A 41,629-nucleotide genomic window follows, 5' to 3' on the forward strand; every position below is an offset into this window, starting at 1 on the left:
AACACGAGATTACAAAACACCGAATGAGTTATTTAAAGGAATACCCACTCATTTACTTCGTCCATTACGGTGTTGCGCTTAATATGTGAATCCAAGATAAGTAATCAAAAATATTTTTCTTATTCATAGAATACCTAAATAACTTTCCAAAATAGCACTACACCTTATACACTCATAATTACATGTATAACAACGAGTTGAAAGAGTCTATGTGTAGCATAATTACGAATTTTTATTTAGCATTAGACTTGGATTCGGTCACGTATTAAATCCGTTGATTAGCATCAAACGTTCAATGAAAGTGCCGATGACTTTATCATGCATTTCGGGTGCGCAAAGTTAAATTCTCGCGCTCAATACGTTGAGTAAATGTCTTTTCGACGAGATGGTGGATTTCTGGTAATAGATTATAAACCTTGAAATTATCGGTACACCAGAACACAACATTAAACGAGGAAAGCGCTGAGTTAACATATTAAGTGCAATCGGCGGGATATTAAAAGGAGTGGGTCATGTATCCAATGCGTTGATTGACTCTAAATATAATATTCTCTTTCAATAAAAGTACCGATGACTTTATCATGCATTTCCGGCGATTTTGAATAGCCCAATGTTTTACGGTTTAATCGCTTAATTCGATTACGAAGGGTGAGATTTTCACGTTCTATCCGTTGCGTGAAACTTTTTCCGATGAGGTGTTTATTCGTTGGTAACATATTGTAAGCGTTGAAATTATCCGTACACCAGAAAGCTACATTGAATCGAGCGAGCTTTTTCAATAGCTTCTTTAGCGTTTTCTGACTCCGTCTTCCGAAGGTATGAGCAATGATACGCTTCAGGCGGGGTTCCCAAGCATACCATAACCAACGTTGTTGTTTTTTATTGCCGACAAAAGACCACATCTCGTCAACTTCACAGATAAGCTGAATTTCCAAATTATCCAGTGGCAGTGTTGTTACCGATCTTGGGCGGAGTTTTTTAGGGTGCGAACAACCGCATTAATGCTGATATGTAATGCCCGTGCGGTATCACGAATACCTGAGTTATTCATAGCAAGATCAACGAATTGTTCTTTTATCCCGGCGTGACAGGCGCGATAAGAATAATCCAGTTGGAAAGTGCGATTACAGGACAAACAACGATAACGCTGATGACCACCTTTCCCTTTACCATGCTTTTTCACCTCTTTTGTCTGGTCACAAAATCGGCATTTTACTTCAACTGTTGCCACTAAAGTTCTCCCCATAAAGAATGGCTAGTATACCTGATGAACAACTCCTTGAATACACAACCATATCTTATAAACCCGTTAATCTGATAACAGTTAATTAAAAGAACTGCTATTCTGAGAAATAACATTCTTAAGTTTCAGTAATTTTTTGGATAGAGGTAGATATTCTTCAATAAATTGAGTCATCGTAAATCTGAATGCAATTTCAACAAATTCGACGAAGGCAGCTTTACCCAGTTGTGTATAAAAAGGGCGATATTTTTCCGAAGCTTAATAAACTCACTCCGTCCAACAATATGTTGTAAATAATTGTCTCTGAAAAATTGCATTATTTGATGTTTTATAGCGATAATTGTCATACTCTTCATCCGTGGTTTTGATGGCTCATTTGGCGACGATTATCAGATTATAAAAGGAGATTTTTTCTATCTAAAATCAACGATTAAAATCAAATAGCCTGTATATGTAAAGCGATACAAAGTCGAATTTCAGAGAATATTCCTTCGGGGCAGCATTAACTTCCGAACAGTGCCAAATTAATTATACCATGCTAAACATCGTCCTATTCGAACCAGAAATCCCGCCTAATACAGGCAACATAATCCGCCTTTGCGCCAATACTGGCTGCCAGCTTCATCTCATTCAACCGTTAGGTTTCACATGGGATGATAAACGCTTGCGTCGCGCTGGGCTGGATTATCATGAGTTTGCCAATATTAAGCAACATCATGACTATCATGCTTTCTTGGAAAGTGAAGGACTCAGTTCAGTCAATTCGCAATCCTCTTCTGGATCACGTTTGTTTGCTTTGACTACAAAAGGTACTCCAGCACACAGTAATGTGCGTTATTGTGATGGTGATTACTTGATGTTTGGCCCGGAAACCCGTGGCTTACCATCTTATGTGTTAGATAACATGCCACCTGAACAGAAGATCAGGATTCCTATGCTGCCGGATAGCCGCAGCATGAATCTTTCTAATACTGTAGCGGTGGTGGTGTTTGAAGCATGGCGGCAACTAGGGTATCCCGGTGCTTTATTGCGGGATTAAAATATAGCACTCAGTACCATTAGGCGCTGAGTGCTATTAATTCTGTCTCATTACCAAAAGAGATGGAATCTTAAATCCCGTCCCCGTTCTCAAACCCGTTATTGATGCCATTAAAATGCTGGTTCATATCCAGTGATGGCTTCTCGCTTTCCGGTTTTCCGACAATCCTCGCCGGTACGCCTGCCACTGTGGTATGAGGTGGAACAGGTCTTAATACAACCGATCCCGCCCCAATTTTTGCCCCGCGACCAATCTCTATGTTGCCGAGGATCTTAGAACCCGCACCAATCATCACGCCTTCACGTACTTTCGGATGACGATCTCCTCCTGCTTTGCCTGTACCACCCAATGTTACGGATTGCAGAATGGAAACATCATTTTCAACAATCGCCGTCTCACCAATGACGATACCTGTTGCGTGGTCAAGCATGATACCGCAACCAATTTTCGCGGCAGGGTGGATATCTACCCCAAATGAAACTGAAATCTGGTTTTGCAGGTAAATGGCCAATGCATTGCGATCTTGTTTCCACAGCCAGTGTGCGATGCGGTAGGCTTGTAATGCATGGAAGCCTTTAAGGTAGAGCAGAGGGGTTGAGTATTTGTCTACAGCGGGGTCGCGCAATCGAACGGCTTTGATATCATATGCTGCTGATTCGATCATTCTAGGGTCACTGCGGTACGCGCTTTCAACGACTTCCCTGACTTCAATAGGGGGCATAATCGGTGTTGCCAGCTTATTTGCCAGCATATAACTCAGGGCACTACCCAGATTTTCATGTTTGAGTAGTGTCGCGTGGAAAAAACTGGCTAACATAGGCTCACAATCTGCCAGAGCCTTTGCCTCGTTTTTTATATTTTTCCAGACTTCGTTCAGCTCTTCTCGCGACATATAAGTGTTCCCATCTTTTTTAAGATTGAGAGACTTCACCCTCATCTCTTGTGGCTCTTCCCAATAATGCTTGAGCTGCCTCAATAACATTCTTATGGCAGTACAGTATTTGGTAGATCTGCTCTGAGATAGGCATTTCAACACCAGTGCGTTCTGCCAAGGCCCGTACTTCTTTGGTATTGCGGTATCCTTCGACAACCTGTCCAATTTCTCGTTGTGCTTCATCAACACCGATACCTTGCCCCAGCATCATGCCAAAACGACGGTTACGGGATTGGTTATCAGTACAGGTCAGGACTAAATCGCCTAACCCCGCCATTCCCATAAATGTGGAAGGATCAGCGCCTAACGCTATTCCAAGGCGGCTCATTTCTGCCAGACCACGGGTGATCAATGCCGTGCGAGCATTAGCCCCGAAGCCCATACCATCAGAAACCCCCGCGCCAATTGCAATAACATTTTTTATTGCTCCGCCAAGTTGTACTCCAATGAAGTCTGGGTTTTTGTATACACGGAAACTTTTGCCACAATGGAAAAGTTGCTGGAGTTCTTCACCAAACTCAGGTGTGGTGGCAGAAACCGCAATTGCGGTCGGTAAACCTGCCGCCAGCTCTTTGGCGAATGTCGGACCAGAGACGACAGCGAGGGGGATTTCATTACCTAATATCTCACGTGCAACATCTTGCAATAAACGTCCTGTCTCGGCTTCAAGGCCTTTGGTCGCCCAGACAATACGGCTGTCGTGCTGCAAATGCGGTTTTATCTGCTGTAAGACATCACCAAAAACGTGGCTGGGAACTACGATAAGGATATTGCGACTGGCTGAAACAGCGCTCTTTAAATCAGCCTCAAGCAGTAAACTATCAGGAAAAGAAACATCCGGCAGAAATGTCTGGTTACAACGTGCTTGTTGCAGAGCGTGGATGTGTTCAGGGTTATGTCCCCAAAGTATAACTTCATGCCCGTTGCGTGCCAAAGTAATGGCTAAAGCGGTGCCGTATGAGCCGGCACCGATCACTGTCATAGAAGCAGTATTCATCAGGCTTCCTGTTCAGCCTCGTTAGACTGAGGTTCAGCCTGTTGTTGCAGGTAGTTCATGAACAGTGCATCAAAGTTGACTGGTGCCAGATTCAGTTGTGGGAAAGTACCACGGCCTACCAGACTGGTGATGCATTCACGAGCATACGGGAACAGGATGTTCGGGCAGTATGCACCTAAGCAGTGTGCCAGTTGAGTTCCTTCGATACCATCGATTGAGAAAATACCTGCCTGCTGAACTTCACACAGAAATGCAGTTTCTTCTTCTAATGTCGCTGTAACAGTGACACGCAGAACAACTTCGTAAACGCCTTCAACCAATTCGCTGGAAGCGGTATCCAGATCCAATTTAACTTCTGGCTGCCATTCCTGCTGAAAAATCTGAGGTGCTTTTGGTGCTTCGAAAGAAACATCTTTCGTGTAGACTCGTTGGATCTGGAAAGCCATTTCTGTGTTGTTTTGTTCTGACATAATAATATTTACCTTTTTCAGACATCCTTATTAATCTTTAATAATGCGAGCATACTGCTCACACCTTAAGTTCTTTTTATTTCTTGCCTTGGGCCAGTGGCAGATTTTCACCTACCCACCCGGCAATTCCCTCTTTCAGGGAATAAACCTGCTCAAAACCAAAACGCCCCAGATTCTCTGCCGGTGTTCTGGCTTCCATTCCACTCGCTGAAACAATAATAACAGGCTGTTTTTTATGTTTTTCCAACTCACCCAGATTATTGTCTTTAATCTCGGACGGTGTCAGGTTAACGGAACCAGTGATATGCCCTCTGCGGAAATCGTCACGGGAGCGTAAATCCACGACGATAGCATCTTCCTTATTGATAAAATGGATGGCTTGCGCACGGGTGATCACTTTACTCTTGGAGAACAAGCTTTTTGCCGTCATGACGATGACAGCCACCAGCAATGCAATCCAGGCAAGACTCAGGATCGTGTTCCGGCTAATAAATTGCATGATTTCTTGCAGCATGGAGGGCAACAACTCCCGTTAGTTAATAACAAATATCTAAGGTAGCAGAGTATACCTGTGTGCTGCGTCAATTACAGCCAATTAGCAATAATCCAATGTAGTTTTTGCAGAGCGTTTCGAGAAAAATAAAAAATACACTGAGAATGACATGATTGTCAGGCATCATCGAAATATTTCATGTAACAGTGATTTCTCTCTACCCTATCGGGCAAGGAACCCAAGACGCAAATATCGATCAAGCGATTGATCCAGTTTTGGCTAATCCCATTTTAATATTGGAGAACAGGGGGGGCATTTTAAGGTTGTAATTACACTCTATTCTAGAGATTATGTTCATATTTGACCTGTTATTTACATTTCATGCCTTTAATAGGTCTTATAAGGTCTATTATTTTATGGTTTGGAGGGGTGATGTCTTTTATTCATTTACTTTATTCACCATCTGAATTAGCTGCTAATATTGGTCAAAATGCCAAAAATCTTAGGTTATCCAAGAATTTATCCAGGAAGACTTTAGCGGAAAAGTCAGGGGTTTCTGAGTCTACGATCAAAAGATTTGAAACTAAAGGAACGATCACTTTAGAAGCAATGATTCTTTTAGCGACTCATTTAGATGCGTTAGGTTCGATATCCAATTTTTTTAAGACTGAATATCTAAGTACATATGAAGAATTAAACAACGCCAAACGTCAGAGGGGGACAAGATGAACAAATTTAAACATATAGAGCATCTTGATGTTTTATGCAATGGTATAAAAGTTGGAATGCTTACCAAGATTCAAGGTAAAGGAATTTATTTCACTTATGATAATAATTGGTTAGCTTCAGGGTTTAATTTATCACCTCTGACTATGGCTTTTGATGAAAAACCTCAACTGTATTAACGAAAAATGCAAAAGAAGTGGAAAAGATGGCTAGGTTAATGATTTTTAATGCGTTATCACATAATTATGATGATCACACAAAGAATTTTGCATTTCTTTATAATGAAGAAAAAGAATGGGTATTATCACCAGCTTATGATTTAACATTTTCAAACGCATTAGGGGAACATACGACAGGATTTGGCGGTAATAGTACAGGAAGAGCAACAAGAAAACGTATTAGAGAAATTTGTTCTGAATATAAATACCTCAAATCAGATGATTATATAGACCAAACACTAGAGTCGTTATCTAATTGGGAAAATGAATTTAAAAGATTAAAAATCCCTTATGATGCAGGTAAAGGGATTTTTAACACCCTTGAGCGGGATCATGATTTTTTTGAAAAATAAAGGGTTAATATGGCTAAAGCACGTTTACACGATGATGCAATGGTGCAGCTTCTCCGTGAAAATCCTGAGTTTGCACAGAATTATCTGCATCAGGCGTTTATTGATATGGATGAAGAAGGCGGATAGAAAGCATTTCTTATGGTATTGCGCCATGTTGTAGAAGCGAGCGGTTACAGCGGATTTTTCTAAATTAACTAAAATTTATATTAATGATAAAAAACAGGCTGTTCTCTGGTCAGGTGCAATTCCTCATGGAATAATCAGGCGCTATATTGCAGCAGGGTATTGAATAAGATGGCTGAAAATAAGGACTCAAAGAGCCGTAAAAATCGGCAAAAACAGTGTCAATGGCAAAATAGACGCAGAACGTTACCGCTTTACGTCTTGTTGTTCGCCTTTTTCAGCTTCAGTGCAAATACGTCCGCAAATCAGATTTCAGAAAATAAAAACCAGCTTAAAGATATTCAGCAAGATATTATTGAAAAAGAGAAAAGTGTCAAACAACAGCAAAAACAACGCACTGTTCTGCTTAATCAATTAAAAGAACAAGAAAGCACTATCTCGGAAGTAGGCCGTTCCTTGCACAGTACACAAGTTCGTCTGAATAAGCTGGAAAGCGAAGTTTCAGTGCTGAATGCAAATATCAAACGCCTGCAAACGCAACAAAAAGAGCAACGCCAGTTACTTGCCAGACAATTGGATGCCACATTTCGGCAAGGAAATCAGCAAGGATTAGAATTATTGCTCAATGGACAAGAAACTCAGCGTAAGGAGCGTGTACTCGCTTATTACAGTTATTTAAATCAGGCTCGTCAGGAGACTATAGCTAAGTTGCAAAAAACAACCGAGGAGCTTAGCCAGCAAAAAAAACTGCAACTGGGAAAGCGAAGTGAGCAAAAAGAAATATTGTCCAGCCAAAAACAGCAAAAACAAAAAATGGAAGTGGTTCGTACCGCACGACAAAAAACATTAACGGTGCTGGAATCTTCATTGAAAAAAGATCAGCAGAGCTTAACGGAGCTTCGGCAGAATGAAACCAGCTTGAGGAATAAGATTGTCAAAGCTGAACGTGAAGCCAAAGCCCGTGCTGAACGCGAAGCCCGCGAAGCGGCCCGTGTTCGTGCACAAGTTGCTGCGAAGCAGAAACAAGCCCAACAAAAAGGCACCAGTTATAAACCAACAGAAGATGAGCGTGCTCTTATGGCCAGAACAGGAGGCCTTGGGCGTCCTGTCGGGCAAGCCATCTGGCCGGTGCGTGGGCGTGTCATCCATAGTTTTGGTGAAGCAATACAGGGTGAACTGCGTTGGAAAGGGATTGTTATCCCTGCCGCTGAGGGCACGGAAGTGAAAGCCATTTCAGATGGACGCGTATTGTTGGCAGACTGGCTGCAAGGCTATGGTTTGGTCGTCGTCATTGAACACGGTAAAGGTGATATGAGTCTTTATGGTTACAACCAAAGTACGCTGGTTCGTGTCGGGCAACAAGTCAGGACTGGCCAGCCTATAGCTCTGGTCGGTAGCAGTGGCGGGCAACGACAGCCTTCATTGTACTTTGAAATTCGTCGTCAGGGACGGGCCGTTAACCCGTTGCCGTGGTTAGGAAAATAAGAAAGAACACAAAATAGGATGATCATACTGATGATGAAGTATCTATTGATGAAACGTGTTGGCCTGCTTACTCTGTTATTTTGGATACTTTCATTCTTCACATCATTATTGGTGACACTAAATGCTCAAGCAGCGCGTTTAGCGATTGTCATTGATGATGTCGGCTATCGTGTTCATGAAGAAAACAAGATATTACAAATGCCCGTTGCGATTTCTATCGCAATTCTTCCAAATTCTCCATTCGGCAGGAAAATGGCGGAAAAGGCTCATCAGCAGGGACGAGAAATTTTGATCCACCTGCCGATGGCACCACTAAGTAAGCAACCGTTGGAAAAAAATACGCTGCTTCCTGCCATGAGCCGGGAAGAAATTGATCGTATTATTCAAGATACGATACAAAAAGTTCCCCATGCGGTTGGTATGAATAACCATATGGGCAGCGCAATGACATCTGATTTCAGGGGGATGGAGAAAGTGATGCAAGTATTGTCTCGGCATCATCTCTATTTTCTGGATAGTGTGACGATTGGCAGTACGCAAGTGACTAAAGCAGCAATGGGAACATCTGTTCCAGTGATCCGCCGGAATGTTTTTTTGGATAATGTTCAGACTGAAGCAGAAACACGGCATCAATTTAACCGGGCGATTGCACTTGCCCGTAAGCAAGGTTCTGCCATTGCAATTGGGCATCCGCATTCAACAACCGTTCGTGCTTTACAGCAAGCACTTGCGGTATTACCTGATGATATTGAATTAGTAACACCGGGTATGTTGTTGAACTTCGGGCCGCCAAACAAAAATGAACAACAGATAGCTCACAAGTGTATAAAGCCTCAGAAACCGGAGCCTGTACCGGAAACTCAGTTGGATTATCTCAAGAAAGTAGGGAAGGCATTAATAAATAACGTCATTGTTGATACCTTAAATCAGCATATTCAGAAGCTTCTGGAGCGCTTACCGAAACAAGGGGCGTCAAATACTTTAAGCAATACAGCGGAAAGCCAAGTAATAGTTAACCAAAAGGTTAACAAGAAAAAACTCCAGCAAAAAGAGGATGAAACAGGTGCCCATCAAATTACGGATACCTGTTCCAATTTTTGAATAATCGGTTAATCCCAATTCAGGATAATTTTGCCAGATTGCCCTGATCGCATGATATCAAAGCCTTTCTGGTAGTCATCAACCGAGAATTGGTGAGTGATGATTGGGGTTAAATCTAATCCAGACTGAATTAATGCTGCCATTTTGTACCATGTTTCGAACATTTCACGTCCGTAGATACCTTTAATGAACAGTCCCTTAAAGATAACCTGATTCCAGTCTATCGCCATATCTGAAGGGGGAATACCCAACAGAGCGATGCGTCCGCCGTGATTCATGGTATTTAGCAAAGTACAGAATGCGGGTGGTGCTCCTGACATCTCCAAACCAACATCAAAACCTTCTGTCATGCCCAGTTCTGCCATAACGTCAGTCAGGCTTTCTTTGCTGACGTTCACGGCGCGGGTGACACCTATTTTGCGAGCCAGTTCAAGTCGATATTCATTCACATCGGTAATCACGACATGGCGGGCACCAACATGCTTACATACTGCTGCCGCCATGATACCGATGGGACCGGCACCGGAGACCAGTACATCTTCCCCGACAAGATCAAAAGAGAGTGCAGTGTGTACCGCATTACCGAATGGATCAAAGATAGCAGCGAGTTCATCTGGTATATTGTCAGGAATTTTAAAGGCATTAAATGCAGGAATGACCAGATATTCAGCAAAAGCTCCCGCACGGTTTACACCGATGCCGATGGTATTGCGGCATAAGTGAGTGCGTCCGCCACGGCAGTTACGGCAGTGACTACAGGTTATATGGCCTTCACCGGAGACGCGATCACCAATGTTGAAACCTTTGACTTCCTGACCAATTGCAACGACTTCACCGACATATTCGTGCCCTACTACCATCGGAACAGGAATGGTTTTTTGCGACCAGTCATCCCAGTTATAGATATGGACATCCGTACCGCAGATGGCTGTTTTACGGATTTTAATCATCACGTCGTTGTGCCCAAGTTCCGGCGTGGGCACATCTGTCATCCAGATACCTTCTTCTGGCTTTAATTCCGATAAGGCTTTCATAGTGATACCTTATGTAATGATGTTCAGTTTCTTTCCAATGCGTATAAATGCAGCCACCACATGTTCAATCTGTTCTTCAGTATGGGCGGCGGAAATCTGGGTTCGAATACGTGCCTGACCTTTAGGAACAACCGGGTAGAAGAACCCAATCACATAAATACCCTCTTTCAGCAATTCAGTCGCAAATTCCTGCGCCAATTTTGCATCACCCAGCATTACTGGAATGATTGCATGGTCAGCACCCGCCAGAGTAAAGCCGGCGGCGGTCATTTTCTCACGGAACAGATTCGCATTTTTCCAAAGACGCTCACGCAGATCATCGCCATTTTTCAGCATATCCAGCACCTTGATCGATGCAGCGACGATAGCCGGAGCCAGCGAGTTAGAGAACAGATAAGGACGCGAACGCTGGCGTAGCCACTCTACGACTTCTTTGCGCGCAGCGGTATAGCCGCCAGATGCGCCGCCCAAGGCTTTGCCGAGAGTACCGGTGATAATATCGACACGTCCCATGACATCACAATATTCATGTGTGCCACGACCCTGCTGACCGACAAAACCCACGGCATGTGAATCATCAACCATGACGAGTGCACCAAATTCGTCCGCCAGATCACAGATGGATTTCAGGTCAGCGATGACACCATCCATTGAAAATACGCCGTCAGTTGCGATCAGGATATTGTGTGCACCTTCTGTTTTTGCTTTCTCTAACTGTGCTCTTAATTCCTGCATGTCATTGTTGGCATAGCGATAACGTTTCGCTTTACATAGACGGATACCATCAATAATGGAAGCATGGTTCAAGGCATCAGAAATAATGGCATCTTCTGGTCCAAACAGCGTTTCAAACAGACCGCCGTTTGCATCAAAACATGAGGAGTACAGAATGGCATCTTCCATACCCAAAAATTCGGCTATCTTATTTTCTAATTCTTTATGGGAATCTTGTGTACCACAAATAAAGCGGACTGACGCCATACCAAAACCGTGGCTATCCATTCCTGCTTTTGCAGCAGCGATCAGGTCAGGATGATTAGCTAAACCTAAGTAGTTGTTAGCACAAAAATTAATGACCTGGCTGCCTTCAGCAACCGCAATGTTGGCATTCTGGGCAGATGTGATGATACGTTCAGTTTTAAATAGCCCTTCGGAACGGGTCTGTTCCAATTGTTCATTCATTTTCTGGTAAAACGACGCTGACATTTTTCTCTCCTGAGTACCCAATTAAGTGGAAGGCGGAGCTATTTTACTGATAGATCCTGTTAGTGACGACATAACAAGAAAGATAATATCAACTTTGTAAAGCTGATCACGGCGCAGGGACTGCCAAGGGATAGGATTTCAGGATTTTACCCTGTTTAAGCTACTGTCGTCAGTAGGGTTAAGTGCTATTATACGTTCCAAAGATACTGACTATTTAGAGGTGAGCCAAATGATTATTGTCACTGGTGGTGCGGGGTTTATTGGCAGCAATATTGTCAAGGCACTGAATGACGAAGGCTATAAGGATATTTTGGTTGTTGATAATCTGAAAGACGGCACAAAATTTGTCAATTTGGTTGATTTGGATATCACCGATTATATGGATAAGGAAGATTTCGTTGCCAGTATCGTTGCAGGTGATGATTTAGGTGATATTGATGCCATTTTCCATGAAGGTGCGTGCTCGTCCACAACGGAATGGGATGGCAAGTATATGATGGACAATAATTATCAGTACTCTAAAGATGTACTGCATTATTGCCTTGAGCGTCAGATCCCGTTCCTGTATGCATCTTCTGCTGCAACTTACGGTGGCCGCAGTGATAATTTCATTGAAGAACGTCAGTACGAAAAACCTCTCAATGTTTATGGCTACTCCAAATTCCTTTTTGACCAGTATGTTCGCAATATTTTACCTCATGCGGATTCCCAAGTTTGTGGCTTCCGTTATTTCAATGTATATGGGCCGCGCGAAGGGCATAAAGGCAGTATGGCGAGTGTTGCCTATCATTTGAACAATCAAATTCACCAAGGGCAAAACCCGAAATTATTTGCTGGTAGTGAAAACTTCTGTCGCGATTTTATCTATGTCGGTGATGTCGCCGCGGTAAATCTGTGGTTCTGGAAAAACAGTATTTCCGGTATTTTTAACTGTGGAACGGGTCGTGCAGAATCTTTTCAGTCTGTTGCCGATGCTGTTACTGAATTCCACAAAGAAAAATCGCCTGCTGTGGAATACATCGATTTCCCAGAAAAGTTAAAAGGCCGCTATCAGAGTTTCACTCAGGCCGATCTGACAAAACTTCGTGCCGCTGGTTATGAAAAGCCGTTCAGGACCGTTGCTGAAGGTGTTGCTGAATATATGCAATGGCTCAATCAGGATAATTAATCGACTTCTATGAAGATATTGGTGATCGGCCCATCATGGGTAGGTGACATGATGATGTCACAAAGCCTCTACCGTACTCTGAAAGCTTTGTATCCTAATGCAGAAATTGATGTGATGGCTCCCGCATGGTGCCGTCCATTATTGGCAAAGATGCCAGAAGTGAATCAGGCATTGGCTATGCCGCTGGGTCATGGCGCCCTTGCTTTGGGTGAGCGCCGACGCCTCGGTTTCGCATTGCGCGAAAACAGATACGATCGTGCCTATATATTGCCCAATTCATTCAAATCTGCACTGGTGCCTTTCTTCGCCAATATCCCGCTGCGTACAGGCTGGCGCGGTGAAATGCGTTATGGGTTACTAAATGATCTCCGGGTTCTGAATAAGCGCGCTTTTCCACTGATGGTTCAACGTTATGTCGCTCTCGCCTATGAAGGGAAAAACCTGCGTAACTCTGATGAGCTTCCACAACCTTTGCTATGGCCGCAATTGAGTATCAATGACGAAGATATTGCGGAATCAACCTCAGCCTTTAATATTGCTGATCACCGCCCTATTATTGGTTTTTGCCCTGGCGCCGAATTCGGCCCAGCCAAACGCTGGCCGCATTATCACTATGCAACCCTTGCCGAACAGTTAATTTCCCAAAAGGGTTATCAAATTTTACTGTTTGGCTCCGCCAAAGATCATGAATCTGGTGAAGCTATACGCACCCTTTTAAGCAAAGAAGCCCGCGAAGATTGCCTTAATCTGGCAGGAAAAACTTCACTTGAACAAGCAGTCAATATTATCGCAGTCTGTGACGCCATAGTAACGAATGATTCAGGTCTGATGCATGTGGCAGCCGCTTTAAACCGTCCTTTAGTCGCATTATATGGTCCAAGTAGTCCTGATTTTACTCCACCGTTATCAAATAAGGCTGAAGTTATTCGCCTGATTACGGGATATCACAAGATCAGAAAAGGTGACAGTGATGGCGGTTATCACCAGAGTTTGATTGATATTCAGCCTGAAATGGTTTTAGCGTCATTAGAAAAACTGCTACAGGCGGAGAGCCAGAATTAATGCGTGTTTTACTGGTAAAAACATCTTCAATGGGAGATGTGTTGCACACTCTGCCGGCTCTGACAGATGCCAGACAGCATTTTCCTGAGATTCAATTTGATTGGGTGGTTGAAGAGGGGTTTGCACAAATTCCAACTTGGCACACTACTGTCGCAAATGTTATTCCTGTCGCTATCCGTCGCTGGCGGAAAAATTGGTTCAGGAAAGATATCCGTGAAGAACGCGCGCAGTTTCGCAACCAACTGAGGCTGCATCACTATGACGCGATCATTGATGCCCAAGGATTGTTAAAAAGTGCCTTCTTGGTGACTCGACTGGCACATGGTGCAAAACATGGTTATGACAGAAAAAGTATCCGTGAACCCATCGCCAGCGTTTTCTACGATCACCGTCATTCTGTTAGCAAGCAACAACATGCGGTTGAACGCATTCGTGCCTTGTTTGCTGAAAGTCTGGACTATAAAAAATCGTCGGAACAAGGTGATTACTCCATCGCTCGCCACTTTCTGAGCCAACAAGCAGGAAACCAAAGTGATTATCTGGTCTTCCTTCATGCAACAACTCGTGATGAAAAGCACTGGCCTGAAAATCATTGGCGACAACTTATTGCCGATATCCAAACAACAGGCATGCGAATCAAACTACCTTGGGGCGAAGAGCACGAACACCAACGGGCATTAAAGCTGGCAGAAGGGTTTTCTCATGTTGATGTGTTACCGAGATTGAGTCTTGCGGAAGTTGCTCAAATTCTCGCTGGTGCAAAAGCGGTGGTTTCTGTTGATACGGGATTAAGCCATCTTACAGCGGCGCTTGATCGGCCCAATATTACGTTATTTGGGCCGACAGATCCGGGGTTGATCGGTGGGTATGGGGAAGAGCAGCATTCCCTGAAATCGGGTGATGGCACAATGCAGGGCATTACCTCATCAGAAGTTAACCTGTTCTTGCAAAATATTCTAAAAGAGAACTTTTCCTAGTGGCTACGCACAATCGATTTTTACATTAAAATATGGAACCCAACACGAACTCGTTCCCTAATTTAAAATTGATTATATTTTCTAAAAGTACTGATGATGTGTTTTATCAAAGATATATAGAAGTTTGGTCTCAATATTTAGCAATAAAATTAATTATCCAAAAATTTTTTCTAAAAATAACATCAGGTGCATGAATATGATTTTTTCAGATAAAAGTGATGTCACTATAGTTATCACAAGTTGTGGAAGGTTTGAACTATTAGAAAATACTATTCAATCATTGGATAAGAATAATACTTATCCAATTGGAAAAGTGATAATTACAGAAGATTCAGGAAACAAAAAAATTGTAGAGGTAATACCAGAACATTGGAAACCTCATTGCGAAATAATAATAAATAATCCCAAACTTGGGCAAATAAAGTCTATAGATCTAGCTTATAGTAAAGTAGAGACACAATATATTTTCCATTGTGAAGATGATTGGCTTTTTTATAGAGATAGATTTATCGAAGATTCACGTTTACTGCTTGAAGAAAATCATGACATTCTGCAAGTATGGTTACGTGATTTTGAAAAAGATATCAAGATTAATTACCCTTTCCATTATCCTTCTAATCCGCAATCGGTCTGTGGAGTAGATTTCTCGATATTAGAAAGCAATGATGAAGTTTGGAAGGGGTTTAGCTTTAATCCTGGTTTACGTAGAAAAAGCGATTACTTAAGAATAGCTCCTTACTATGTTGGGAAAGATTTTGGAGAAGCTGAAGCGCACATTTCAAAATTGTATTATGACATGGGAATGTATGCTGTTCTCTTAAAGAATAGTGCAACAGAACATATTGGCTGGGATCAGCATATTATTAATGAAAATGATATTTCCCATAATAAAGACAAAAGACAAGAGAAAATAAAATATTTTTCAATAGGATTTCTTTTTGGCTGTATCTTAACTTTTGTTTTTATTTCTTTGATGAAATAACATTTCAATCTCATCATTACAGAGCTCCTTTCTTAGGAGCTTGGGTTATTCATTGCTTCAGTTTATAACTAAAGTGGTATTTTTATACAAATTATTCGATGGTTATTATATAGAAAATATTATTATCAATTGTTGTAATCGTACAGAACATAAAGAGATTAATACTACGATGTTTTAATTAGAATTTTTCATTATAGATAATCCTGTAAAATGGAAAAAAGAATGCGATAAATATTATGTTTAATTCATAAAAAAGTCACATTTTTGATCCAAATAATCTCAATTTTATTTCACTGCTATCAAAAAAATTGAAGTACTCCACTTGAACGGACGACCATAAACCAACGGGCATTGAGGTTGGCAGAGGGAACCCATGTTGATATTCTGTTTAAGTCAACATTCACCAAAGTTGCATAAGTCTCTGTAAGTATCAACGCAAATACGGGACATAGCAGTCTTGACGTGATACTTGAACTATTCTGTTTGACTCAATCAATCCTGATTCGTTTAGGGTGGATATAGAAAATAGCAGCATTGACTTAAATTAGTGGATAACACGATGTAACATATTGAACTATTAGAAGTTATGCTGCTTTTGAAGTAAGCTCTAAAAAAGAACTTTTCCTAGAGGGAATGTTTCACACCAACGATTTTTATATTCAAGAGTAGGATTACCTAAGGAATAACGCATAGTTTTGTCTCCCTGCTGGCATAGTACTTTTGCTTGTTGGATATTCACCCACATTAAAATACTACCAACACTAAGGTGTGCATATTCAGGGTCATAACCACCATTAATGGCATCAAATGAAATCCATTTAGGGCTTTCCGCCCATAGGACAAAATCGTAAGCACAAGGTTTACTGTTGATAAGTAACACATAGCCAAATATATGCTCACGAAGCTCTGTATATATTTCAAGTAGATGCTTTTTTTGCGCTTCAGAGTGGTTATAATTCCAACGTTTCTGGTACAAATCGATATAGATGTCCACCAATTCTTGTGCACTAAATTCACTTGAAGAGCGAATTTCTCCACCCGCACGTTTGAATTTATTTATTTCGTTGCTGCGGTTTCGGCGGGTTTTGTAAGAAAAATTGTCTTTGATTAAACAGATTTTTCGTTTGTTTAATCGTGGATGATGGCTGGTATTGATAAAGTTATCTTTATGGATTGGAGATAATCGCTTTGATTTTACAGGTAGAAATAGCTTAGCATTCCTTGCTATGGGGAAAATAATTTCGTCATATGAAAATGGATATCTAGTTTGCATATTTTCAACAAATTTTTTGTTATTAAAAGAAAAATAGGCTCCTTTGACTGTAGCTTCTGTTCTTTTAATATAGAAGAACAATTTTTCATCAAGATGTCTATCCAAAAAGGATATAATGTTGGGATGTGTTGACGTACATCCACCTAAAAGAGTATAAGCTTCTTTATACTGCTCAAAATCGCATTCTTTCCATCCTGAAAAAAGTGCTTTTACTGTCCCCATAGGAAATATCTCCATAAGCATATTATGGTTTTATCTGTCAATAATTAGAATAAGTTAACGAATTGTACCATTTTACCTAAAAACAATGTAATAGGATACATGGTTACTTAATTTAAAACAATTTATATTAAAATAATAACTATTTTATAAAATAACAGGTTGACGCTTTCATAATTTTCTTCGAAGAAATGATCTTGATTCTGAGTCAATGAGTCTTTAATTGGCTGTAAAAAATATCGACTTTGATAAAATATAGTAAAAAAATGTCTAATATTAATTAGTTACATATTAATTTTCATCATAGAAACTAGAATGAAGGTTCTTTATAATTAATAAATTTTGATTTTTATCATTTATTAATGGGTTATTAATAACATATTTAAAATATACATGATTCTATGTTACCCTTTCTGAAAAGAAGCAAAGGTTACTGTGACCATCTGAGTGGTCACTTGTAACGTAATTATACAAAACCATGAAAAATTATTTTCTATAGTAAAATCTTGCAGTTATATATCTTAGTATAGCTGGAACTGAATTTTTTCTTATTCTTCTCCATAAATACATTTTTTTATCTTTAATTTCTTTTAAAAAAGCAATTCTTTCAATGGATTCCATGTTATCAGTGCTTCTTTCTATTTTTAGCAGCCAAGATTCACATTTTTTGATGTTGTCAATAGATATTTTACCTTCAGAATGATTGAGTAAATCAATATCTTTCAACGGAATGTTTATACCTAAAGATAAGAACATTTTTCTCTGAATATCATTTGCTGTTTCTTTTTGCTTTTTCTTGTATTCAATCCTAGGATTATTTGGATGTGTACGATATTTTAAAAGAGATTTATTTATATTTGCAAATTTAATTTTTTTTGAAATAACTAATCGGCTCCATAATCCGTAATCTTCCGCATATAGGTCATTTGGATCATATCCATCTGTTAACTCTAATATTTTGTCTTTCCTCATAATCACAGTAGGATGAGCGAAGGGACAATGAAAAAAACATTCAGCAACAATATCTTCATGGTTTATAGCATGTACATCACCCTTAGCCGGGTTCTCCAGATATGTTGTGAATCCTCCACAAACAGCTACATTTGGGTGATCACGCATAAAATCCATTTGAATTTCAAAGCGCTCAGGAATTGCAATGTCATCAGCATCCATTCTTGCAACTAAATTACTAGATGCCATATACAATCCTTTATTAAGAGAACGAATTAAACCAATATTTTTTTCATTGGTTATTATTCTAATTCGCATATTTTTTTTGGCATATGAAGATAGAATAGAAGAGGTCGAATCAGTTGAGCCATCATCAATTATTATAAACTCATAATCTTCAAATGTCTGTGATAATATAGAATCAATAGATTCTGCTAAATAATCTTCGCCATTATAGACTGACATTAACACAGAAAGTCTAGGGGATAAACTCATTTATCTACCTCAATAAAAATGGTCATAATATCACTATGGATTATAAATTTAAATAAAAATTATATGCCATACAAATCATATCTATTTTATCAATGAAGTTTTATATTATCAAATAACTTTATTGATAAATGTGACTTGTTTTTAAATTAATAAAACAGATCAAAAAATTAACTTCACTGTTTTATTTAAAATTAAACGTCATTTATTATTAATGATTTTTTATTCATCATTACTTTATAGTACTTTACTTTAAAGCTAAATCTAACACGATTATCTAACATAAAACTGAATGTAGATATACTATTAATTAGGTTCATTAACGAAGAAAAATAATCCCTTGATAAAGAATTGTGATATTTATATATAACTTCTATTGCATGACAGGCAGTAAGGTTTCTGAATTTCTCACCAAACACTTTATCATTAATAAATACCACTTCTGCCATGACATTTATTCTATCTTTATTGATGGATTCAGAAAGGCTTCCTTCTCTTTTAATATAATTATAATACTTCATTCTTGTATAGTATATTCTGTCGCATTTAGCTAATACTGATGAAAATGACAGGGCATCCTCATAGCATGAAACCTCTGGAAAGTTACTTCCGTCGAACAAATCTCTTCTAAAAAATTTACCACATGAATGTGCCTGAAATTTTTTATGAATAAGATATTCTTTTATTGCTGTATTCCTATCGAATAGTATTGGAGATATAAAATTTGATTTATGTATTATATCTTCAGGTTTTCTGACATCTTGTAATGGGCTGATTAACATATCAGGTTTTTTTTCAAAAAGAAAATCGATGATGTCTTTCATAGAGAAATTTGATAGGAAATCATCACCATCAACAAAAGTAATGTATTCACCTTTACTTCTCTCAACAGCATATTTCTTTACTTTTCCTAAGTTTTTAAATTCTTTTCTTATGTAGATAAAAGAATCATTCTCTGCTGAAAATTGTTTTAAAATTGAAGGGGATGAGTCAGATGAGCCATCATCTATTAGCAAAACTTCATATATGGAGGGTTCTAAATCAGTTAAAGTGTTCTTTATGCTATTTATACACTTTAAAATTAGTTTTTCCAAATTATGAACAGCTACTACAATAGACAATATTTTTGAACGATCTGAGTATGTGTCTGGTGTTTGAGTAATCATAATATTTATTTGGCATTTAGGTGTAGTATTGTTAATACGTAATTTCATAAAATGAGAGGTATTCATGAAATTACGTCTGAAATTTATTGTTTTTTTAATTTAAGATGTTATTGCAATATATCTTATTTTTTCATAACTTAAATTGATAGTATTCTGCTAATGTCATTCCCTGGGTTAGCGGTTTTATAAACTCAAATAATTCTTCTAGATCTTGATAAAGTTGTTCAATCTGTTCTTCGTTCTTAAATGTTGGGCTTCCACCCGGCATGAATTCGGATGAATGTAGCATAAATTCAATATAATCGCTGCCACTGGCTAAAGTTTGTTGAATAACTTTTTTCATCAACGCTATATTACCACCTTTTGGACGCAGCCAATTAACTGATGGAGAACGTTTTTTCCTTCTTAATTGATCATATTTTTGTTTAATACAATTCATCATTGAAGAATGTTTATACTGGATACTCATGGGTACTTGCAGTAGGGGAGAACATCCCTCTTTAGAAATGTCTTGTAAATCCATAAAATAGGCGTGCTCCGGAAAATGACTATAATCTGTTCCGCCATTTCCGTCAGGATCACCTTTGGTAAAACACCAATTCACTTTTGGGGTAACTGAACAATCTACCTGATAACCATACTCAACCAATAATTGAGCATAGTATTTATTAAACGCCCAACGGCCAGCACGATGACTCAACATCTTCGTCTGAAGTTTCTCTTCCAAAAGATGAGTCATAAAATCTATTTTTGCTCTTATTTGCTCTTTAGGATACTCGATCAGATAAGGCTTATAGTGCATATCATCATCTGTGAGTGGAATAAGAGGCGGGCTGTTCCAGGCATGTAAGTGCATACCTATTTCGCCGGTATTTCTGGAAATTACATCTTTGGCAAATTCGATGTAACTGTCATCCATTGCCATTTCGTAGTTAGTTAACCAAACAGGCTTAAAGCCAAATTGCTCACATAGTTTCTGGAACCTCGGTAAATATTGCGTATTTTCGGTAGAGATTTGAACACTATTTTGCCAAAGGTTATCGCCTTCAGTATCAATTGTGATGATGAATGCAGGTTTAGTCATAATCTACGGCCTAAATAAAATATAGAGAAACATTACTGTTTGTGGATATATAGATAAGTACATTGTCTGCATAGGTTTAAAGGGTTGCCATATGACCTATACTATCCATATTATGTTTTTGATTATTGAGCGCTTATTGATTTATCAACGATAAATATTTCCCAATAACAATATCCAAATCAAATTTCTTGTACATATCTTCCGTAATTACGGGGGGATTTTGGTAAACCAACCGCATTTTTTCTGCTAATGATTCGGCAGTTAACTCAGATTTATATTGTTCCAGCTCACCCACCATAATTTCATTCACACCTCCAGGACAGCTCGTACTGACAATGGGTGTGTGACAAATTAAAGCTTCAATCAGCACACTACTCAGTCCTTCACTATCTGAACTGAGTACAACTGCTTTGGCACCCCGTATTACCGGTAATGGATTGACTAAAAAGCCAATTAGGTGAACTTTAGATTGCAAGCCGAGTTCCACAATTTTTTGTTTGATTGCCTTTGTCGCTTGCTCATCTCCTTGACCTGCAATCAATAAATTACAGGGAAGGTCGGCCTTGGCAAACGCTTCCAATAAGCGGTCGTGACGTTTTACGTGGTGAAAACGTCCGAGATGAAGAAAATAATTTTCACCTGCATAAGGATTATTTTCTAATGAACAGGATTTAATTTCAGCAAGATTAAAGGGATTATAAATCGTGACCATTTTCTTGGGGACCAACGATAAGTTTTCTTTCAAATCTAAGCCAACAGCATCAGAGACACAGATCAAGTTACGGTTTTGATAAACACGCTGAATTTTCCATTTCTTAATCCAGCGCGACAATCCTGTTTTATTTTCCAGATACGATTTTGAAAATACGCCGTGAATACAAAACCATATATTCAACCCAACCAATATCTTAGACTGCGCGACAATACGATCTGTTTTGTGCAAGTTAGATATTACTAACACAGGTGTGCCTTTTTGAAGAAAGACTTTCTCCAGAACCTTATCCATGGATTTCGCTCTGCGAGAAATCTCAGTCTGTCTTCTAAAAGGTCCTTTATATTCATCGGCATTAATGATTAACTCAACATTATCAGGGATCGGATATTCACATTTGTCAGAGAGAGACAACAAGGTAATATTAAAACCTTTTTGTTGCAGACCACCACATAAACGAATAGTGACTTTTTCTGCTCCACCTCCCGGTAGCCCATCAATGATAAATAGAATATGTACTTTCATAGAGAAAGCACCTTGCTATACAATTCCGTAAGCTGCTGAGACAAACAAGCAGGTGTATAGTTCACTATTTTCTTTTTGGATAACATTGAGATCTTGCTGGTTAAGTGATCCGCTGGCACTAAAGAAATAGATTCTGCCAAAGCTGAAGTATCCAGGGCATCACACACAAACCCATTTTCTCCTGAAACAATGAATTCAGCTCCCCCGCAAGTGTCACTGGTTATCACAGGTAAACCACATGCCATCGCTTCCAAAATAACGTTCGGGAAAGGATCATATAGCGTTGGTAATAATAATCCATCCGCCATTTGATAAAATGGCAGTGTCTTCTTTTGTACTCCCAAAAAGCGAATGCGTTCATGACAATCAAGAGAATTAGCCAACTGCTTATATTTACTTGCTTCTTTGTCTCGACCAATCACGACTAGATACGCTTTCGTCATGCTGATAGCTTCAATAGCCGCTTTCAATCCTTTTCTTTCAAAACCTGAGCCAACATACACAAAACATTTTTCTTGGGCGGGAAGCGCATATTTCTGCCTTAATACAAGCCGCTCATCTTCTCCAGCTGGAAAAAATTGTGATTGGTCGATGGCATTATAGATAACAGAGATTTTCTCATCAGGCAGACCAAAATCTTCCATTACCTCGCGTTTTATCATCTGTGAATTGCAAATAACTTTTTTCAATTCAGGTGCCAGATACATTTCTTCTTCAGCATTCATAACATAACGGTGATAGCGACTGACAAAAAGTAATTTGCTTTTCCAGTAGGGTAAAATCCTTGCCCTTTGCTGTAACCAGCGTTGATGGACACCATCCCCTGCCCGGTAAATATCGCATCCGGCAATGCGTTCATGGCTTTGAACGATATCGAATTTCTCCTTTTGCCAAATAGCCCTGGCAGCATCAGCGAACCCTCTTTCTCTGCTAATGCGCCCCCATTTAAAAGGTGCTGCCAAATGCACGTGCCAATTAGGGTTTATATCTCCTTGCCAAGAGCGAGTAATCACGTTTAAGTCTAGTTTGTTATTATCCAATGCTTCAAGCGCCCTAGAGATAAAACGTTCAGCACCTCCATCAGGGCGATATTTTTGCCGTACAATAGCAAGGCGCACAGATTTCATGGTAAATATCTCCGGGCAGCAGCAATCACGACATCAGTCGGGATAAGATCCAAATAGCGAATATCTGTTTTGGTATCGATATCATCAGGGTCAGGTAATTTACCGTAATTCCCCGCCCAAATCACTTCTCCGTTAACATTCCATGGGCGCCAGAAAGCTAATTTAGATGGCCCAAATAACGTGATGCAAGGAGTTTTCAGTGCAGCTGCCATATGCATGGGAACAGAATCAACCCCAATAAATAGTTTGGCATGGGCAATCAACGCTCCAAGTTGAGGTAATGTAATTTGACCAGCCAAAGAGAGAATATTCTCCTTAATGCAGTTGGATAATATTCTCTCAACCATCTCTTTTTCCCGCTCTTCTGTGCCTGATGTTACGACAATTGAGTGTCCATCTGCCTGCAAGGCATTGATGGTTTCACTCATGTTTCTGTCATTCCAACACTTAAAAAACCAACGTGATGCAGGATGAATAACGATATATTTGTGATTAATTCCACCAATGCGCAAAAGATCAGACACTTTTCGCCAATCTTCTTCACTATAACTCATTGTTACATTGAAATTGATACTAGGAAGATTAAGCGGGTTCAATGCTGATAGGTTCTGCTCAACAACATGCAGGGATTCTTCACCTTCGGTAGAAACCAAATCACTAAAACAGATTTTCCATAAGAAATTTTGTCGCTTAGGAAAATCAAAAGCGACACGAGTTGAAGCACCGGAAATTTTTGATACTAAGGCGCTGTACCACTGGTCAGCGAGGTTAATGATGAGATCATACTTCCGCTTTTTCAATTGACTCAGTAAACACCAGTGATGGACGATATAAGCTTTTGTACCTTCTTTTTTCCACTGCCTGTCTACAGAAAAAATATGGGATATTGAGGCGAAATTCATCAGCATCGGCTCTGTTTCTTTGTACAGTAAGATATCGACCTCGGCGTCAGGAAAATTTTCTTTCAATGTATTTACAACTGGGGTAACAAGCAGTGTATCACCATGATGCCTTAATTTTATGATCAGAATCTTTTCAAATCGAGGGGGTATTTTGCCCATTGTATTCCCAATATTCGCGATTGAGGCAGAAATCTTATTTCATTATATTCTAAAAATAGTCGCTTTCTCCTTCTATCTTTAGATATCAGGTATATTCAACTGATAAATAAGATAATCTCTTTATCCTTTTAGGGAAAACCGCACAACATATCCGCATTTTACACACTTTCCTCAAGCCAATGTGGTACTATAGCCACAGTCTATGTCAGTGAATTTGATAGAATGTTGCTTCGCTTATATCAGGTACTTCTCTACCTTATCCAACCAATTATCTGGTTACGTCTGCTGCTGCGCAGTCGTAAATCACCTGCGTACCGCAAACGCTGGGGGGAACGTTATGGCTTCTGCGCTAAAAAAGTTACCCCTGGAGGAATTTTACTTCATTCCGTTTCTGTTGGTGAGACACTAACTGCCATCCCATTAGTACGGATCTTGCGGCATCATTACCCTTTGTTGCCCATTACCATAACTACCATGACACCGACTGGCTCTGAAAGAGTTTTGTCTGCTTTGGGGACGGATGTTAACCACGTATATCTTCCCTATGATTTACCTGGTTCAATGAACCGTTTCCTTGATCATGTGAATCCAAAGTTAGTGATCATTATGGAAACCGAGTTGTGGCCAAACCTGATCACTCAGTTGCACCAACGTGAAATTCCGTTGGTTATTGCCAACGCAAGGTTATCCGCGCGTTCTGCAGCGGGATATCAGAAAATTAACAGCTTTATTAAAACCATTTTAAATAAGATCACATTGATTGCTGCACAAAATCAGGAAGATGGCGAACGTTTTATTGAACTGGGGTTAAGACGTTCTCAGCTCTCTGTCACGGGTAGCCTTAAATTCGACATTTCTGTTACACCAGAGTTAGCGGCAAAAGCGATTACTTTACGTCGCCAATGGGCGCCTCATCGTCCTGTGTGGATTGCAACCAGTACGCATGATGGTGAAGAAAGTATTCTTCTGGAAGCACATTGCAATCTGTTGAAACAATTTCCTGATCTCTTATTAATTCTGGTTCCCCGTCATCCAGAGCGTTTTAACAAGGCAGCAGAATTAACCCAAAAAGCGGGGCTGAGCGCGATATTACGCAGTGCAGGTACGATCCCGGAGGCTGATGTACAGGTTGTTATTGGTGATACTATGGGCGAATTGATGCTCTTGTACGGTATTGCGGATATGGCTTTTGTCGGCGGTAGCCTGATCGAGCGCGGTGGACATAATCCGTTAGAAGCGGCAGCACACGCTATACCGGTTATTATGGGTTCACATACATTCAATTTTAAAGATATCTGTGCCAAGTTAGAGAAAGCGGATGGGCTGATTACCGTCACAGACAGCCAATCATTAAGCTCAGCCATCAGTAGCCTGTTGACAGACGAAGACTATCGCCGTTATTACGGTCATCATGCCGCAGAAGTCCTGCACGAAAATCAAGGTGCCCTTCAGCGCTTGCTAAAATTACTGGAGCCTTATCTTCCCCCAAGGAGCCATTAATGAGTGACAAAAAACGTCTGTCTGTTGTCATGATTGCCAAAAATGCTGCTGATGTGATTACGGATTGCCTACTTTCTGTAAGTTGGGCAGATGAGATCATCGTTTTGGATTCCGGAAGTACGGATGCAACTTGCCAAATAGCCAACGAGATGGGCGCAAAGGTCTACACAAATACTCAGTGGCCCGGCTTTGGCCGCCAGCGGCAGCTCGCGCAATCCTATGCCAGCGGTGATTATATTTTTATGATTGATGCCGATGAACGAGTGACACCAGAACTTAAGGCATCCATCGAGCAAATTCTAGCCAATCCTGATGATAGTAAAGTTTATAGCTGCGCACGCCTCAATCTGTTTATGGGACGGTTCATGCAACACAGTGGCTGGTATCCTGATAAAGTCATTCGCCTCTATTGCCGCGCACGTTACCAATACAACGATAATCAGGTTCATGAATCCCTTGATACTCAAGGTGCTTCCATCGTGACACTCAAGGGAGATTTACACCATTTGACCTGCCGCAATCTGATGGAGTTTCAACAAAAGCAATTGAATTATGCAAGAGATTGGGCAAAGCATCGGTATGAGCAAGGCAAAAAAACGCGTTACTTTTCTGTCTGGAGTCATATGCTAGGCGCATTTTTCAAGACCTGGCTATTCAGGGCGGGTTTTCTTGATGGTAAGCAAGGATTGATGTTAGCCGTTGTAAATGCTCAGTACACATTCAATAAATATGCGGCACTTTGGGAACTTTCTCAAAGAAAAGAGTAAATACGATGAAAAGAAAAGCGATTTACCCCGGCACTTTTGACCCTGTTACTAACGGCCATCTTGATATTGTTACCCGTGCCGCAAATATGTTTGACCATGTTCTGCTGGCTATCGCCAACAGTGACAGAAAAAATCCCATGTTCAATTTGGAAGAACGTGTCACGTTGGCGAAAGAGGTGACAGCCCACCTGGAAAATGTTGAGGTGGTCGGGTTTAGTGAACTGATGGTTAATTTTGCTAAAAAACAGCAAGCTACCATCTTAATTCGCGGTGTGCGTTCTGTTGCCGATTTTGAATATGAATGTCAACTTGCCAATATGAACCGGCATTTTATGCAGGAGCTGGAGAGCGTTTTCTTATTACCTTCGCAAAATTTGTCCTTTGTTTCGTCATCCTTAATCAAAGATGTTGCAAGACATGATGGGGATATTTCGTCTTTTCTGCCGGAACCCGTTGCGCGGGCAATGTTACAAAAATTAGGGAAGTAACTTGTTTTCAGGGGCAATAACCTGCCCCTGAAATAATAGGTTTAATGCTGGCACTGGCGGCAGAAAAACGTACTGCGTTGCCCCAATTTTATACATTCTATTTTTTCACCGTTTGTATCACCACATCGTGGACAAAGTTCACCTTTCTTACCGTAAACAAATAACTCTTGGGCAAAGTATCCCGGTTTGCCATCAGATTGCAGAAAATCTTTCAGCGTTGTCCCGCCTTGTTCAATTGAGCGATGCAGAATTTGTTTAATGATGTCAGCCAATAAATAGGCTTCTTGCTGTGTCAGTGAGTTCACGGGGCGTTCCGGCAAGATATGTGCAACAAATAAAGCTTCGTTGGCATAGATATTGCCAACACCAACAACAACCTTATTATCCATCAACCAAGGTTTAATCACGGTCTTCTTGTTGCGGGAAAGGGAATAAAGATACTCACCATTAAACAGGTCAGAAAGAGGTTCTGGGCCTAAATGAGACAATACGCTACATTTATCAAGGCCATCACTCCACAACCATGCACCAAGACGTCGGGGATCGGTATATCTGAGAATTTTTCCATCAGCCATTATCAAATCGACATGGTCATGTTTTTCTGGCGGGAGTTCATCCAATAGGATACGCAAACTACCTGACATGCCCAGATGAATAATAATCCAGCCTTCAGGCAGTTCAAGCAGCAAGTATTTTGCCCGGCGCTGGACACTCAGGACAGGCCTGTCAGAGAGTTTCATGATTTGTTCGGAAACAGGCCAGCGCAAACGTGAATTTCTGACTTCGGCATATTGGATGATATTGCCAACCAAATGAGGCTCAATTCCCCTGCGGCTGGTTTCCACTTCTGGTAGTTCCGGCATACCGACTCCTTGAATAAATTATCTACAACATGACTTCTCAGCAGATAACGATACCGTTTTCATGTATTATTTGCAGCCAAATTTGGTTGGAATGACTGGCTTAATATTCATTGAGATAATTTTTCTGCTATCACGTTCGTAATCAATTTTGCACGCTGATCCCAGTTAAAACGTGCCGCAACTAATTGCCGTGAATAATCCACTTTTTTCATCACTTCGGCTGGATGATTTATCAGCCATTGGATCTGTTCGGCAAAACTTTCGGCATTTTCACTATTGGCAAAATTGACCGCATTCTCATCAACAGCATCGCGGATGGAAGGGAAATCCGAAATAACTACCGGTTTACCCATAGCCATATATTCAAAAAGTTTGAGGGGGGAGGTATAACGACTGCCAATGCTGGTTTTTGTCAGCGGCAAAACACAAATATCATGATCAGCGATAACCTGAAAGCGATTTTTAGGTTGAACAAAACCCAGAAAATTAACTTTATCATCTACACCAATCTGTTCGGCTGTTTGCCGTAATCGTGTGATCTGTTCAGGTGTACCGCCCGCAATATTCAACACAGCGTTATCAAGGAAAGACATAGCCTTCATAACAGTCGGTACACCTTTCCAACGATGCAGGCTTCCTAAATAAAGCACTTGGGTTGGCGGTCGGTTCTTATACTCTTTGCCGGAAGGCGTTAAGCTTGTGGAGTTAACTGCCAACATATCAACGCCATCAGGAGCAATGACAATCGGTGTTTTAACGCCATACTCTTTATAAATATCTTCACGCAACAGCGAGGTCAGAACAAAAACGACCTGTGAACACTCATAAACTTGTTGTTCAATTTCCTTCAATTTCTGATACTTGCGCTGATTTTTATGCTTGACCAAATCATGGGATTCTTTAAATGATTGAGAAAACACTTCATGGCTTTCAAAGAAATGAGGAATTTCAGGGTGTTTACACAATAGATAGTTCGCCATTTTTATATTGCGAGTAAAAATAGCATCAACCTGATGTTCTTTAAGCCAACGAGAGACCTGAAAATAAAACAATTTTTGAGTATTGAGTGGAAAATACCATTTTCTGCGGATATTGTGTAAAGCAATTAACTCTACAGAAGGCGGAAGTGCTCTGCCAATAATTTCTTGAACTTGGCTTTGGCCTTTTGGGGTAATCAGGCAAACGTAATGTCCCTGGCGAGCAAAAGCATCAACATTTTGCAGAATCTGCAATGAAGCAACCCGATAATCAGGCACAGGGTAAGGATCGATATAGGCGATTTTCATTATTTTTTTATGGCATTTAATAAGCGATTCGCAGAGTGTTCCCAAGTATACATAGCCTCAATCCTCTGACGGGCGTATCTACCCATACTTTTCCCTCTATCTTCTAAAGATAAAAGGTGATTGACCGCATCAGCAATCGCTTTAGCATCACCGGGAGTTACTAAAATACCTGCTTGATTCTCGTTTCCAACTACCTCTGGTATACCGCCTATATAACTGGCAATCACGGGGCATCCACATGCCATCGCTTCAGCAATAGTAATACCAAATGCTTCATCACCAATGCTAGGGAAAATGCCGGCATCACCCGCAGAGTAAAATTCAGGTAATTGATCATGACTGACAGCAGGTTGAAAAATAACTGATTTTTCCAATTGTAATGCTGAAACCCGCTTTTCCAGCTGTTTTAGCTCTTCACCTGCCCCAATAATCAGTAACTTTACATCCTTATCCTTGAGTAAAGTCATCGCATCAATAGCGACTTTCATGCCTTTCCAGCCTACTAATCTGCCGGCAAACGTTAACAAAAAGGTGCCTTCATTGATGCCTAATTGAGTGCGGATGCCAGAATCAGTAGGCTTGAATTTATCGGTATCCACGCCATTATAGATAACGTTCGGAAATTGCTTAAAGTGATGCTGGATCTGCCAGGCATTGAAATGGCTGCATGCAACCCAAGTGGATATTTTTCTACCTAATATACGGTCACCTTTAAAAAAGCTGGTTCCACCGCTCATATAGCAAAACTTGGTATGGGACGTTTCAGATATCATTCTGGGCCAGAAAAAATCAAAGGGCTTGGTTAAGATCACCCAATCAAAATTTTCAGCCATCACCGCTTCACGTGCATGTCGGGCAAAAGAGTAGCGTTCAACAATACGTTGAAAACGGCGCCCAATATTGGGAACTCGTTCTCTGAGAATAAACGGAAATGTATGAATATGAATATTTCGTCCATCTAATTCAGGCCGAATATCACCTGTTCCCCCGAAAATATGGATTTCATGCCCCGCATCAGTTAATGCCTTGGCCAACTCCCAAACTGCGGTTTGAATGCCGCCATAAGACACAGTAACGGTAACATCGATAAATCCTATTTTCATTTTATTCATTATCCTTGCGTTCATTTTCCAGTAAGTTCTGTACAGAATACCAGACCTTATCCACCGATATTACTGACATCGTATCTTGGCGAGTGGCTTGCCTATAGTCTACCGGATGTTCAATTACCGCCAGTTTTGGATGTTGCTGAGGAGCGAGAAAACGGCCCGGATGAAAACTGTGATATAGTGCAACCATAGGGATCCCCAGAGCACCTGCCAGATGGGTTGTTCCCGTATCCACACCAACGTATAAATTAAGCTGGCTCATGATTGCTGCGTTTTGTCGCATTGTTGTTTTACCCGCCAGTGATGTACACCTGTTTGCCCCCAGTTTTTCAGCCAGCATTTGTGCGCTTGCTTCACCATCTTTACTGCCCAATAAAAAAATATGTACATGCGGATAATCACGATAAATCCGTTGGGCTAATTCGTGAAAATGTTCTACAGGCCAGTCACGGTAAGCTTTGGCGGGAAAACTTTGTAACTGAAAACCAATTTTTAATTGTTGCTCTAATTCCTTCTGCCGCAGAAAATCTCTGGCATATTCTTCTTCACATTGGCTTACGCAATATTGTAACCGCCAATCACTTACTTCAAGACCAAGTGCATTAATCAACAGAGCCCTTTCCTGCTGGGCAGGCATGAATTCCCGTGGCTTTTCTACAGTATATTCGTTTAATTTTTTCTCAGAGATATCTGAGAAATAAACGGTTAAATTTGATTTGCGTTTAGCATATCGTAACAGAGATTTATCGTGTCCATATACTAATGCTAAGTCATAATATCGACGGGAAAACCACCCATACCATTTGGCTTTTCCTTTTGAGAAAGTCGATAAATTATTAATTAAATTAATGCAATCAAGGATTTCTTTTGTGTTTTTATGTGCAAAGACATCAATGTTTGCCTCTGGCCATTTTGTTTTCAATGCGCGAATGACTGGCGTAACCAGCAGAGTATCGCCAAAACGAGCTATATTTATGATTAAAATATTTTTAGGTTGAATCATAATAATGAATGTTGAATCATCAATTCTATAACAGGCCTTGAAACATGATCACTATACTATATAGTAAAGCTATTAAATGTTCGATTAATCGATAGATAGTTCTTATACCTAATATAAACAAAATGATTATATTTCAATTGAATGGTTAATGATTGATGCCATTCACTTCAGTAATGATTTATACCATATAGGAAAAGTATTATCGCTTGCTGTTTATACTGCGATAAAAAATAGATTCCATCTTTTCTAGCATATTATCCATCCCAAATAAGTGAGTAGCCCGCTGTAATGAAGCGTTTCCCATCCGTAAACGTAACTCAGCATCGTTCATCAGAAAATCTAATTTTTCTATTAACTGTTCTACGTTTCTGGGTTCAATAATATACCCAGTATCCCCATCAATAACAGCTTCAGTAATCGCGCCCACTGATGTGGATACCACAGGTAAACCACATGCCATCGCCTGCATGATACCTTGAGGCACACCTTCATTGCCAAACGAAGGGAGAGCAAAGATATCCATCGCATTTAAGCAATCGGGAATATCCTGACGGTTACCAAGAAAAGTTACACTTTCTGTTAATCCTTCCTGCTGAACATGTGGCTCTAGATTCTTTCTCTGGGGACCATCTCCCACAAATAATAATTGCCACTCGGGATAGCGCTGGTGAAGAATTTTCCAGCTATCAAGCAAGTAACGATGTCCTTTCCAGGTCCTCATTGTGGCAACAATACCAAGTGTTAGCTTGTTTGGAATACCAATGCGTTGACGGCTCTGTTGCTTGTTTTCTGGATAAAAGCGTGTCAAATCGATCCCTGTTGGCACAGAGGTCATGTGGGAAAGTGGATATGTATTGTGTGTATGCAGATATTGGCGCAGTTTTTCCCCGGTTGTCACTATATGCTGGCAGGCGTTTAGATACAGCCAACGGGTTGCAATGGATTTTGAAACGTGAGTAGAAACATGACGGGTACGAACTACCGGTAGCATACCTTTTAGTGTTGCACATGCCGCAGCTACCAACCAAGAATCCGTGGAACTATGAGTATTGATGATATCAAATTGACGGCCTTCGGCTTTTAGCCAACGGCGAATTGCCCGTAGGCAAGAAAGCCGTTTTTTTTCAATCGGGAGAGCAACGACAGGCACGCCATAATGGTGGGCTTCGCGGTAAAGTGTTGAGGTTGGACAGCAAACAATAACCACATTGTGACCACGTTGCATCATGCCCTGAGATTCAGTCAGGATACGGATCTCCTGTCCGCCCCAGCCACACGATGATTCTGTGTGTAAGATATTCAAAGTCTTTTTAGCCATTTTAGAGTCACGCCTGACGGTCAATAAAAACGCGTTAGTATAACTGAACAGAGTATGACGTTCATGCATAACCTAATGTAAATCAGGCAAAGCAACAGGCATAAAAAAACCCAGCATAAAGCTGGGTTTTTTCTAATCCACTAAAATTATTTAATTTTAGCTTCTTTGTACATTACATGCTGGCGAACAACTGGATCATATTTTCTCAGTTCCAGTTTTTCAGGCATGGTGCGCTTGTTCTTCGTAGTGGTATAGAAATGACCTGTACCAGCAGAAGAAACTAGCTTGATTTTATCGCGAATACCTTTAGCCATTTTTCAGCTCCTTAGTACTTCTCACCACGGGCACACAGTTCAGCAAGAACTGTATCGATACCCTTTTTGTCAATCACACGTATACCTTTAGCAGATACACGCAGAGTTACAAAACGCTTCTCAGACTCAACCCAGAAACGATGAGAGTGCAGGTTAGGCAGAAAACGACGCTTAGTCGCATTTAATGCGTGGGAGCGGTTGTTACCACTCACCGGGCGCTTGCCAGTAACTTGGCAGACTCGGGACATGTCTATTCTCCAAAAATCAAATCAGCTCGAGCTTTGTATTGGGTGTGGCCGCCTCGTCAGGCTTAGGAGCCCATCTCAGCAAATTTTATTTACAAATTTTATTTACTGAAAAGAATCACATATTCCCAGTAAAAAACTTACTGAGATAGGCTCTTCTCGCCAAGCCCAAGATCCTCAAAGGTGGCGTAGTATACGCCCTCATTCGCTGATGCTCAAGTCCCGAACAGCTAAGATCTGACCAGATTGTGAAAAAACCGTATTAAATCCAGCCTCTTTCCATAAATGAAACACAATATTGCTTGCCAATAACAATATGATCCAAAACTTTAACGCCAATCAAGTCACAGGCTTCAATAATTTTTTCTGTTACCAATTTGTCTGCCAGACTGGGTTCTGGATTACCGGAAGGGTGATTGTGAGCAAGAATAATTGATGCTGCATTGACTTTAACTGCTTGTTTCACAATTTCACGTGGATGCACTTCAACTTTGTTTATCGTTCCTTTAAACATTTCATCATGGCAGATGACTTTATTTTGGTTAGTCAAAAATAGTACCACAAAGACTTCCCTGTCTTGCCAAGATAACAAATCCTGCAAATAACTCTGAGTCATCGTAGGGCTGCTCATAATATCTTCATGGATAAACTGGCTGGAGAAAAAACGTCTTGCCAGTTCGGATACCGCCTGTAATTGGACATATTTACATAGCCCCATGCCCTTATGTGAACAAAAATCGGCATAATCAGCAGACAACAGATGATAAAGTGAGCCAAATGATTTCAGCAGATATTCCGCCATTTGTACTACAGGAACACCTCTGGTACCTGTACGCAAAAAGATTGCCAACAGTTCGGCATCCGTTAGGGAAACTGCGCCATAAGCCAGCAATTTTTCCCGGGGAGCAAGGTTTGAATGCAACTCATCGTTTTTTTCCATTACCGTGATATCCATAACACTTCTCCCCTCAATATCCTTCGCTTTTTAACTATCATCTATGGGGAATCATTCCTGACTCTCATCCATAACAATAGAATCCATCACCCTGATATTCGCTTACAATATTCCATGATGAAAAAAACATCGCCAGCTTCATTTGCATAGTCTGCGCAACGCTTCGCAAATTTGCCATTTTGGGATAACGATATTCACTGAATTTCAAGTTACGGCAGGTGATAACAGAATTCCCACTACTATATGGATGGCTGAGGAGCTGGGAGGAAGAGCGGCAAGGGTTCTGAACTCAATATTTTCTTATGGTAGAATCTTAGAGAATTGTAACTTACATCTGGGCAATCAAAATGACAGGATTTTCCGGCCAACAACTTTCTAGTAATCAGCTTTCTGGTAAACAAATCGTACTCGGAATCAGCGGAGGGATTGCGGCTTACAAAACAGCTGAGCTGGTACGTCGTTTACGTGATTGCGGTGCTCAGGTTCGCGTCGTTATGACTCTCGCAGCAAAAGCTTTTATTACCCCACTTACCTTACAGGCTGTATCGGGCTACCCTGTTTCCGATGATCTTCTGGATCCCGCTGCCGAAGCAGCTATGGGGCACATTGAACTGGCAAAATGGGCAGATTTAATTATTCTCGCCCCCGCTACAGCAGACCTGCTGGCACGTTTAGCGGCGGGTATGGCGAATGATTTAGTGACTACGATTTGCTTGGCTTCCGCAGCCCCTATTGCTGTTGCCCCTGCAATGAATCAACAGATGTATCGTGCTCAGGCCACCCAGCATAACCTGAAAGTGCTTGAAGAGCGCAACGTGCTGATTTGGGGCCCGGATGAGGGGAGTCAGGCATGTGGTGATGTTGGGCCAGGCAGAATGTTGGAGCCTATGGCGATTGTCGAATTGGTAATGCAACATTTAAACACCAAGCAAGATTTTGTTGGTCTGAGTATGACAATTACCGCAGGCCCAACCCGTGAAGCCTTAGACCCTGTCCGTTTCATCAGCAACCATAGCTCCGGTAAAATGGGCTTCTCTATCGCACGAGCAGCCGCAGAGCGTGGGGCTGAGGTGACATTGATTACAGGTCCCGTTAATTTACCAACACCACAAGGCGTTAAGCGTATTGACGTAACGAGTGCGCTGGAGATGCATGAACAGGTTCAGGCAATGGCAGACTCACAGAATATTTTTATCGGCTGTGCTGCCATATCAGATTATCGTTCTAAACAAATTGCGGCTGAAAAAATTAAAAAGCAGGGTGATGAAATCACCTTTACCCTGATAAAAAATCCTGACATTGTAGCGAGCGTTGCAGCACTGGAAGAAAATCGGCCATTCGTCGTTGGATTTGCAGCCGAAACCCAGAATGTGGAAGAATACGCTCGCGGAAAACTCAAGCAGAAGCATTTAGACTTGATTTGCGCGAACGATGTATCCTTGTCAGGCCACGGTTTTAACAGTGATACCAACGCATTACATCTATTCTGGCATGATGGTAGTGTTAATTTACCTCACAGTGGTAAATTACAACTCAGCCACCACTTATTAGACGAGATACTCAAACGCTATGATGAAAAAAATCGACGTTAAAATCCTTGATCCCCGCATTGGGCAAGAATTTCCTTTACCGACTTATGCTACACTTGGTTCTGCAGGTTTAGATTTACGTGCTTGTCTGGATAATACTGTGGAACTGGCTCCTGGCCAGACTGAGCTTCTGCCGACCGGAATTGCTATCCATATCGCAAATGAGCAACTGGCAGCCGTTATTCTTCCTCGCTCTGGTTTGGGTCACAAACATGGTATAGTTTTGGGTAATTTGGTGGGGCTTATTGATTCTGATTATCAGGGGCAATTGATGGTTTCAGTCTGGAACCGTGGTAATAAAACATTCACCATCGAGCCAGGTGAGCGTATCGCCCAAATGGTTTTTGTGCCGATTGTACAGGCTGAATTTAATTTGGTTAAAGACTTCGAAACCAGCAAACGTGGTAGTGGTGGTTTTGGTCACTCCGGTCGTCAATAACTTTCCATAAAGCCTGATACCATCAACCGATTTTTATATCTTTTGCCTACAATGTTATTGCTGAGAAAAACTATTTTCGGCAAAAACATTGTGGGCAAAAATAGCAGGATTTGTTTTGCTGTTTTAGCAGGGGTCTTATCAGACATGGCAGAAAAAGAACGTATAAAAAAGAAAAATAGACGTGAGGAAATCTTGCAGGCACTGGCACATATGCTTGAATCCAGTGATGGCAGTCAGCGAATTACCACTGCAAAACTCGCTGCAAACGTTGGTGTTTCTGAGGCTGCACTTTACCGTCATTTTCCAAGCAAAACCCGGATGTTTGATAGTCTGATCGAGTTTATTGAAGACGCCTTAATTTCACGTATCAACCTGATCTTGCAAGATGAAAAAGATACCATTGTTCGCATTAGGTTAATATTTGTCCTGATTTTGGGGTTTGCGGAGAAAAACCCTGGATTAACCCGCATCATGACCGGCCATGCCCTGATGTTTGAACAAGACAGATTACAAAATCGTATCAACCAGTTATTTGAGCGGATTGAAGTACAACTTCGCCAAATTTTGAAAGAAAAAAAATACGTGATGGGCAGGGATTCAATTATGACGAAACCGTACTTGCATCACAGTTACTGGCATTTTGTGAAGGGATGCTTTCCCGCTTTGTTCGCTCAGAATTTCGCTATCGCCCAACAAAAGAGTTTGAAGTACGTTGGCCATTGATTTTGACCCAACTACAATAATTTATTCCAGAACTGTAATCATTGTCACTCATGTGGTGAATGATAATGTGCGTTTTTTTATTAAGCTGTGTTAACATACACCGACTCGTTGAGTTCACTACAAAGTAGCTCAATAATGGCATCGTTATTGCAATTCCTACCATATTAATATGTTGGATGTTGTTGATTGTTGCCATTTCTACTACTCACCCCGCCCACTCCTTGGGCGAGGGATTTTTTTCATTCAGCCTTAGCATTCAGCTTTTGATGGTTATTAGATGCCGTATTCTTTACGATAGGCTTCCACCGCTTCCAGATGGGATTGCATCTCTGGATTTTCGCGTAAATAAACCACTAAATCGTTCAGTGTAATGATGGAGTAGACTTGGCACTGGTAGTCACGTTCAACTTCCTGAATGGCTGAAAGAGTCTCCCGTCCGCGCTCCTGACGATCCAGACACAAAATGACACCGGACAGGGTTGCACCGTGCTGCTTAATAATTTCCATTGACTCACGAATCGCTGTACCTGCCGTAATGACATCATCCACAACCACAACATTACCTAGCAGTGGGCTACCAACCAGTGATCCGCCTTCACCGTGATCTTTGGCTTCCTTACGGTTAAAACAATAAGGCATATCGATATCATAATGTTCTGCCATTGCCACTGCGGTGGTAGTTGCAATCGGGATACCTTTATAAGCTGGCCCAAACAACAAATCACACTTAATTTTGCTGTCCAGCAGTGCAGCCGCGTAGAAACGACCAATCAATGCCAAGTCACGTCCGGTATTAAACAGACCCGCATTGAAAAAATAGGGGCTTTTGCGACCAGATTTCAGCGTAAATTCGCCAAATTTAAGCACCTGTTTTTTCAGTGCCAGCTCAATAAATTCGCGCTGATAGGCTTTCACTGGAGTTTCTCCTTTTCAATCTTTTTACTATATTGCAGACATAAAAAAGGCGACTATTCAGCCGCCTCATAATTCATTATTTTGATGGAGCTTGTTTTAACGCATCTCGCTGCGCTTCGAAAATAGTTTCCAGCCCCCCTTTTGCCAGAGAGAGCAGGGAAAGTAATTCGTCATGACTGAATGGCTCACCTTCTGCGGTGCCCTGCACTTCAATCATTCTGCCGTCGTCTATCATTACGATATTCATGTCAGTTTCAGCCGCAGAGTCTTCGACATATTCCAGATCGCAAAGCCCTTCACCATCGACAATGCCGACAGACACTGCCGCGACCATCGATTTCAGCGGGCTCACTTTCAGTTTACCATCAGAAACCAGCTTATTCAGAGCATCAACCAGTGCGACGCAAGCACCAGAAATAGCAGCGGTACGGGTACCACCATCAGCCTGAATCACATCACAATCCAGAGTAATGGTAAATTCACCCAGTTTTTTCAAATCCACGGCAGCACGCAGTGAACGTGCAATCAAGCGTTGAATTTCCATTGTACGCCCGGTTTGCTTGCCTTTAGCCGCTTCGCGCGCATTACGACTATTAGTTGCCCGTGGTAACATGCCATATTCAGCAGTGATCCAGCCCTGTCCCTGACCTTTCAGGAAACGTGGAACTCCTTCTTCAACGGAGGCATTACATAACACTTTAGTATCCCCAAATTCCACCAAAACCGAACCTTCTGCATGTTTGGTGTAATGACGGGTCATTTTAATAGGACGCACCTGTCCTGCTGTTCTTCCCGCTGGGCGCTTCCCTACTAAGTTCATCGTGTGATCTCCGCTGTTAAAACATTATTGGAGGCGCATTATACGGCCTAAGACTGTGAATGCCTATCCTGCATCTACATGGGGCGTTATAATCTGTCCATCATTTTATAAATTGGGAACGAATTATGATCCGTAGTATGACTGCTTTTGCACGACGAGATATCAAGGGAGATTGGGGAAATGCAGCGTGGGAACTGCGTTCTGTCAATCAGCGTTACCTGGAAACCTATATTCGCCTGCCAGAGCAATTCAGAAGTCTTGAGCCTGTCATCCGTGAGCGCATTCGTTCCCGCCTGACTCGCGGAAAAGTGGAGTGTAACCTGCGTTTTGAGCTGGATACCCGCGCTCAAAGTTCCTTGATGCTGAATGAAAAGTTGGCAAAACAATTGGTTGAAGCAGCAAACTGGGTGAAACAGCAAAGTGGTGAAGGTGAGACTAATCCAGTAGATATCCTGCGTTGGCCGGGTGTGATGTCTGCCGAAGAGCAAGATTTAGATGCTATCAGTACACAACTGCTGGCTGAATTGGATTTGGCATTGGATGCTTTTATCCAAAGCCGTGAAACCGAAGGGCAAGCGCTGAAATCACTTATCGAACAGCGTTTGGATGCGGTAACCGTGGAAGTGGTCAAAGTCCGTGAACAAATGCCGACAATCCTGCAATGGCAGCGTGAACGCTTGCAGACCAAGCTGGAAGAAGCACAGATTCAGCTAGAGAATAACCGTCTTGAGCAAGAACTGGTTTTACTGGCACAACGCATTGATGTGGCGGAAGAACTGGATCGTCTGGATGCTCATGTTAAAGAGACTCGTAACATCCTGAAGAAAAAAGAAGCCGTTGGTCGCAGACTGGATTTTATGATGCAGGAATTTAACCGTGAATCGAATACCTTGGCGTCAAAATCAATTAATTCCGATGTAACGAATTCTGCAATTGAATTGAAGGTGCTTATTGAACAGATGCGTGAGCAGATCCAGAATATTGAGTAAGGTTTCTTAGCATTTCAGAGAATGTCATAAAGCCAGATATAGATTGTTATATCTGGCTTTTTTACTATCAGAGCATTGCAGAACCAATCACAGTAGCGCATGATTATCGTGTACCACTAGGGTGTACCACCTGCGATAACAAAACACATTTAGTGGTACACAGCTATTTTTTACACTGGAGATTGCACAATGCCTAAACTCACTGATAAAGAGATCAGAGCGTGGATAAAGTCAGGCGAAAGGTTCGAAGGGAAAGCGGACGGCAACGGACTATATCTATGCTATCGAAAAACCTTTAAACACCCTATATGGCGCTTTAGGTATAAGTTCGTAGGTACTCCCAGAGTGATAACTTTAGGCTCATACATTGATTTATCACTATCAAAAGCAAGAGAACTCACCAGAGAGCTATCAGCCCGTGTTGCTTTAGGTTATGACGTTGCTGGAGAAAAACAGGAACGCAAAGCCGAAGCACTGGCAAAAATTGAAGCCGACAAGAACGCAGTAAAAGTCTCAGATCTGGCGGCTGAATACTTTGAGCGTCAAATACTCCCTCGCTGGAAACACCCCGATATACTCCGCAGACGAATAGACAAAGATATTAATCCTCGCATCGGTCATATGTATTTGGAGGATGTTAAACCTCGTCATATTGATGAAATGCTAAAGAGTATTGTTGATAGAGGCGCACCAACCATAGCAACAGACGTTTTACGCTGGGTGAGGCGCATGTTTGATTACGCTATCAGACGTCAATTCATTGATGTAAACCCCTGTTCAGCATTTGAAGTAGCCGATGCCGGAGGAAAAGAAATTTCCCGTGACAGGTGGTTGACCCGTGATGAACTTATTACATTCTTTCAGGCATTGAGGGTTGCCGGAATCAGCAGGCAAAATGAAATCAGCTTTAAGATACTACTCGCCTTATGCTTACGTAAGATGGAGCTATGCGCCGCACGTTGGGAAGAATTCAACTTTAAAAAAGCTGTCTGGCACTTTCCGGCAGAACGCAGCAAGAACGGTGATGCAATAGATATTCCCCTATGCCCACAGGTTATAGATTGGTTCATGGAATTAAAACCAATGGCTTGCGGCAGCCAATACGTCCTACCTGCCAGAAAAATGCAAAGCCGTATGATCCCACACATCCAAGAATCAACACTACCCGTTGCCTTAGCTAAAGTTCGATACGTATTACCATCTAATATACCTAATTTCACAATCCACGACTTTAGACGAACTGCCAGAACTCACTTAGCCGCGTTAGGTGTTGATCCGTTTGTAGCTGAACGCTGCTTAAATCATCGTATAAAAGGCGTAGAGGGTATCTATAACAAGCATGATTACTTTGACGAACGCAAAGCCGCGTTAGCTCAATGGTGTGATTTGTTGGCAACGCTGGAAAAAGGCGAGGACTACAACATTACTCCAATAAAACAAATTAAACGGAAATTTTTATGAATAAGAAGCCACCTGAGATTGATGTATTTAAGTTATTTTCATCCCAAGGACGTGCAACCCCTAATGCTGTAGCCCTTGCAGTTCTTGGTATATAGCAGAATCAATATAATCAGACATAAGTCACATGCTCTGTAAACAGCTCATCAATAGAGCATCTTTCTCGTCTTCTTGTTGTTTTTGTTTCAGCCCATTTGTTTTCGATAGGATTTAAATCTGGGCTGTAAGGCGGAAGCCATTCTAACTGGCATCCGTGATCGGTTATCGCTTTTCGCGTGTCACCGCGTTTATGGAAAGGGGCATTATCCATCACAATCACTGTCCCCTTAGGGAGCTTCGGCAACAAATCTTGTGTCAGCCAGGCATGAAACACATTCGCATTAATGGTTCCGGCAAACAAACTTAAGGTCACAAAGGTATTTTTAATGATAGCACCAATGGCATTAATGCGGCCTTTGTGCTGCCAGTCATGTAAACCAAAACAGCGGGACCCTTTTAACGAATAGCCATGCGTACGTGGCATGGACTGCTCAAAGCCGCTTTCATCCAGATAAACAATCTGTTTGCCCGCCTGCTCATGATGGCGGATACGCTCGCCAAATACCTGACGAGCGTGTTCGTCAGCGG

General features: G+C 41.2%; 42 protein-coding genes and 3 pseudogenes. 19 read left to right on the forward strand and 26 right to left on the reverse strand.

Going from position 1 to position 41,629, the window contains the following annotated elements; genetic code table 11:
• Positions 1–258: 258 nt before the first annotated feature.
• Positions 259–460: pseudogene (locus BM329_RS15045) on the reverse strand (IS1 family transposase); the annotation flags it as partial.
• Positions 461–536: 76 nt separating this feature from the next.
• A protein-coding gene (locus BM329_RS09795) for an IS1 family transposase (protein ID WP_092552454.1) occupies positions 537–1,231 on the reverse strand; the annotation gives its coding sequence in 2 pieces (ribosomal slippage) (positions 537–982 and positions 982–1,231; 696 coding nt in all).
• 547 nt (positions 1,232–1,778) lie between these two features.
• Between BM329_RS09795 and trmL the strand changes: the two genes are divergently transcribed.
• Positions 1,779–2,282 (forward strand): tRNA (uridine(34)/cytosine(34)/5-carboxymethylaminomethyluridine(34)-2'-O)-methyltransferase TrmL, encoded by a 504-nt coding sequence (trmL, locus tag BM329_RS09800; RefSeq protein WP_092552343.1) that lies wholly within the window; start codon positions 1,779–1,781, stop codon positions 2,280–2,282.
• A 70-nt stretch (positions 2,283–2,352) separates the two neighbouring features.
• Here trmL and cysE read toward each other — a convergent pair whose 3' ends face one another.
• From cysE to BM329_RS09820, 4 genes are all read right to left on the reverse strand, one after another.
• Positions 2,353–3,174, reverse strand: coding sequence for a serine O-acetyltransferase (gene cysE / locus BM329_RS09805; protein ID WP_092552346.1), 822 nt, complete (start codon positions 3,172–3,174; stop codon positions 2,353–2,355).
• A 19-nt stretch (positions 3,175–3,193) separates the two neighbouring features.
• Entirely contained in the window at positions 3,194–4,213 is a 1,020-nt protein-coding gene (gpsA, locus tag BM329_RS09810) for an NAD(P)H-dependent glycerol-3-phosphate dehydrogenase (RefSeq protein ID WP_092552349.1), read from the reverse strand.
• Positions 4,213–4,683, reverse strand: coding sequence for a protein-export chaperone SecB (secB, locus tag BM329_RS09815; RefSeq protein ID WP_092552352.1), 471 nt, complete (start codon positions 4,681–4,683; stop codon positions 4,213–4,215). Before secB ends, gpsA begins: the two co-directional genes overlap by 1 nt.
• Positions 4,684–4,759: 76 nt before the next feature.
• Positions 4,760–5,197 carry a rhodanese-like domain-containing protein gene (locus BM329_RS09820; RefSeq protein ID WP_092552355.1) on the reverse strand — a complete coding sequence of 146 codons (438 nt, stop codon included), beginning with the start codon at positions 5,195–5,197 and terminating at the stop codon, positions 4,760–4,762.
• Between the two features lie 411 nt (positions 5,198–5,608).
• Here BM329_RS09820 and BM329_RS09825 point away from each other — a divergent pair, with 411 nt between their 5' ends.
• The 6 genes and pseudogenes from BM329_RS09825 to BM329_RS09850 all read left to right on the forward strand — a co-directional run bounded on the left by BM329_RS09825 (position 5,609) and on the right by BM329_RS09850 (position 9,182).
• The gene (locus BM329_RS09825; protein WP_092552358.1) at positions 5,609–5,905 is read left to right on the forward strand and encodes a helix-turn-helix domain-containing protein; all 297 of its coding nucleotides are present in this window, start codon (positions 5,609–5,611) and stop codon (positions 5,903–5,905) included.
• Entirely contained in the window at positions 5,902–6,081 is a 180-nt protein-coding gene (locus BM329_RS09830; protein WP_092552361.1) for a HipA N-terminal domain-containing protein, read from the forward strand. The genes BM329_RS09825 and BM329_RS09830 overlap by 4 nt, the downstream gene beginning before the upstream one ends.
• 26 nt (positions 6,082–6,107) lie before the next feature.
• Positions 6,108–6,473, forward strand: coding sequence for a HipA domain-containing protein (locus BM329_RS09835; RefSeq protein WP_092552364.1), 366 nt, complete (start codon positions 6,108–6,110; stop codon positions 6,471–6,473).
• Positions 6,474–6,482: 9 nt separating this feature from the next.
• Positions 6,483–6,596 (forward strand): annotated as a pseudogene (locus BM329_RS09840) (DNA-binding protein); the annotation flags it as partial.
• A gap of 171 nt (positions 6,597–6,767) precedes the next feature.
• Positions 6,768–8,081, forward strand: coding sequence for a murein hydrolase activator EnvC (envC, locus tag BM329_RS09845; protein WP_092552367.1), 1,314 nt, complete (start codon positions 6,768–6,770; stop codon positions 8,079–8,081).
• A gap of 48 nt (positions 8,082–8,129) precedes the next feature.
• Positions 8,130–9,182: a divergent polysaccharide deacetylase family protein gene (locus BM329_RS09850; protein WP_425445212.1), complete on the forward strand. Its 1,053-nt coding sequence runs from the start codon at positions 8,130–8,132 to the stop codon at positions 9,180–9,182.
• A gap of 8 nt (positions 9,183–9,190) precedes the next feature.
• Here the strand turns inward: BM329_RS09850 and tdh are convergent, their stop codons facing one another.
• Both tdh and kbl read right to left on the reverse strand, forming a co-directional pair.
• Complete coding sequence (gene tdh / locus BM329_RS09855) at positions 9,191–10,216, reverse strand: L-threonine 3-dehydrogenase (RefSeq protein WP_092552370.1); 1,026 nt, start codon at positions 10,214–10,216, stop codon at positions 9,191–9,193.
• A gap of 9 nt (positions 10,217–10,225) precedes the next feature.
• Positions 10,226–11,422, reverse strand: a complete 1,197-nt coding sequence (gene kbl, locus BM329_RS09860; RefSeq protein ID WP_092552373.1) for a glycine C-acetyltransferase — start codon at positions 11,420–11,422, stop codon at positions 10,226–10,228.
• A 229-nt stretch (positions 11,423–11,651) separates the two neighbouring features.
• Between kbl and rfaD the strand changes: the two genes are divergently transcribed.
• The 4 genes from rfaD to BM329_RS09880 all read left to right on the forward strand — a co-directional run bounded on the left by rfaD (position 11,652) and on the right by BM329_RS09880 (position 15,611).
• The gene (rfaD, locus tag BM329_RS09865; RefSeq protein ID WP_092552376.1) at positions 11,652–12,590 is read left to right on the forward strand and encodes an ADP-glyceromanno-heptose 6-epimerase; all 939 of its coding nucleotides are present in this window, start codon (positions 11,652–11,654) and stop codon (positions 12,588–12,590) included.
• Between the two features lie 9 nt (positions 12,591–12,599).
• Positions 12,600–13,652, forward strand: coding sequence for an ADP-heptose--LPS heptosyltransferase RfaF (gene rfaF, locus BM329_RS09870; protein ID WP_092552379.1), 1,053 nt, complete (start codon positions 12,600–12,602; stop codon positions 13,650–13,652).
• Positions 13,652–14,629: a lipopolysaccharide heptosyltransferase RfaC gene (rfaC, locus tag BM329_RS09875; protein ID WP_092552382.1), complete on the forward strand. Its 978-nt coding sequence runs from the start codon at positions 13,652–13,654 to the stop codon at positions 14,627–14,629. The genes rfaF and rfaC overlap by 1 nt, the downstream gene beginning before the upstream one ends.
• A 196-nt stretch (positions 14,630–14,825) precedes the next feature.
• Complete coding sequence (locus BM329_RS09880; RefSeq protein ID WP_092552385.1) at positions 14,826–15,611, forward strand: glycosyltransferase family A protein; 786 nt, start codon at positions 14,826–14,828, stop codon at positions 15,609–15,611.
• Between the two features lie 607 nt (positions 15,612–16,218).
• On the opposite strand, the gene BM329_RS09885 is transcribed toward BM329_RS09880, so the two are convergent.
• The 7 genes from BM329_RS09885 to rfaQ all read right to left on the reverse strand — a co-directional run bounded on the left by BM329_RS09885 (position 16,219) and on the right by rfaQ (position 24,221).
• Positions 16,219–17,106, reverse strand: a complete 888-nt coding sequence (locus tag BM329_RS09885) for a GNAT family N-acetyltransferase (RefSeq protein ID WP_092552389.1) — start codon at positions 17,104–17,106, stop codon at positions 16,219–16,221.
• Between the two features lie 483 nt (positions 17,107–17,589).
• Positions 17,590–18,549 carry a glycosyltransferase gene (locus BM329_RS09890; protein ID WP_092552392.1) on the reverse strand — a complete coding sequence of 320 codons (960 nt, stop codon included), beginning with the start codon at positions 18,547–18,549 and terminating at the stop codon, positions 17,590–17,592.
• 191 nt (positions 18,550–18,740) lie between these two features.
• The gene (locus BM329_RS09895) at positions 18,741–19,760 is read right to left on the reverse strand and encodes a glycosyltransferase family 2 protein (RefSeq protein ID WP_245759053.1); all 1,020 of its coding nucleotides are present in this window, start codon (positions 19,758–19,760) and stop codon (positions 18,741–18,743) included.
• A gap of 82 nt (positions 19,761–19,842) precedes the next feature.
• Positions 19,843–20,796, reverse strand: a complete 954-nt coding sequence (locus tag BM329_RS09900; RefSeq protein WP_092552395.1) for a polysaccharide deacetylase family protein — start codon at positions 20,794–20,796, stop codon at positions 19,843–19,845.
• Between the two features lie 133 nt (positions 20,797–20,929).
• On the reverse strand, positions 20,930–22,033 hold the full coding sequence (locus tag BM329_RS09905; protein ID WP_092552398.1) for a glycosyltransferase: 1,104 nt from the start codon (positions 22,031–22,033) through the stop codon (positions 20,930–20,932).
• On the reverse strand, positions 22,030–23,160 hold the full coding sequence (locus tag BM329_RS09910; RefSeq protein WP_092552401.1) for a glycosyltransferase family 4 protein: 1,131 nt from the start codon (positions 23,158–23,160) through the stop codon (positions 22,030–22,032). The genes BM329_RS09905 and BM329_RS09910 overlap by 4 nt, the downstream gene beginning before the upstream one ends.
• Positions 23,157–24,221 (reverse strand): putative lipopolysaccharide heptosyltransferase III, encoded by a 1,065-nt coding sequence (gene rfaQ, locus BM329_RS09915; protein WP_092552404.1) that lies wholly within the window; start codon positions 24,219–24,221, stop codon positions 23,157–23,159. Before rfaQ ends, BM329_RS09910 begins: the two co-directional genes overlap by 4 nt.
• Positions 24,222–24,443: 222 nt before the next feature.
• Here rfaQ and waaA point away from each other — a divergent pair, with 222 nt between their 5' ends.
• From waaA to coaD, 3 genes are read left to right on the forward strand one after another with little or no spacing between them, the layout of a single operon-like run.
• Positions 24,444–25,721, forward strand: coding sequence for a lipid IV(A) 3-deoxy-D-manno-octulosonic acid transferase (waaA, locus tag BM329_RS09920; RefSeq protein WP_092552407.1), 1,278 nt, complete (start codon positions 24,444–24,446; stop codon positions 25,719–25,721).
• Positions 25,721–26,488, forward strand: a complete 768-nt coding sequence (locus BM329_RS09925) for a glycosyltransferase family 2 protein (protein WP_092552410.1) — start codon at positions 25,721–25,723, stop codon at positions 26,486–26,488. The genes waaA and BM329_RS09925 overlap by 1 nt, the downstream gene beginning before the upstream one ends.
• Before the next feature lie 5 nt (positions 26,489–26,493).
• Positions 26,494–26,976, forward strand: a complete 483-nt coding sequence (gene coaD, locus BM329_RS09930) for a pantetheine-phosphate adenylyltransferase (protein ID WP_092552413.1) — start codon at positions 26,494–26,496, stop codon at positions 26,974–26,976.
• 41 nt (positions 26,977–27,017) lie between these two features.
• Here the strand turns inward: coaD and mutM are convergent, their stop codons facing one another.
• The 8 genes from mutM to radC form a co-directional block, all read right to left on the reverse strand.
• Positions 27,018–27,839 (reverse strand): bifunctional DNA-formamidopyrimidine glycosylase/DNA-(apurinic or apyrimidinic site) lyase, encoded by an 822-nt coding sequence (gene mutM, locus BM329_RS09935; protein WP_092552416.1) that lies wholly within the window; start codon positions 27,837–27,839, stop codon positions 27,018–27,020.
• 107 nt (positions 27,840–27,946) lie between these two features.
• Complete coding sequence (locus tag BM329_RS09940) at positions 27,947–29,125, reverse strand: glycosyltransferase (protein WP_092552418.1); 1,179 nt, start codon at positions 29,123–29,125, stop codon at positions 27,947–27,949.
• Positions 29,125–30,228, reverse strand: coding sequence for a glycosyltransferase family 4 protein (locus BM329_RS09945; protein WP_092552421.1), 1,104 nt, complete (start codon positions 30,226–30,228; stop codon positions 29,125–29,127). The genes BM329_RS09940 and BM329_RS09945 overlap by 1 nt, the downstream gene beginning before the upstream one ends.
• 1 nt (position 30,229) lies before the next feature.
• Positions 30,230–31,234 (reverse strand): glycosyltransferase family 9 protein, encoded by a 1,005-nt coding sequence (locus BM329_RS09950; protein WP_092552464.1) that lies wholly within the window; start codon positions 31,232–31,234, stop codon positions 30,230–30,232.
• A 202-nt stretch (positions 31,235–31,436) separates the two neighbouring features.
• Positions 31,437–32,555, reverse strand: coding sequence for a glycosyltransferase family 4 protein (locus BM329_RS09955; RefSeq protein WP_092552424.1), 1,119 nt, complete (start codon positions 32,553–32,555; stop codon positions 31,437–31,439).
• A gap of 146 nt (positions 32,556–32,701) precedes the next feature.
• Positions 32,702–32,869 carry a 50S ribosomal protein L33 gene (rpmG, locus tag BM329_RS09960; protein WP_092552427.1) on the reverse strand — a complete coding sequence of 56 codons (168 nt, stop codon included), beginning with the start codon at positions 32,867–32,869 and terminating at the stop codon, positions 32,702–32,704.
• A gap of 11 nt (positions 32,870–32,880) precedes the next feature.
• Positions 32,881–33,117, reverse strand: a complete 237-nt coding sequence (rpmB, locus tag BM329_RS09965; RefSeq protein ID WP_092552430.1) for a 50S ribosomal protein L28 — start codon at positions 33,115–33,117, stop codon at positions 32,881–32,883.
• 259 nt (positions 33,118–33,376) lie between these two features.
• A complete protein-coding gene (gene radC / locus BM329_RS09975) occupies positions 33,377–34,069 on the reverse strand; it encodes a RadC family protein (RefSeq protein ID WP_092552433.1) in 693 nt (230 codons plus the stop codon).
• A gap of 347 nt (positions 34,070–34,416) precedes the next feature.
• Here radC and coaBC point away from each other — a divergent pair, with 347 nt between their 5' ends.
• The 3 genes and pseudogenes from coaBC (at position 34,417) to slmA (ending at position 36,840) form a co-directional block, all read left to right on the forward strand.
• Positions 34,417–35,661: a bifunctional phosphopantothenoylcysteine decarboxylase/phosphopantothenate--cysteine ligase CoaBC gene (gene coaBC, locus BM329_RS09980; protein ID WP_092552436.1), complete on the forward strand. Its 1,245-nt coding sequence runs from the start codon at positions 34,417–34,419 to the stop codon at positions 35,659–35,661.
• Entirely contained in the window at positions 35,639–36,097 is a 459-nt protein-coding gene (dut, locus tag BM329_RS09985; protein ID WP_092552439.1) for a dUTP diphosphatase, read from the forward strand. The genes coaBC and dut overlap by 23 nt, the downstream gene beginning before the upstream one ends.
• Positions 36,098–36,241: 144 nt before the next feature.
• Positions 36,242–36,840: pseudogene (gene slmA, locus BM329_RS09990) on the forward strand (nucleoid occlusion factor SlmA).
• Positions 36,841–37,093: 253 nt separating this feature from the next.
• Here the strand turns inward: slmA and pyrE are convergent.
• Positions 37,094–37,735, reverse strand: coding sequence for an orotate phosphoribosyltransferase (pyrE, locus tag BM329_RS09995; protein ID WP_092552442.1), 642 nt, complete (start codon positions 37,733–37,735; stop codon positions 37,094–37,096).
• A gap of 76 nt (positions 37,736–37,811) precedes the next feature.
• On the reverse strand, positions 37,812–38,555 hold the full coding sequence (gene rph, locus BM329_RS10000) for a ribonuclease PH (RefSeq protein ID WP_092552445.1): 744 nt from the start codon (positions 38,553–38,555) through the stop codon (positions 37,812–37,814).
• Between the two features lie 125 nt (positions 38,556–38,680).
• Here rph and BM329_RS10005 point away from each other — a divergent pair, with 125 nt between their 5' ends.
• Together BM329_RS10005 and BM329_RS10010 are read left to right on the forward strand one after the other, a co-directional pair.
• Positions 38,681–39,544 carry a YicC/YloC family endoribonuclease gene (locus tag BM329_RS10005; RefSeq protein WP_092552448.1) on the forward strand — a complete coding sequence of 288 codons (864 nt, stop codon included), beginning with the start codon at positions 38,681–38,683 and terminating at the stop codon, positions 39,542–39,544.
• Positions 39,545–39,733: 189 nt separating this feature from the next.
• Positions 39,734–41,005 (forward strand): tyrosine-type recombinase/integrase, encoded by a 1,272-nt coding sequence (locus BM329_RS10010; RefSeq protein ID WP_092552451.1) that lies wholly within the window; start codon positions 39,734–39,736, stop codon positions 41,003–41,005.
• 109 nt (positions 41,006–41,114) lie between these two features.
• On the opposite strand, the gene BM329_RS10015 is transcribed toward BM329_RS10010, so the two are convergent.
• Positions 41,115–41,629 (reverse strand): IS630 family transposase (locus BM329_RS10015; RefSeq protein WP_245759041.1); only part of this gene is annotated, 515 nt, incomplete at its 5' end.

The sequence above is a fragment of the Xenorhabdus koppenhoeferi genome (assembly GCF_900116635.1).
Classification (GTDB): Bacteria; Pseudomonadota; Gammaproteobacteria; order Enterobacterales; family Enterobacteriaceae; genus Xenorhabdus; species Xenorhabdus koppenhoeferi.

Excerpts from the sequence above, each read along its gene's own strand:
- rph (WP_092552445.1), bottom strand. The coding sequence starts at position 38,555 with ATGAACTTAGTAGGGAAGCGCCCAGCGGGAAGAACAGCAGGACAGGTG.
- coaBC (WP_092552436.1), top strand. The coding sequence starts at position 34,417 with ATGACAGGATTTTCCGGCCAACAACTTTCTAGTAATCAGCTTTCTGGT.
- BM329_RS09850 (WP_425445212.1), top strand. The coding sequence starts at position 8,130 with ATGAAACGTGTTGGCCTGCTTACTCTGTTATTTTGGATACTTTCATTC.
- mutM (WP_092552416.1), bottom strand. The coding sequence starts at position 27,839 with ATGCCGGAACTACCAGAAGTGGAAACCAGCCGCAGGGGAATTGAGCCT.
- tdh (WP_092552370.1), bottom strand. The coding sequence starts at position 10,216 with ATGAAAGCCTTATCGGAATTAAAGCCAGAAGAAGGTATCTGGATGACA.
- rpmG (WP_092552427.1), bottom strand. The coding sequence starts at position 32,869 with ATGGCTAAAGGTATTCGCGATAAAATCAAGCTAGTTTCTTCTGCTGGT.
- rfaQ (WP_092552404.1), bottom strand. The coding sequence starts at position 24,221 with ATGGGCAAAATACCCCCTCGATTTGAAAAGATTCTGATCATAAAATTA.
- BM329_RS09830 (WP_092552361.1), top strand. The coding sequence starts at position 5,902 with ATGAACAAATTTAAACATATAGAGCATCTTGATGTTTTATGCAATGGT.
- BM329_RS09820 (WP_092552355.1), bottom strand. The coding sequence starts at position 5,197 with ATGCTGCAAGAAATCATGCAATTTATTAGCCGGAACACGATCCTGAGT.
- envC (WP_092552367.1), top strand. The coding sequence starts at position 6,768 with ATGGCTGAAAATAAGGACTCAAAGAGCCGTAAAAATCGGCAAAAACAG.
- rfaF (WP_092552379.1), top strand. The coding sequence starts at position 12,600 with ATGAAGATATTGGTGATCGGCCCATCATGGGTAGGTGACATGATGATG.
- BM329_RS09940 (WP_092552418.1), bottom strand. The coding sequence starts at position 29,125 with ATGAAAATCGCCTATATCGATCCTTACCCTGTGCCTGATTATCGGGTT.
- BM329_RS09880 (WP_092552385.1), top strand. The coding sequence starts at position 14,826 with ATGATTTTTTCAGATAAAAGTGATGTCACTATAGTTATCACAAGTTGT.
- rpmB (WP_092552430.1), bottom strand. The coding sequence starts at position 33,117 with ATGTCCCGAGTCTGCCAAGTTACTGGCAAGCGCCCGGTGAGTGGTAAC.
- BM329_RS09905 (WP_092552398.1), bottom strand. The coding sequence starts at position 22,033 with ATGAAAGTACATATTCTATTTATCATTGATGGGCTACCGGGAGGTGGA.
- BM329_RS09925 (WP_092552410.1), top strand. The coding sequence starts at position 25,721 with ATGAGTGACAAAAAACGTCTGTCTGTTGTCATGATTGCCAAAAATGCT.
- trmL (WP_092552343.1), top strand. The coding sequence starts at position 1,779 with ATGCTAAACATCGTCCTATTCGAACCAGAAATCCCGCCTAATACAGGC.
- BM329_RS09910 (WP_092552401.1), bottom strand. The coding sequence starts at position 23,160 with ATGAAATCTGTGCGCCTTGCTATTGTACGGCAAAAATATCGCCCTGAT.
- secB (WP_092552352.1), bottom strand. The coding sequence starts at position 4,683 with ATGTCAGAACAAAACAACACAGAAATGGCTTTCCAGATCCAACGAGTC.
- BM329_RS09945 (WP_092552421.1), bottom strand. The coding sequence starts at position 30,228 with ATGAAAATAGGATTTATCGATGTTACCGTTACTGTGTCTTATGGCGGC.
- BM329_RS10005 (WP_092552448.1), top strand. The coding sequence starts at position 38,681 with ATGATCCGTAGTATGACTGCTTTTGCACGACGAGATATCAAGGGAGAT.
- coaD (WP_092552413.1), top strand. The coding sequence starts at position 26,494 with ATGAAAAGAAAAGCGATTTACCCCGGCACTTTTGACCCTGTTACTAAC.
- BM329_RS09890 (WP_092552392.1), bottom strand. The coding sequence starts at position 18,549 with ATGAGTTTATCCCCTAGACTTTCTGTGTTAATGTCAGTCTATAATGGC.
- BM329_RS09895 (WP_245759053.1), bottom strand. The coding sequence starts at position 19,760 with ATGAAATTACGTATTAACAATACTACACCTAAATGCCAAATAAATATT.
- rfaD (WP_092552376.1), top strand. The coding sequence starts at position 11,652 with ATGATTATTGTCACTGGTGGTGCGGGGTTTATTGGCAGCAATATTGTC.
- BM329_RS09885 (WP_092552389.1), bottom strand. The coding sequence starts at position 17,106 with ATGGGGACAGTAAAAGCACTTTTTTCAGGATGGAAAGAATGCGATTTT.
- gpsA (WP_092552349.1), bottom strand. The coding sequence starts at position 4,213 with ATGAATACTGCTTCTATGACAGTGATCGGTGCCGGCTCATACGGCACC.
- BM329_RS09825 (WP_092552358.1), top strand. The coding sequence starts at position 5,609 with ATGTCTTTTATTCATTTACTTTATTCACCATCTGAATTAGCTGCTAAT.
- rfaC (WP_092552382.1), top strand. The coding sequence starts at position 13,652 with ATGCGTGTTTTACTGGTAAAAACATCTTCAATGGGAGATGTGTTGCAC.
- BM329_RS09835 (WP_092552364.1), top strand. The coding sequence starts at position 6,108 with ATGGCTAGGTTAATGATTTTTAATGCGTTATCACATAATTATGATGAT.
- BM329_RS10010 (WP_092552451.1), top strand. The coding sequence starts at position 39,734 with ATGCCTAAACTCACTGATAAAGAGATCAGAGCGTGGATAAAGTCAGGC.
- dut (WP_092552439.1), top strand. The coding sequence starts at position 35,639 with ATGATGAAAAAAATCGACGTTAAAATCCTTGATCCCCGCATTGGGCAA.
- kbl (WP_092552373.1), bottom strand. The coding sequence starts at position 11,422 with ATGTCAGCGTCGTTTTACCAGAAAATGAATGAACAATTGGAACAGACC.
- radC (WP_092552433.1), bottom strand. The coding sequence starts at position 34,069 with ATGGATATCACGGTAATGGAAAAAAACGATGAGTTGCATTCAAACCTT.
- cysE (WP_092552346.1), bottom strand. The coding sequence starts at position 3,174 with ATGTCGCGAGAAGAGCTGAACGAAGTCTGGAAAAATATAAAAAACGAG.
- BM329_RS09955 (WP_092552424.1), bottom strand. The coding sequence starts at position 32,555 with ATGGCTAAAAAGACTTTGAATATCTTACACACAGAATCATCGTGTGGC.
- waaA (WP_092552407.1), top strand. The coding sequence starts at position 24,444 with ATGTTGCTTCGCTTATATCAGGTACTTCTCTACCTTATCCAACCAATT.
- BM329_RS09900 (WP_092552395.1), bottom strand. The coding sequence starts at position 20,796 with ATGACTAAACCTGCATTCATCATCACAATTGATACTGAAGGCGATAAC.